Origin of the sequence: Kribbella pratensis, assembly GCF_004366075.1 — a bacterium.
In the GTDB taxonomy this organism is placed as follows: Bacteria; Actinomycetota; Actinomycetes; order Propionibacteriales; family Kribbellaceae; genus Kribbella; species Kribbella pratensis.
In genome coordinates this window covers 1-57,481 of record NZ_SODU01000004.1, presented here as the reverse complement: position 1 = coordinate 57,481, position 57,481 = coordinate 1, and the positions used below count along the sequence as shown (strand labels likewise).

Annotated in this window: 51 protein-coding genes (1 of these 51 cut by a window edge); 31 read left to right on the top strand and 20 right to left on the bottom strand. The window is 68.3% G+C overall.

Annotation, left to right across the window (positions count from 1 at the left end):
- Window positions 1-2,368 carry the 3' portion of a GH116 family glycosyl hydrolase gene (locus tag EV137_RS32785; protein WP_134132045.1) on the top strand. 1,253 nt of this gene lie to the left of the window's left edge, so the window shows 2,368 of its 3,621 coding nt (coding positions 1,254-3,621); its start codon lies beyond the left edge, outside the window; its stop codon occupies window positions 2,366-2,368.
- On the opposite strand, the gene EV137_RS32780 is transcribed toward EV137_RS32785, so the two are convergent.
- The 7 genes from EV137_RS32780 to EV137_RS32750 all read right to left on the bottom strand — a co-directional run bounded on the left by EV137_RS32780 (window position 2,361) and on the right by EV137_RS32750 (window position 10,039).
- Entirely contained in the window at window positions 2,361-3,308 is a 948-nt protein-coding gene (locus EV137_RS32780; protein ID WP_134132044.1) for a phosphotransferase family protein, read from the bottom strand. The genes EV137_RS32785 and EV137_RS32780 overlap by 8 nt on opposite strands.
- A 76-nt stretch (window positions 3,309-3,384) precedes the next feature.
- Window positions 3,385-4,410, bottom strand: coding sequence for an ABC transporter ATP-binding protein (locus tag EV137_RS32775; RefSeq protein ID WP_238175723.1), 1,026 nt, complete (start codon window positions 4,408-4,410; stop codon window positions 3,385-3,387).
- Window positions 4,407-5,393, bottom strand: coding sequence for an ABC transporter ATP-binding protein (locus EV137_RS32770; protein ID WP_238175722.1), 987 nt, complete (start codon window positions 5,391-5,393; stop codon window positions 4,407-4,409). The genes EV137_RS32775 and EV137_RS32770 overlap by 4 nt, the downstream gene beginning before the upstream one ends.
- Window positions 5,380-6,306, bottom strand: coding sequence for an ABC transporter permease (locus EV137_RS32765; protein WP_134005280.1), 927 nt, complete (start codon window positions 6,304-6,306; stop codon window positions 5,380-5,382). Before EV137_RS32765 ends, EV137_RS32770 begins: the two co-directional genes overlap by 14 nt.
- A 3-nt stretch (window positions 6,307-6,309) precedes the next feature.
- The gene (locus EV137_RS32760) at window positions 6,310-7,329 is read right to left on the bottom strand and encodes an ABC transporter permease (protein ID WP_238175721.1); all 1,020 of its coding nucleotides are present in this window, start codon (window positions 7,327-7,329) and stop codon (window positions 6,310-6,312) included.
- A 29-nt stretch (window positions 7,330-7,358) separates the two neighbouring features.
- On the bottom strand, window positions 7,359-9,074 hold the full coding sequence (locus tag EV137_RS32755) for an ABC transporter substrate-binding protein (protein ID WP_134132042.1): 1,716 nt from the start codon (window positions 9,072-9,074) through the stop codon (window positions 7,359-7,361).
- A 32-nt stretch (window positions 9,075-9,106) separates the two neighbouring features.
- A complete protein-coding gene (locus EV137_RS32750) occupies window positions 9,107-10,039 on the bottom strand; it encodes an ROK family protein (RefSeq protein ID WP_134005274.1) in 933 nt (310 codons plus the stop codon).
- A 131-nt stretch (window positions 10,040-10,170) separates the two neighbouring features.
- On the opposite strand from EV137_RS32750, the gene EV137_RS32745 reads away from it, so the two are divergent.
- From EV137_RS32745 to EV137_RS32735, 3 genes are read left to right on the top strand one after another with little or no spacing between them, the layout of a single operon-like run.
- A complete protein-coding gene (locus tag EV137_RS32745; RefSeq protein ID WP_134005272.1) occupies window positions 10,171-11,373 on the top strand; it encodes an ROK family transcriptional regulator in 1,203 nt (400 codons plus the stop codon).
- A gap of 41 nt (window positions 11,374-11,414) precedes the next feature.
- Window positions 11,415-11,774, top strand: a complete 360-nt coding sequence (locus EV137_RS32740; protein WP_134005270.1) for a VOC family protein — start codon at window positions 11,415-11,417, stop codon at window positions 11,772-11,774.
- 15 nt (window positions 11,775-11,789) lie between these two features.
- Window positions 11,790-12,194 (top strand): hypothetical protein, encoded by a 405-nt coding sequence (locus EV137_RS32735; RefSeq protein ID WP_134005268.1) that lies wholly within the window; start codon window positions 11,790-11,792, stop codon window positions 12,192-12,194.
- Here the strand turns inward: EV137_RS32735 and EV137_RS32730 are convergent.
- The gene (locus EV137_RS32730) at window positions 12,171-12,677 is read right to left on the bottom strand and encodes a winged helix-turn-helix transcriptional regulator (protein WP_134132041.1); all 507 of its coding nucleotides are present in this window, start codon (window positions 12,675-12,677) and stop codon (window positions 12,171-12,173) included. The two genes, EV137_RS32735 and EV137_RS32730, sit on opposite strands and share 24 nt — an antisense overlap.
- Before the next feature lie 54 nt (window positions 12,678-12,731).
- On the opposite strand from EV137_RS32730, the gene EV137_RS32725 reads away from it, so the two are divergent.
- From EV137_RS32725 to EV137_RS32705, 5 genes are all read left to right on the top strand, one after another.
- On the top strand, window positions 12,732-13,190 hold the full coding sequence (locus EV137_RS32725; protein ID WP_238175720.1) for a nuclear transport factor 2 family protein: 459 nt from the start codon (window positions 12,732-12,734) through the stop codon (window positions 13,188-13,190).
- Between the two features lie 73 nt (window positions 13,191-13,263).
- The gene (locus EV137_RS32720; protein WP_134005264.1) at window positions 13,264-14,313 is read left to right on the top strand and encodes a M4 family metallopeptidase; all 1,050 of its coding nucleotides are present in this window, start codon (window positions 13,264-13,266) and stop codon (window positions 14,311-14,313) included.
- 308 nt (window positions 14,314-14,621) lie between these two features.
- Window positions 14,622-15,458, top strand: coding sequence for a hypothetical protein (locus EV137_RS32715; RefSeq protein ID WP_134132040.1), 837 nt, complete (start codon window positions 14,622-14,624; stop codon window positions 15,456-15,458).
- A gap of 155 nt (window positions 15,459-15,613) precedes the next feature.
- Complete coding sequence (locus EV137_RS32710) at window positions 15,614-17,365, top strand: ABC transporter ATP-binding protein (RefSeq protein WP_134132039.1); 1,752 nt, start codon at window positions 15,614-15,616, stop codon at window positions 17,363-17,365.
- On the top strand, window positions 17,358-19,139 hold the full coding sequence (locus EV137_RS32705) for an ABC transporter ATP-binding protein (protein ID WP_134132038.1): 1,782 nt from the start codon (window positions 17,358-17,360) through the stop codon (window positions 19,137-19,139). The genes EV137_RS32710 and EV137_RS32705 overlap by 8 nt, the downstream gene beginning before the upstream one ends.
- Here EV137_RS32705 and EV137_RS32700 read toward each other — a convergent pair.
- Window positions 19,130-19,534 carry a cupin domain-containing protein gene (locus EV137_RS32700; RefSeq protein WP_134005257.1) on the bottom strand — a complete coding sequence of 135 codons (405 nt, stop codon included), beginning with the start codon at window positions 19,532-19,534 and terminating at the stop codon, window positions 19,130-19,132. The two genes, EV137_RS32705 and EV137_RS32700, sit on opposite strands and share 10 nt — an antisense overlap.
- A gap of 99 nt (window positions 19,535-19,633) precedes the next feature.
- On the opposite strand from EV137_RS32700, the gene EV137_RS32695 reads away from it, so the two are divergent.
- The 13 genes from EV137_RS32695 to EV137_RS41180 all read left to right on the top strand — a co-directional run bounded on the left by EV137_RS32695 (window position 19,634) and on the right by EV137_RS41180 (window position 37,817).
- Window positions 19,634-20,650, top strand: coding sequence for a ferritin-like domain-containing protein (locus tag EV137_RS32695; protein WP_134005255.1), 1,017 nt, complete (start codon window positions 19,634-19,636; stop codon window positions 20,648-20,650).
- A gap of 100 nt (window positions 20,651-20,750) precedes the next feature.
- Complete coding sequence (locus EV137_RS32690) at window positions 20,751-21,683, top strand: ABC transporter ATP-binding protein (RefSeq protein ID WP_134132037.1); 933 nt, start codon at window positions 20,751-20,753, stop codon at window positions 21,681-21,683.
- A complete protein-coding gene (locus tag EV137_RS32685; protein ID WP_134005251.1) occupies window positions 21,683-23,032 on the top strand; it encodes an ABC-2 transporter permease family protein in 1,350 nt (449 codons plus the stop codon). Before EV137_RS32690 ends, EV137_RS32685 begins: the two co-directional genes overlap by 1 nt.
- A gap of 124 nt (window positions 23,033-23,156) precedes the next feature.
- Entirely contained in the window at window positions 23,157-25,799 is a 2,643-nt protein-coding gene (locus EV137_RS32680) for a bifunctional YncE family protein/alkaline phosphatase family protein (RefSeq protein ID WP_238175719.1), read from the top strand.
- A gap of 25 nt (window positions 25,800-25,824) precedes the next feature.
- Entirely contained in the window at window positions 25,825-26,484 is a 660-nt protein-coding gene (locus tag EV137_RS32675; RefSeq protein ID WP_134132036.1) for a DNA/RNA non-specific endonuclease, read from the top strand.
- A 76-nt stretch (window positions 26,485-26,560) separates the two neighbouring features.
- Window positions 26,561-26,953 carry an antitoxin YezG family protein gene (locus EV137_RS32670; protein WP_134005245.1) on the top strand — a complete coding sequence of 131 codons (393 nt, stop codon included), beginning with the start codon at window positions 26,561-26,563 and terminating at the stop codon, window positions 26,951-26,953.
- Between the two features lie 119 nt (window positions 26,954-27,072).
- Window positions 27,073-29,112: a HelD family protein gene (locus tag EV137_RS32665; protein WP_134132035.1), complete on the top strand. Its 2,040-nt coding sequence runs from the start codon at window positions 27,073-27,075 to the stop codon at window positions 29,110-29,112.
- A 54-nt stretch (window positions 29,113-29,166) separates the two neighbouring features.
- Window positions 29,167-30,438, top strand: a complete 1,272-nt coding sequence (locus EV137_RS32660; RefSeq protein WP_238175718.1) for a hypothetical protein — start codon at window positions 29,167-29,169, stop codon at window positions 30,436-30,438.
- Window positions 30,439-30,475: 37 nt separating this feature from the next.
- Window positions 30,476-31,861: a glucose-6-phosphate dehydrogenase gene (locus tag EV137_RS32655; RefSeq protein WP_202871250.1), complete on the top strand. Its 1,386-nt coding sequence runs from the start codon at window positions 30,476-30,478 to the stop codon at window positions 31,859-31,861.
- Between the two features lie 90 nt (window positions 31,862-31,951).
- Window positions 31,952-33,601, top strand: a complete 1,650-nt coding sequence (locus EV137_RS32650; RefSeq protein WP_134132033.1) for a carboxylesterase/lipase family protein — start codon at window positions 31,952-31,954, stop codon at window positions 33,599-33,601.
- 61 nt (window positions 33,602-33,662) lie between these two features.
- Window positions 33,663-36,125, top strand: coding sequence for a X2-like carbohydrate binding domain-containing protein (locus EV137_RS32645; protein ID WP_134132032.1), 2,463 nt, complete (start codon window positions 33,663-33,665; stop codon window positions 36,123-36,125).
- A 154-nt stretch (window positions 36,126-36,279) separates the two neighbouring features.
- Entirely contained in the window at window positions 36,280-37,212 is a 933-nt protein-coding gene (locus EV137_RS32640; RefSeq protein WP_134132031.1) for a GTP-binding protein LepA, read from the top strand.
- Window positions 37,209-37,817: a TetR/AcrR family transcriptional regulator gene (locus EV137_RS41180; protein WP_202871249.1), complete on the top strand. Its 609-nt coding sequence runs from the start codon at window positions 37,209-37,211 to the stop codon at window positions 37,815-37,817. Before EV137_RS32640 ends, EV137_RS41180 begins: the two co-directional genes overlap by 4 nt.
- A gap of 18 nt (window positions 37,818-37,835) precedes the next feature.
- On the opposite strand, the gene EV137_RS32630 is transcribed toward EV137_RS41180, so the two are convergent.
- Window positions 37,836-38,636, bottom strand: a complete 801-nt coding sequence (locus EV137_RS32630) for an NPP1 family protein (RefSeq protein ID WP_134132030.1) — start codon at window positions 38,634-38,636, stop codon at window positions 37,836-37,838.
- Window positions 38,637-38,856: 220 nt separating this feature from the next.
- Between EV137_RS32630 and EV137_RS32625 the strand changes: the two genes are divergently transcribed.
- The gene (locus EV137_RS32625; RefSeq protein WP_134005231.1) at window positions 38,857-39,144 is read left to right on the top strand and encodes a hypothetical protein; all 288 of its coding nucleotides are present in this window, start codon (window positions 38,857-38,859) and stop codon (window positions 39,142-39,144) included.
- An 11-nt stretch (window positions 39,145-39,155) separates the two neighbouring features.
- Here the strand turns inward: EV137_RS32625 and EV137_RS32620 are convergent, their stop codons facing one another.
- Complete coding sequence (locus EV137_RS32620) at window positions 39,156-40,658, bottom strand: FAD-dependent oxidoreductase (protein ID WP_134132029.1); 1,503 nt, start codon at window positions 40,656-40,658, stop codon at window positions 39,156-39,158.
- A 54-nt stretch (window positions 40,659-40,712) separates the two neighbouring features.
- On the opposite strand from EV137_RS32620, the gene EV137_RS32615 reads away from it, so the two are divergent.
- Entirely contained in the window at window positions 40,713-42,389 is a 1,677-nt protein-coding gene (locus EV137_RS32615; RefSeq protein ID WP_134132028.1) for an alpha-amylase family protein, read from the top strand.
- 21 nt (window positions 42,390-42,410) lie between these two features.
- Here the strand turns inward: EV137_RS32615 and EV137_RS32610 are convergent, their stop codons facing one another.
- A complete protein-coding gene (locus EV137_RS32610) occupies window positions 42,411-43,604 on the bottom strand; it encodes an MFS transporter (RefSeq protein ID WP_134132027.1) in 1,194 nt (397 codons plus the stop codon).
- A gap of 80 nt (window positions 43,605-43,684) precedes the next feature.
- On the opposite strand from EV137_RS32610, the gene EV137_RS32605 reads away from it, so the two are divergent.
- Window positions 43,685-44,254, top strand: a complete 570-nt coding sequence (locus EV137_RS32605; protein ID WP_134132026.1) for a putative glycolipid-binding domain-containing protein — start codon at window positions 43,685-43,687, stop codon at window positions 44,252-44,254.
- Window positions 44,255-44,261: 7 nt separating this feature from the next.
- On the opposite strand, the gene crcB (EV137_RS32600) is transcribed toward EV137_RS32605, so the two are convergent.
- The 4 genes from crcB (EV137_RS32600) to EV137_RS32585 form a co-directional block, all read right to left on the bottom strand.
- Window positions 44,262-44,633: a fluoride efflux transporter CrcB gene (gene crcB / locus EV137_RS32600; protein ID WP_134132025.1), complete on the bottom strand. Its 372-nt coding sequence runs from the start codon at window positions 44,631-44,633 to the stop codon at window positions 44,262-44,264.
- On the bottom strand, window positions 44,630-45,121 hold the full coding sequence (crcB, locus tag EV137_RS32595; protein ID WP_202871248.1) for a fluoride efflux transporter CrcB: 492 nt from the start codon (window positions 45,119-45,121) through the stop codon (window positions 44,630-44,632). Before crcB (EV137_RS32595) ends, crcB (EV137_RS32600) begins: the two co-directional genes overlap by 4 nt.
- A gap of 161 nt (window positions 45,122-45,282) precedes the next feature.
- On the bottom strand, window positions 45,283-47,544 hold the full coding sequence (locus EV137_RS32590; protein WP_202871247.1) for an FUSC family protein: 2,262 nt from the start codon (window positions 47,542-47,544) through the stop codon (window positions 45,283-45,285).
- A gap of 71 nt (window positions 47,545-47,615) precedes the next feature.
- Window positions 47,616-48,563 carry a hypothetical protein gene (locus EV137_RS32585; protein ID WP_134132024.1) on the bottom strand — a complete coding sequence of 316 codons (948 nt, stop codon included), beginning with the start codon at window positions 48,561-48,563 and terminating at the stop codon, window positions 47,616-47,618.
- Window positions 48,564-48,806: 243 nt separating this feature from the next.
- Between EV137_RS32585 and EV137_RS32580 the strand changes: the two genes are divergently transcribed.
- The gene (locus EV137_RS32580; RefSeq protein WP_134132023.1) at window positions 48,807-49,268 is read left to right on the top strand and encodes a hypothetical protein; all 462 of its coding nucleotides are present in this window, start codon (window positions 48,807-48,809) and stop codon (window positions 49,266-49,268) included.
- Here EV137_RS32580 and EV137_RS32575 read toward each other — a convergent pair.
- Window positions 49,265-50,230 (bottom strand): zinc-binding dehydrogenase, encoded by a 966-nt coding sequence (locus EV137_RS32575; protein WP_134132022.1) that lies wholly within the window; start codon window positions 50,228-50,230, stop codon window positions 49,265-49,267. The genes EV137_RS32580 and EV137_RS32575 overlap by 4 nt on opposite strands.
- 69 nt (window positions 50,231-50,299) lie before the next feature.
- Here EV137_RS32575 and EV137_RS32570 point away from each other — a divergent pair, with 69 nt between their 5' ends.
- Entirely contained in the window at window positions 50,300-50,869 is a 570-nt protein-coding gene (locus tag EV137_RS32570; RefSeq protein ID WP_134132021.1) for a TetR/AcrR family transcriptional regulator, read from the top strand.
- 26 nt (window positions 50,870-50,895) lie between these two features.
- Here the strand turns inward: EV137_RS32570 and EV137_RS32565 are convergent, their stop codons facing one another.
- The gene (locus tag EV137_RS32565) at window positions 50,896-51,471 is read right to left on the bottom strand and encodes a sigma-70 family RNA polymerase sigma factor (RefSeq protein ID WP_134132020.1); all 576 of its coding nucleotides are present in this window, start codon (window positions 51,469-51,471) and stop codon (window positions 50,896-50,898) included.
- Window positions 51,472-51,634: 163 nt separating this feature from the next.
- Between EV137_RS32565 and EV137_RS32560 the strand changes: the two genes are divergently transcribed.
- On the top strand, window positions 51,635-52,081 hold the full coding sequence (locus EV137_RS32560) for a GNAT family N-acetyltransferase (RefSeq protein ID WP_134132019.1): 447 nt from the start codon (window positions 51,635-51,637) through the stop codon (window positions 52,079-52,081).
- A 57-nt stretch (window positions 52,082-52,138) separates the two neighbouring features.
- Window positions 52,139-52,636, top strand: coding sequence for a DUF2505 domain-containing protein (locus EV137_RS32555; protein WP_166680088.1), 498 nt, complete (start codon window positions 52,139-52,141; stop codon window positions 52,634-52,636).
- Here EV137_RS32555 and EV137_RS32550 read toward each other — a convergent pair.
- A complete protein-coding gene (locus EV137_RS32550; protein WP_202871246.1) occupies window positions 52,628-53,506 on the bottom strand; it encodes a LysR family transcriptional regulator in 879 nt (292 codons plus the stop codon). The two genes, EV137_RS32555 and EV137_RS32550, sit on opposite strands and share 9 nt — an antisense overlap.
- A 73-nt stretch (window positions 53,507-53,579) precedes the next feature.
- Between EV137_RS32550 and EV137_RS32545 the strand changes: the two genes are divergently transcribed.
- Window positions 53,580-53,960 carry a hypothetical protein gene (locus tag EV137_RS32545; RefSeq protein ID WP_134132017.1) on the top strand — a complete coding sequence of 127 codons (381 nt, stop codon included), beginning with the start codon at window positions 53,580-53,582 and terminating at the stop codon, window positions 53,958-53,960.
- Window positions 53,953-55,497 (top strand): multicopper oxidase family protein, encoded by a 1,545-nt coding sequence (locus EV137_RS32540; protein ID WP_134132016.1) that lies wholly within the window; start codon window positions 53,953-53,955, stop codon window positions 55,495-55,497. Before EV137_RS32545 ends, EV137_RS32540 begins: the two co-directional genes overlap by 8 nt.
- An 11-nt stretch (window positions 55,498-55,508) precedes the next feature.
- Here the strand turns inward: EV137_RS32540 and EV137_RS32535 are convergent, their stop codons facing one another.
- On the bottom strand, window positions 55,509-57,056 hold the full coding sequence (locus EV137_RS32535; protein WP_134132015.1) for a mucoidy inhibitor MuiA family protein: 1,548 nt from the start codon (window positions 57,054-57,056) through the stop codon (window positions 55,509-55,511).
- Between the last annotated feature and the right edge of the window lie 425 nt (window positions 57,057-57,481).

Here is a 57,481-nt window from a genome sequence, read left to right as displayed (position 1 = left end):
TCGGCCGGACATCGTGTTCGAGACCTGGGACAAGCCGACGTACGACGGCTGGACCGTGACGGGTGATGCCTTCGGCGCGGGCCCGGTGACCGCGGCCGAGACGCCTGACGGGTTCCGGAGAGCGTTCGGGGTGCGGACCGAGCTGAACGTGAGCGGGCGGTTCGTCACGTCGTACAACTTCCGCGGCACCAGCGACCCGGACCGGTACACGGGCTCGTTGACCAGCCGGGAGTTCGTCATCGAGCGCCGGTTCGTCACGGCGTGGGTCGGCGGCGGGCACCACAAGGGCGAGACCTGCCTGAACGTCGTGGTCGACGGGCAGGTCGTGGCCTCGGCGACGGGGACCGACATCGAACCGCTCACCGCGGTGTCGATGGATGTGGGTGCGTTCGCCGGCCGCACGGCGCGGATCCAGATCGTCGACAACAACACCGGCGGCTGGGGTCACGTGAACGTGGACCGGATCCTGTTCAGCGACCGGCCGATCCGCCGGCAGCCCGTGGCGGACCGTCCCGACGGCGGCACGTTCGCGCTGGCCGCGTTGACGCCGGGTGGGGTCGCGCGGCCGTCGATCGCGGACTGGTCCTCGGTCGATGCGCTCTTCGACTCGGCGACCGGTCCGGGTGATTCGGACAGTCCGCAGGCCGGAACAGTCGCCGTGACGGTGACCTTGCGTCCGGGGGAGTCGCGGACGGTCCGGTTCGCGTACGGCTGGTTCTTCCCGAACCCCGAACGTGAGCTGTTCGCCGAGCTCGTCGGCGCCTCGACCTTCCGCCGGCACTACGCGACCCGCTTCTCGTCGGCCCGCGAGGTCGTCGAGTACGTCGGCAAGCGCGCGGACCGTCTCGAGCGCGACACGAAGCTGTGGGCGAAGACCTGGTACGACGACTCGTCGCTGCCGCACTGGTTCCTCGAACGGACTCTCGCGACGGCGTCCACGATCGCGACGAGTACGTGCTATCGCTGGGACGACGGGCGCTTCTACGCCTGGGAGGGAACGTACTGCTGCGCCGGCACCTGCGAGCATGTCTGGAACTACGCGCAGGCGATCGGCCGGCTGTTCCCCGACCTGGAACGCGACACCCGGGAGCGGGTCGATCTCGGGATCGCGTTCCGGCCGAGTGGCGAGATCGGCAACCGCGGCGAGGCCGGCGACGCATCGACCTCGTTCGCCGACGGGCAGACCGGAACGATTCTGCGGATCTATCGCGAACACCAGATGAGCAAGGACTCGACGTTCCTGCGCCGCGTCTGGCCCCGGGTGCGGACGGCGGTCGAATTCCTGGTCACGCACCGGGACGGCGCCGACGAGGACGGGATCTTCCGCGGCAGTCAGTGGAACACGCTCGACACCGAGTGGTTCGGCGAGGTGCCGTGGATCAGCGGCCTGTACGTCGCCGCGCTCCGGGCCGCTGCCGCGATGGCGGGCGAGGTCGGGGACGGGGCTAGCGCTGCCAGGTACGCGGCGATCGCCGATCGCGGGTCGGCGTACCTGTCTGAGAAGTTGTGGAACGAGGAGTACGGGTACTACGTGCAGAAGGTCGATCCGGCCCATCCGACGGCCGAGAACAGCAACCGCGGGTTGTTCATCGACCAGATGTACGGGCAGACGTACGCGGCCCAACTCGGCCTGCCTCGGGTGTTCCCGGCCGACCAGGCGCGGACGGCGTTGGCGCGGTTGTACGAGTCGAACTTCCGGGCCGATCCGGGGACGTACCGGCCGCCGGGGATCGGGGCCGGGCGGGTGTACACGACCGAGGGGGAGAGCGGCGTGATCATGGCGACCTGGCCGCACGGCGGGTCGTCCGAGACACGCGGGCTGATGTACTTCAACGAGGTGTGGACCGGGCAGGAGTACCAGTTCGCCGCGCACCTGTTCTCCGAGGGCATGACGTCGGAGGGGCTGGCGGTCACACGTGCGATGTACGAGCGCTACTCGGCCGAGAAACGGAACCCGTACAACGAGATCGAGGCCAGCGATCACTACGCCCGCGCAATGATGGGCTACGGCGTCTACCTCGCTGCTTGCGGCTACGAATACCACGGCCCCCAGGGCCACCTCGGCTTCGCGCCACGCATCCACCCGGAGAACTTCCGCTGCGCCTTCACTGCCGCGGAAGGCTGGGGCTCATACCAGCAACGCCGTACCCCTGGCGCCCTGTCTGCATCGCTCGAGATCCGCTACGGCCGGCTGACCCTCACCACCCTCTCCTTCGAAACCACCAAGCCACCACGCCAGGCCGAAGTCCGCCTCGGCCGAGACCGCATCCCGGCCAAGGTAGTTGCCACCGGCAACCGCGCCGTAGTCACCCTGACCCACCAGACAACCCTCACACCCGGCCAAACCCTGCACACAACCCTCAGCTAGCGAGGCGCCGTAGCGCTGTCTCGACAGCGATCTCAACCCGGGAAGTCATGCCGGGTACGTCGACGGGGCGGCGGCCGGCTACCTGGCCGTGGAGCCACTTCGGTGCGTTGGCGTCATAGTGCAGCAGGGCGTACAGGTCCCACCACGGATCGAGAGTCACCCCGGCGATCGACTCGTAGATCGATCGAAGCTGCTCCGCCCACTCGGGCGAGTAGAGCGTCGCCAAGTATCGCCGGCAGTGTCCGATGTCGATCGCGCGCGACCCCCGGTGGATTGAGTTCCAGTCCGTGAGTCCAGTGATTCTCCCGCGCGACCACAGCATGTTGACAGGCAGGAGATCGCAGTGCAGAAAGACGGCAGGGTCCTCCGGCGGCGGCGCCGTCATGACATCGAACGCCGCCTTCCATACAGCCGGCTTCTGTGCGTCGACCGGCACCTGAAACCCGTCCCGAGGGGCGATCCAAGAATCCGTCCAAGGTCTGAAGGTCTTCGCGGGAAGATCGAGGGCATGCAGCTGTACAGCAAGCTCCGCGATCCTCGTCAGCCACGACCGAGGTTCGGCCGGATTGAGGTGAACATGCCCCGGCAACCGTGTCATCAGCAACGATGGCGCGCCTCCCGTCGAAGCACCGGCGACGTCAGCAGCCAGGATGCTCGGAACCGGGAGCCCGCTTCCCGCCACCACACCAAGGTTGGCGATCTCCTGCTCCAAGGGCTCCTGCAGGCCAAGCCCGCCGGGGTACTGCCGCAGTACGACGAACGTTCGTATTCCACGTCGCTCGACAGTCAGCCGATGTACGGCGGAGCAGACGCCACCGGTCATTCGGCGATAGCCAACGACGCGACTGCCTCGACCCATCGACGCCGCGACCCAGGCGAGAGTCTCCACGGAGGGCCGACGTTGTCTGAACCCGTTGTCCCTCCAGTCGCCGTCGGTCATGAGCGCGAGCCTATTCGTCAGGGGCTCGCGGCGATACGGGTTTTCCAACTGACCGCCGGAGGCAGCGACGGCTGCGTCAGTCCGTGTCGGGCTCCGCGACGTGGCAGGCAGCCTGGTGGTTCTTGCCGAGGACGCGAAGGAGTGGTGTCTCCACGTGGCAGCGGTCCACGGCGAGTGGGCAGCGCCAGCGGAAACGGCAGCCGGGTGCGGGGTCGATGACCTTCGGCGGTTCGCCGGTGTCGCCTTCGATGCCGGTGTTCAGCGGCGCCCGCGGATCGGGGACGGCGCCGAGGAGCAGGTCCGTGTACGGGTGCTTCGGGTTCTGCAGGACCGACTCGGTCGGACCGGTCTCGACGACGTGGCCGGCGTACATGATCATCAACCGGTCGGCGACGTACCGCGCGCTCGCGATGTCGTGGGTGATGTAGAGGAACGAGACGCCCTGCGACTCCCGCAGCTCCGCCATCAGGTTCAGCAGGCCGATCCGGATCGACACGTCGAGCATCGACACCGGTTCGTCGGCGAGGATCAGTTTCGGCTTGTGCGCGAGCGCCTGCGCGAACCCGATCCGTTGCCGTTGGCCACCGCTCAGCTCGTACGGGTACCGATGCATGACGTCGCCGGCCGGCGACAGGCCGACGGCCTCGATGACCCGCTCCGCCTCCTCGAAGCGTTGCGCCTTCGTCGTCAGGTCCCGCCGGTGCAGCTTCAGGCTCCGCAGGACTCCGTGCTTCACCCGGAACGCCGGGTTCAGCGACGAGAACGGATCCTGGAACACCATCGGTACGTCGCCCCGATAGGACAACTGGTCCTTCCGGGAGCGGTACGTCGACATCGCCCGGCCCTGGTAGAAGATCTCGCCGCTCGTCGGCTTGTAGACCCCCGCCAGCAGCCGCGCGATCGTACTCTTGCCGCTCCCGCTCTCACCGGCCAGCGCGACGATCTCCTGCTGCCCGATCGTGAAGTTCACCTCGTCGACCGCGTGCAGCATCTGCCGCGAGAACCCGCGCCCGACCCGGAAGTGCCGAGTCAGTTCCTTTGCCTCGAGCAACGGTGCACCGGCGGTGTCCACGCCGGCCTCTTCCATGTCCACCGACGTCATGATGTGCGCTCCCGGACCGGTTCCTTGACATGCAGCAGGCAGCGCGCCTGGACGGCGCCCACCTGGTAGAGCTCCGGTGCGATCTTCGGGCAGTCCTCGAACGCCTTCGGGCAGCGCGGCTGGAACCGGCAGCCCGGCGGCGGATCGGCCAGGTTCGGCGGACTGCCCGGGATCCCCGTCAACGGCACCTTGGGACCGCGGATCGACGGGAACGCGTCCAGCAGCCCGGCGCTGTACGGATGCTCCGGATGGTCGAACACCGCGCGCGTGTCGCCGAACTCGACGACCTGCCCGGCGTACATCACCACCAGCTTGTCCGAGAAGTGACTGACCAGCGACATGTCGTGCGTGACGAAGATGACCGCGAACCCGAGCTGCTTCTGCAGTTCCTTGATCTGCACCATCAGCGAGCGTTGCGCGACCACGTCGAGCGCGGACGTCGGCTCGTCCATGATGATCAGGTCCGGCGTGAACAGCAGGGCCATCGCGATCATCGCCCGCTGCCGCATGCCGCCGCTCAACTGGTGCGGGTAACTGCGAAGGTGGATCGGGTCGATGCCGACCAGCCGCAGTACCTCGGCCGGCCGTTCGTCGGCGACCGGCTCGTCGTGCGCCATGATCGTGTCCCGGAACTGCGCGCCGATGCTCTTCACCGGGTTGAGCGCGTTCATCGCGCTCTGCATCACGACCGAGAAGTCGCGCCAGCGCAACGCGGACAGTTTCTTCTCGTTCATCGTCACCAGGTTCTGTCCCTGGAACGTGACGCTGCCGCCGGTGATCGCGGCCGGCGAGCTGAGCAGCTGCGCGATCGCGAACAGCAGCGTCGACTTGCCGCACCCGGACTCGCCGACCACGCCGACGAACTCACCGGCATGGACGTCGAGATCCACGTGGTCGACCGCGACGACCGGGCGGTCCCCGGTGTCGTACTCGACCGTCAGGTCCCGGACCTCGAGAAGTGGCTGGCCCTCAAGACTTGGCACGTCGCCTCCGAACCGGCCGTAGCGCGGGGTTGCTGATCTCGTCGAACGCATAGTTGAGCAGGGCGAACGACACACCGAGGAGCGCGACCGCGAGACCCGGTGAGAGCGCCCACGCGGGCAGGCCGTTCACCAGGGCGCCCTGGTTCTGCGCCCAGTAGAGCATCGTGCCCCAGCTGAGTGAGTTGGGATCGCCGAGCCCGAGGAACTGCAGGCCGGCGGCGGTGAGCACGGAGTACAGCGCCGCGCCGAGGAAGTTCGCGACGATCAGCGAGATCATCGTCGGCAGCACCTCGACGACGATGATGTACGACGATCGCTCGCCACGGACCCGCGCCGACTCCAGGAAGTCCCGGTTCCGCAGGGACAGCGCCTGTGCCCGCATCTGTCTGGCCCCGTACGACCACCCGGTCAGGATCAGCACGATGATGATCACGGTCAGGTTGCCTTTGCCGGCGTACGTCGCCAGCACGATGATCAGCGGGAACGTCGGGAGCACCAGGAAGATGTCCGTCAGCATCGACAACCCGTCGTCCGCGAACCCGCCGAGGTACGCCGCGGAGACGCCGATGATCACCGAGAGGATCGTGGCGCCGAGACCGGCGACGACCGCGATCACCAGCGACTCCCGGGTGCTGTAGATCAGCTCGGCGTACACGTCCTGGCCGAGACCCGTCGTACCGAGCCAGTGCTCGCCGGACGGTTTCGCCAGCGGTACGTCGCCGATCGCGCGCGGATCGCCGTGCAGCCCGGGTGTGAACAGCTGCGGAAACGCCGCGAGCAAGATGAACAGGAGCAGCAGCGCCGCACCGACCATCGCCTTGCGGTTCCGCAGGATCGCCCGCAGCAAACCACCGCGCGGACGGCGAGTCACGCTCGGCGTCGGGGCGGCCGTGCCGGCAACGATTGCGCTCATCGGTTACCCCTTCGTCCGGGCGCGCGGGTCGAGCAGGAACACCGCGAAGTCGCAGAGCAGGACACAGATCAGCACCGCCAGTGTCACCAGCAGGAACAGGGCCTGGAGCAACGGATAGTCGGTGCTCACCGTGGCGTTGTAGAACATGTAGCCGAGACCCGGGTAGTTGAAGACGTACTCGACCAGGATCGTTCCGGAGATCACGAAACCGAGCGACATCGCGAACCCGGACAGGTTCGGCAGGAACGCGTTCCGGCCGGCGTACCCGAACATGATCCTGCGGCCCGGGATGCCCTTCGCGCGGGCCATCCGGACGTAGTCCTCGGCGAGCGTGGTCACCATGTTGTTCCGCATCGTGAGGATCCAGCCGCCGACCGCGGTGATCAGGATCGTGCCGGCCGGCAGGATGCCGTGCTTGATCACGCTCCAGATGAACTCACCGGTGAACCCGGGCGTCAGGCTCTGGTCGTAGTTGAAGTCGTTCGGCAGCACCGGGTTGTTGCCGATCGCGAACAGTGAGATCAGCAGCAGCGCCACCCAGAAGTACGGCAGCGCCGAGGTGACGATGAACACCGGCGGCACGATCCCGTCGATCAGGCCGCCGCGGCGCCAGCCCGCCACCGTACCGATCAGGGTGCCGAGGACGAACGCGAGCACGGTCGAGAGGCCGACCAGCCCGAGCGTCCACGGCAACGCGTCGCCGATCAGCGTCGTCACCGGTACGCCGAGACTGCTGCCGATCGAGACACCCCAGTGCCCGGTCACCATCGACCTCAGGTACTCGCCGTACTGCAGGAAGATGTTCTTGTCCGGATCGAAGCCGAACTCGGCCAGCACGGTACGCAGCTGCTCGGGCGTCACCACCGCGCCGCCCTTGCTCAGCCGTTGCCGCAGTGCTTCCTCGGGGCTGCCCGGCATCATCCGCGGGATGAAGAAGTTCAGCGTCATCGCCGCCCACAGCGTGAGCACGAAGAACCCGAGGCGTCGTATCAGGTATCGCACTCCCACCAGCTCCTCGTGCACGCTTCGCCAGTCCTCAGTTCTACGCAGACTTACTTCTGGGCGGACTTCGAGTACAGGTTCGTCAGGACCTGACCGACGTCCGGGATGTTGTACGGCGCGGGCTGCGCGTACGGGTCGTCCTGGGTCGGCCAGCCGTCCAGATCCTTGGTGTTGTACTGGTACCAGTCGACCGACTCGGTGGTCGGGATGATCGGCACGTCCTTGATCATGTACGACGAGATCTGCTTGATCAGCTTGACCTGCGTGTCGGGGTCCGCGCTCGCGTACTGGTCGAACAACTTGTCCACCTCGGGCTTCATGTACCGCGAGTAGTTGCTGTTCGCCTGCTTGCCGATCGGCGCGGAGTTCTTCGAGTACAGCAGCTGCCGCAGCTCGTAGTACGGCGACGGCCCGCCGGACAGGCTGGAGTACGCGAGGTCGTAGTCACCGGTGTACAGCTTCTGGTTGTACGACTGCTGCTGCAGGTCCTGGATCGTCAGCTCGATCCCGACCTTCGCCAGTTGCTGCTTCACGACCGCCAGCGACGCGTCCCAGTCGGTGTAGCCGGTGACCGTGATGACGTTCAGCTTCAGTGGGTTCGACTCGGAGTACCCTGCGGTCTGCAGGAGTTGCTTGGCCTTGTCCGGGTTCGGTTTGTCGTACCCGGCTGCCGTCAGTGCGTCCTTGTCGAAGTACTTGTCGAACGTCGGCGTGACGACACCGGTCTGGTTCGCGGCCGGCTGGTACCCGCTCTCACCGATCTTGGAGATCTGTTCGCGGTCGAGTGCGTACGCGATCGCCTGCCGGACCTCGAGCTTGCTGGTCGCCGGACGGGACGGGTCGTTGTTCGGGACCAGGGCGACGTTCGCGGTCGGCGGGAACCAGTAGTTGTTCTCCGGCGACTTCGCCTTGTAGAAGTTGTCGATGTTCGGGATGTACTGACCGCCCCACTGCGCCTTGCCGCTGGCCAGGTCGAGGTTGGCGGGGTTGTTGTCCAGGTACGCCGGGTACTGGACCTTCTCGACGTACGGCTTGCCCGGCTGCCAGTAGTTGCCGTTGGCGACGTACGAGATGTTGTTGCCGCTGCAGGACTCGACCGTGAACGGCCCGGTCCCGACCGGCTTGGGGTTGGTCCAGGTGGCCGGCTTCGAGGCGGCCTCGCCGGCCGACCAGATGTGCTTGGGCACGATGCCGACCTGGCCGGCGAAGTTGAAGAAGTACGGCTCGGCCGCGGCTTTGAACTTCAGCGTGACCTTGTTGCCGGCGGCCGACACGCTGGTCAGCCCGGCGCCGGTCCACAGCGAGTACAGGTCGAGCGCGGGCTGCTCCTTCATCCGGGTGAAGGTGTAGACGACGTCGTCGGCGGTGAACGGCTGCCCGTCGCTCCACTTCACGCCGTCGCGGATGGTGAAGTCGATCGAGTCCTTCTTCGGCGACCAGGTGAAGGCGGTGGCCAGCATCGGCGTGGTGGCGCCGGCCTTGAGCACGTTCACGAACGTCAGCGGCTCGTAGACGAAACCGAGCGCGACCTGGTTGACCGCCGGGTTGAACGGGTTGAACTGGCACGGCCAGGTCTGCCCGCCGACGTTGGCGATCGTGACGGTGCCGCCCTTCTTGTGCTCGCCGGTGCTTCCGCCGCCGCTACTGCTCGACGACGACGGGTTGGACGACGCCGCGTTCCCGATCGGCTTGTCACCCCCGCCGCACCCGGCGGTCAGTGCGCCGACCGCCACAGCGGCGACGGCGATGCGTTTGATGCCCCTCATCGTCTTCTGCCTTTCACTACTGGAAATCCTGCTCATGCGAATGCTTCGGCGCCGAGGTCGACTCCTGCGGCCTCGACGCCGAGGGCGAGCGCCCCGATCAGCGGTGCGTCCGTGGGAAACCGTGCCACCGAGAGCTCCGGCGGAAACGGGACGGCCGCGTCGAGGGCGCGACGCAGGCCGGGTTCGAGCTGGTCCCAGGACCGGACCAGCCCGCCGCCGACGACGATCCGGGACGGATCGACGGCGATGGCCAGGTTGGCGAGGTGGGTGGCCAGCTCCCGGACGAATTGGTCGGTGAGGACGGCGGCGTCCGGGTGGGTGCGCGCCATCGTGAAGACGTCGGCGGCCGTGACCGGTCGCCCGAGCCGGGCGGTCCCGGTGGTCTCGAGCGCCTGGCCGCTGACGACGTGTTCCAGGATCGTGCGCCCGTCACCGGCGACGTACACGTCGGCGGGGGAGCGCAGGTTGTAGCCGATCTCGCCGGACGCGCCGTGCGCGCCGGTGATCACGGTGCCGCCGGCAACGATCGCGACCGCGAGACCGGTGCCGAGATTGACGTAGAGCCCCGGGTCGCAACCGGCCAGCGCACCCCAGCGCAACTCGGCCGCCGCGGCCGCCTTGACGTCGGTCGCCAGCCGCACCGGTACGCCGGGGAACGCGTCCCGGATCAACCGGCCGAAGGGGAGCTCGCCCCAGCCGGGAAAGGTCGGAGCCAGTTCCACGCGGTCGTCGTACGGGATGCCGAGCGTCGCCGCGCCGACACCGGCCAGTTCGTGATCCGGCGCGACCTCCGCGAGGAGTTCGCGGGCCGCTGTCAGGCAACGGCTCATCGCCTCCGCGGCGCCGGCGCCGTCCCGGCTGTCGATGGTCGTCGCGCCGAGGCGGCGACCGGTGAGGTCCCCGACGGCGACGGCGATCTTCGTGCCGCCGAAGTCCAGCCCGAGGACGACCGGTGTGGAAACCACGGGGTGGCACCTCCTCGCGCCGACCAATAGAATCGATAGGAAACTAACTTAACTATCAGCGGCACCACAAGGGATCGCCAGAACTTGTTGGCCGAGTTGTCCGAGTTGTTAGCGAGCGAGGGGGGTTCGGCGTGACTGTTATTGCCGGTGGTGCTGCCGGAGGCGCCGCGGCTGCGCGGCCGCAGCTGATCCGCGAGATCAACGAGCAGGTGCTGCTCGACCACATCCGGCGGTCCGGGCCGATCTCTCGCACCGAGCTCGCCGGGCTGACCGGTCTGTCCAAGCCGACCGTGTCCGCGGCGCTGAGCTCGCTGGAGCGGACCGGTCTGGTCCACGTGACCGGTCAGCGCACCGGCGTACCCGGGCCGGCGGCCAGTCTGTACGAGGTACGGCCCGAGGCCGGGTTCGTGCTCGGGCTCGACGTCGGGCGCGAGTACCTGCGCGGTGGGATCGCGGATCTCGCGGGGACGGTGCGCTCGCGGTTGAGCGTGCGGACCAAGGCCGGGGACGCGATGGCCCGCATCCAGGAACTTGTGGATCTCACGGGGACGCTTGCGGCCGAGGCCGGCATCGAGGTCACGCAACTCACCCAGACTGTGCTCGGCAGTCCCGGTGTCTACGATCCCCGGCTCGATGCGCTGACGCTGACCGGCCGGCTGTCCGGCTGGGATTCGCCGGCGACCCTGGCTGCACTGCGGGAGCGTTTCGGGCCGACCTTGATGATCGAGAACGACGTTGACGCGGCGGCCATTGCGGAGCGGGCGCACGGTCACGGTCGCGACGTCGACAGCTTCGCGTTCGTCTCGGTCGGCACCGGTATCGGGATGGGCCTGGTGCTCGACGGCAAGCTACGGCACGGGTCGCACGGTGTGGCGGGGGAGATCGGGTACCTGCCGTTCACCGAGGGCAGCGGCAGTGATCCGCGGGACGCGCGGAAGCGGGGCGGGTTCGACGCGTCGGCGTCGGCGGCTGCCGTCGTACGGGCAGCGCGTCGGGCCGGTGTCCGTGGGGCGTCGACGGCGGAGAAGGTATTCGCGGCCGCGGTACGGGGCGATCCGCTCGCGGCCGCGGTCGTCGCCGAGGAGGCGTTGCTGGTCGCCAAGGCGGTGTGCACGGTGATCACCGTCGTGGATCCCGATCTGGTCGTCCTGGGCGGCGGTATCGGGCAGGCGCCGGGGTTCCTCGAGGCCGTCACCAAGCAGCTGCGTCAGCTCGCCCCGGTGATGCCGGAGGTGAAGGCTAGTGTGCTCGGTACCGAGACAGTGGTGGCCGGCTGCCTCGCGGCAGGACTCGATCGCGCCTGGCAGACGCTCGCCGGGAATTCTGCCGGCTAACCGGACGCAAACCGTCCGCAATGGCTACTAGGGTGCGAGCCATGGCTATCGCAAAGTACCCGAGTTTTGTGCTGGACTGCCCGGACGCCGCTGTCCTGGGCCAGTTCTACGGTGAGTTGCTGGGTTGGAAGGTGGAGGCCCGTGAGGGCTGGGCCGACATCCGCCCGGAGGACGGGAGCAACTGCATCTCGTTCCAGCAGGTGGAGGACTACAAGGCGCCGACGTGGCCGACCCAGGACGTGCCACAACAGCTGCACCTCGACGTGATGGTGCGGGACCTCGACGAGGCGGAGCCTGAGGTACTGGCCATCGGTGCGACCAAGGCCGACCACCAGCCCGGTACGTCGTTCCGCGTCTTCCTCGACCCCGCCGGACACCCGTTCTGCCTGTGCGTCGACTGACCGTAGGGTGAGGGGGTGACGAGCTGGCGGGAGGAGCGACGGCAGGCGGCGGTCGAGCATGCGGCCGCGCTGGAACGTAAGAAGGCCGCCGAGAGCGCTCAGGCGCGGGAGTTGCTGGCCGGCTTCATCGCGACCCTCAGGGAGCGCGGCGTCGACCCCGAGCCGTTGCGCGCTCAGGTGATCGGCTCGAACGCCAGCTACCGCACCGATCTCATCGGGTGGTACCTGCGCCGCAACCGCTCGCTCGCCGTTGACGTCGACGGCAACTTCTACATCCTCGGCGTACCCGCCAGCCTCAAGTCCCGCGTCGCCGGCGTCCGCGTCCAGCCGTCCGATCCGCCGCTCGTCGTCGGACAGGGCGCCCGCGACGGCGAGTCGATGCCGCTCGCCGAGTTGCTACGCCTTCGGCTCGAGTCCTAGAACGCTCGCGATCAATGCCGTACCGGGAGCTGTCCGCCCGCCCGGTCCCGGCGACGGCTCGACGTCGCCCATGTCCAGCGCCTCGCCGCATTCCGAGCAGCAGACCGTCGGGGTCGTGACCTTGCCGCAGGTCGAGTGCGTGAACCGGATCGGCTGGCCCGCCGGGGGAGTCGCCCAGCGGTCGCCCCAGGCGGTGAGAGCCATCAGGATCGGTACGAGCTCCCGTCCTGCCTCGGTGAGCTCGTAGCTGTAGCGCACCGGGTTCTGCTGGTACGGCGTACGTCGTACCAGGCCGCCGTCGACGAGCGTGGCGAGCCGGTCCGTGAGCAGGTTGCGGGAGATGCCGAGGTCTTTGACGAACTGGTCGAAGCGGTTCAGGCCCAGGTAGAGATCGCGCAGCACCAACGGTGTCCACCAGTCGCCGATCAGCTCCAGGGACTGGGCGAGCGAGCAGTGCATCGAGGCGAAGCTGGTGTTCCGCATGCCCCCGAGTGTAGTCAGTTGCGTCATTGAACTCACTATGGTTACGGTGGCGGCATGGGCATCTACCACCGGATCGTGGCGCGGCAGGTACGGAACGCGTTCACGCAGATCAGCGCCGGCAACTGGGAGGCGATGGTGGCCGGGATGGCGCCGTCGTTCACGTACCGGTTCTACGGAGATCACGCCCTCGGCGGCGAGCGGCGTACGCACGAGGCGTTGCGGCGCTGGTGGGAACGCTGCTTCCGGCTGCTGCCCGGGACCCGGTTCGAGGTCCAGGACGTGCTGGTCACCGGCTGGCCGTGGGACACGCGGGTCGCCACAGCGGTCACCGTGCACGTGAACGTCGTCGACGGGTCGACGTACGAGAACGTCGTGCACCAGTTCCTGCGGATCAAGTGGGGCAAGATCACCGAGGTCCGGACCCTCGAGGACACCGCGGTCCTGCAGCGCACCCTCGACCGCCTGGCCGCGGCCGGGTACGCCGAAGCGCACGCGGAGCCCATCGTCGGATAACGACATCTTCCGCCGCCGCGAACCAGGATCTACCGTGTGGAAACATTTCCCTGCGAACGATCCGGAGCGAGCCATGCGGTCGAAGACCTTGAAGGCCTCTGTTGCCCTGACCTCGGCTGCTGTGCTGACCCTGGCGGCTCTGGCCGCTCCGGCCGCCGACGCCAAGCCCCCGACGGGCGCCACGACGGCGAAGGCGCTGGTGTTCATTCCGAACCCGGTCCAGTCGAGCGGTAACGAGGGACTCACGGACCAGAAGGATTCGGCAACGGCCGTTCCGCGCGGCGCCTACTACGAGGTGACGCTGACCGACCTGGACGGCTCGGGCTACCTCAACGGCACCTGGGCGAACGTGAAGAGCGCCACCGGCACTCCGGCGTACACCACGAACGGCACCTACTTCTACGACCGGCACGACGACCAGTTCGAGCAGGTGATGGCGTACTTCTGGGGGACGCAGGCGCAGAAGTACCTGCAGTCGCTCGGTTTCGGCCGCGACCTCCCGGCGGTGAATGCGGAGAGCCAGGACTACAAGGTCGACCAGTACGGCGTGGACAACTCGTTCTCCTGGGACAAGCACGACACGATCACCCTCGGCAAGGGCGGTGTGGACGACGCAGAGGACGGCGAGGTGATCGTGCACGAGACCGGTCACGCTGTGCACGACGCGCAGGTGCCTGGCTTCGGGACGTCACTCGAGGCGGGCTCGATCGGTGAAGCGTGGGGCGACTACTTCGCGGTGACCGTGGGCGAGTGGGTGGCGAAGCAGTACGGCGTACCCGTCGCCGCGGACCTGGCCTGCGTGATGGACTGGGACGCGACGTCGTACACCTCGACCGTGCCGCACTGCCTGCGCCGTCTCGACGCCGGCAAGCACTACCCCGAGGATGTCGTCGGCGAGGTGCACGCGGACGGGGAGATCTGGTCCCAGGCCTTGTACCAGATCCGGACCGCTCTCGGCCCGGCGGTGGCCGACCGGATCATCGTCGACGCGCAGTTCGGCTTCGCGCCGGACACCAGCTTCGCGGCGGCGGCCCGGCAGACCGTCGCGACCGCGCGGTCGCTGTACGGCCCGAGCCAGGCGACCGTCGTCCAGAAGGCCTTCGCGGACCGCGGCATCCTCTGACCATCCCGGCGATCGGACCAGAGCGACCGATATCCGGGGTCGGGTCGATGTCTCGGAAAGATCACGGTAGTGTCACGCGCCAGGCAGTGCCGGGCGACCGATTCGCCCGTCAGTGACCGCCGCGTAGCGCGGGCTGTCGGCTGGGGCGCAGCACGAACACCGGCGGTGACCTGCCGACCCGGACGGACCCCTGCCGTCCGGTGTTTCCGTCGCGCCCCGAGAGGTTTCCGCATGCCCGCCTTCCCTCCTCAGCAGCTCCTGGCCCGATTCGCCACCCTTGTCGCGACCCGCGGCGAGAGGGGCCGCCCGTGACGCGCACCACCAAGATCGCGCTCGGCGCCGGCCTGCTCGGGCTGCTCGCAAGTCTCGTCGTGGCCCTGACCGGCACGTCCGGCGGGGCTCAGGCCGAGGCGCAGACACCGACCCGGCACTTCGTCGCGAATCTCCAGGGCGGAACCGCACCCTTCGCCCTCGGCTACAACCTGGCCGACAAGTCCTCGGTGTCCAGCCTGAGCGCGCTGCCGACCGGCGTGCAAGCCGTCTTCTGGCTGGGTCAGAAGTGCCCGAGCCCGGCCGACAGCACCTTCAAGGCCAAGGTCGACGCCCTCGCCTCGAACCCGAAGGTCTTCGCCTACTACCTGTCCGACGAGCCGCACATCGGGGACTGCCCCGGCGGTCCGGCGGCGCTGCGGTCGCGAGCGGACTACATTCGCGCCGCGAGCGGTGGCCGGCAGAAGTCGTTCATCGTGCTCAGCAAGGTCGCCGACTACCAGCCGTTCGCGCCGGCCAACAGCCACGTCGACCTGGTCGGACTCGATCCGTACCCTTGCTCGGTCGCGAATCCGCAGTGTGACCTCGGCAAGATCGGGGAGAAGGTCAGCGCGGCTCGCGCGGCCGGCGTCCCGCTGGCCGCGATCGTGCCGGTGTACCAGGCCTTCGGCCAGGAGCGGGCGACGAGCCACTACTACAACCTGCCGACCGCAACTCAGGAGCACGCGATCCTGACGGAGTGGAAGCGGCTCGTGCCGTCCCCGGTGATGGACTACACCTACGGCTGGGGCAACCAGGGCAGCGCGAATCCGACCCTGGTCGACTCGTCCGCGCTGCAGAAGGTCTTCGCAACCTTCTTCGCCACCGGTAGCTGACGTACCGATCCGGCGGCCCGCTCCGGGCCGCCGGATTTTCCGGTCCGGCCCGGAAACTCGGGTGCGTTTTGTCGGTGCGGGCCGTTACGGTCGGTGGGGTGCTGACGCTGCTGCGGTACGGAGTGCGGGTTGCACCTGGAGGCACCCTTCTGACGATGGGTCTGGCTGTCCTCGGTTCGCTGCTGGGGATGGCGGTCACGTTGCTGACCGGCCGGGTCGTCGGGGCGGTTCCAGGGGTGATCGACGGCGGCCCGGACGCGATGCCGATCGGCGAGTTCGGGTGGCTGCTGGGCGGCCTGCTCGCGGTGTTCGTCATCGACAGCCTGACGCCCGCGGTGCAGCAGGTCGCATCGCTGGTGATGGACGCCGGCCTGGTCCGCGCGATCGGCACCGGCATCACCGAGCCGCTGCTCAAACCGCGCCGGATCGAGCACCTCGAGGACTCCGAGGTACTGGATGTCCAGGAGCGTGCGAAAGGAAAGGGCGGCTTCCATCTCGCGCAGGGGCTCGGGCAACTGCCGTGGTTGATCGCGAGCCGGGTGACGCTGGTCGGCTCCGCGGTGATCGTCGGCGTGATGTTCGCCTGGTGGGTGGCGGCGATGCTGGTCGCGGTCACGATGCTGCTGGAGTGGTACGGCGGTCGCTTGATCGAGCGCGAGGTCGACGTCTGGTGGGGCAACACCGAGGAGCAGCGCCGAGCCCATTACCTGTTCAACCTGGGCATGCGTGACGCTCCGAAAGAGTTGCGTGTGTTCGGTCTGCACAACTGGCTCGTGGAGCGGTATGTCCGCGAATGGACGGCGGGCTACCGCCCGGTCTGGGCACGCCGCCGGCGGAACGCGAAGTGGTCGTTGCTGATCGGCGGCGTCCACCTGATCGCCAACGGCGTCGCGATCCTCGCCGTCGGTCGCGCCGCCTACAACGGAACGCTGCCGCTCACGCAGGTCGCGACCACGCTGCCCGCGATCCTCGCGATCGGTCAGGCGAGCAACGGGTACGGCGTGGCACAGGTCCGCCGCGGACTCTCGGCGTACCGCGCGATGCGGGACCTCAGCGCCACGATCGAGGAACGCCATCCGGAGCCGGCCGTGACCACGAAGCATCGGATCGAGACGATGCCGGCCCGCGAGATCCGGTTCGAGAAGGTGAGCTTCCACTACCCGGGTGCGGACGTCGCCGTACTGCGCGACCTCGACCTCACGATCCGCGCGCGGGAGGCGCTCGCGCTCGTCGGCGTCAACGGTGCGGGCAAGTCCACGCTGGTGAAGCTGCTCGGCGGCGCGTACAAGCCGACGAGCGGCCGGATCCTTGTCGACGGTGTCGATCTCGCGGACCTCGACCTGACCGTGTGGCAGCGGCGGGTGGCCGCGATCGTGCAGGACTTCCTGCGGTTCCCGTTGTCGGTGACCGACAACGTCGTGTTCGGCGCGGTCGAACGCGCGGGTGACGAGCTCACCCTGGCGAGGGTCGCGCGTGAGTCCGGGATCGACGAGGTCGTACGGCGCCTGCCGAAGGGCTGGGACACCGTGCTGGACAAGACGTTCGACGGCGGGGTCGACCTGTCCGGTGGTGAGTGGCAGCGGGTCGCGCTGGCTCGGGCGTTGTTCGCGGTGCATGCCGGCGCAGGTGTTCTGGTGCTGGACGAGCCGGCCGCGGCGCTCGACGTACGGGCCGAGGCCGAGCTGGTCGAGCGGTACCTGGAGCTGACCTCCGGAGTGGCGTCGCTGATCATCTCGCACCGGTTCTCGGTGGTACGCAACGCGGATCGGATCTGTGTGCTGTCCGACGGCCGGATCGTCGAGGACGGCACCCACGAGGAGCTGCTGGCGCAGGACGGCGAGTACGCCGGGATGTTCCGGCTCCAGGCCGAGCGGTACGTGACGGGACCGGAGGCAGTCGATGCGTAGTCTGCGGATCCTCTGGCTGTGGCTGTCCACCTCTTTCCGTGCAGCACCTGGGCTGATGGCGATCTCGACGGTGCTGGTCGCGGCCCGCGCGATCACGGCACCGACCCAGACGTACGGCGTGAGTCGACTGGTCGACGGGATCGCGTCGGACCGGTCGAGCACGATCGCGCTGGGCATCGGCATCATCGTCGGCGGCCTCGCGGTGTCGTTCGTCGCGGACGGGCTCGGATGGCCGCTCCAGGACACCGCGCAGGAACGGATGGCGGGCCGGGTGCACGCCGACCTGCTCGATGTGACGACAGCGATCCCTGGTCTGTCGCATCACGAGCGGCCCGATGTCGCGGACCGGCTCGAGCTCGTGCGCGAGAAGGCGTGGCGGATGGGGGTCGGCGCCGAGGTGCTGCTGTGGGCGTTCGCCACCGTGACGAACACCGCGACCGTGCTCACGTTGCTCGGATCGGTGCATCCGCTGTTGCTGGTGCTCCCGTTGCTGGGCGGTGCGCGGATCTGGTCGGCGTACCTGAGCAGCACGCGACAGAGCAAGGCGTGGGAGGAGTCGATGCCGCAGGAGCGGCTCGTCGACCGGTTGATCGAGGTGGCGAAGGATCCGCGGACCGGCCTGGAGCTGCGGGTGTTCGGGCTCGGAAAGGTCTTGCTGGACAGGATCTTCGCATTGCAGACGCAGCGTTTCGATCGCCGGGTCGCGGCCGCGCGGTGGGGCGGGAAGGTGGACGGCTCGGTGCGGCTCGCCTTCGGTCTCGCGTACGCCGCGGCGATCGTCTGGGTCGTCGCGCGGGCACGGAACGGTCAGGCGTCCGCGGGAGACGTCGTACTCGTCCTGCTGCTCGCGCCGCAGGTGGATCAGATGACCGGCGGTATCGCGCAGAACGTGTACTGGGTCGGTGAGGTCGTGCGCAGCTTCGGGCGGTACGACTGGCTGCGCGAGTACGCGAAGCAGAACTCGTGGCGGACCAGTGTCACCTCGGCGCCCGACCGGATCACCACCGGGATCGAGTTGCGGAACGTCGGATTCTCCTATCCTGGTTCGGATTCCGCGGTCCTGAGCGACCTGAACCTCAGTGTGCCGGCCGGGGCGGCGGTCGCGCTGGTGGGGGAGAACGGCGCCGGCAAGACGACGCTGGTCAAACTGCTCGCCCGGATGTACGACCCGACGACCGGCCAGATCCTCGTCGACGGCGTGGACCTCGCGACGGTCCAGCCGGACGCGTGGCGGTCGCAGCTGTCGGCGGGTTTCCAGGACTTCGTGAAGTTCGAGTTCACCGCGCGGGAGGTCGTCGGGATCGGCGACATCGAGCGGGCGGCGGACGAGGACGCCGTCCGGGCGGCCGTCGTCCGCGGCGATGCCGAGTCGGTGGTCGCCGGGCTGCCGCGGGGGCTGGATTCCCAACTGGGCAAGAAGTTCACCGACGGGGTCGAGCTGTCCGGCGGGCAGTGGCAGCGGCTCGCGCTGGCTCGCGCGTTCATGCGCGAGCGCCCGCTGCTCCTGCTGCTCGACGAGCCGACCGCTGCTCTCGACCCGGAGGCCGAGCACCGGCTCTACGAGCAGTACGCGTCCGCAGCGAAGATCGCCGCGGCCGAGACCGGCGGGATCACCGTCCTGGTGTCGCACCGGTTCTCGACCGTGCGGATGGCGGACCTGATCGTCGTCATGCACTGCGGCCGCGTCGAAGAGGTCGGCACTCACGAAGACCTGCTCGCGGCCGGCGGCCGCTACGCCGAACTCTTCGAACTCCAGGCCCGCGCCTACCGCTGAACCCGACGCTCCGCCCGCTCGGCCAACTCTTCCTCCGGGACGAGTGTGAACATCTCCTGCCCGGGGGCGCACAGCATCGTCACGGTGAACTTCACCGGGACGTCCGACCGGTTGTTGCCGTCCTGGTAGTGGATGACGTCACCGCCCGGCTCCCAGAACGCCTCGCCGGCCTTGATCACCCGCGGCGCTTCCCCCTCCAACTCGAACAACATCTCGCCCGCGACGACGTACCCGAACGCCGGACCCGAATGCCGGTGCGGCGGTGCGCCGGGGTCACCCGCCGGGTACTCGATGTCGACGGTCATCACGTGGAAGCCCTCGGGAACGAAGGGCGGCTCCACCTCCTGCAGCATCGTCAACGCGGTCTGCCACGCGGTGGAGGTCGTATCAGTCATCGAAGCTCACCTTCCAGTTGATCGGTCTGTAGTGGAAGACAGTTCAGACCGGCGAGCTGTGACGGTCACAGGGGAGGTGGTTGTGCTGTCTCAACAGGTATGAACCAGCGCATCGAGACAATTGACAGTCTTCACCAGCACCTGCAGTGGGCGATCGAGCTCGAGCACGCCACGATTCCGCCGTACCTTTGTGCCCTCTACTCGCTGGATCCGGCGCGGAACCCGGACGCGGTGGAACTGGTGAGCAGCGTGTTCGTCGAGGAGATGATCCATCTCTCATTGGCGGCCAACCTGCTGAACGCCGTCGGCGGCGAACCACGGCTGGACGTCCCGGCGATGCTGCCCGGATACCCGCGGGAGTTGCCGCACGGTTCGATCGAGCTGTCGCTGCTCCCCTTCGGGCCGGATGCTCTGGAGATGTTCCTGCGGCTCGAGAAGCCCGAGGCGCCCGGTTCACCCGCCGAGAGCGATCACTACGAGACCATCGGGCAGTTCTACGACGCGATCGAAGACGGGCTCCGGTACCTGTGCGAGACGCTCGGCGAGGACAAGGTGTTCTCCGGCGACCCGGCTCGTCAGGTGACCGCAGGACCGTTCCACCACACCGCCGGCACGCTTCAGCCGGTCACAGACCTGGCGTCGGCGCTGGCCGCATTGGAAGAGATTGTCGAGCAAGGAGAAGGTACGTCGCGGGGAGAGGTCTGGGACGGCGACCACGACATCTTCCACTCGGACCGCGACGAGGTCGCGCACTACTACCGGTTCGAGGAACTGAAGCTCGGTCGGCGCTACCAGCGGGGAGACACGCCGCAGTCCGGTCCGACCGGCGAGCCGGTCACCTTCGATCCCACCGGAGTGTCGCCGATGCAGGCGAACCCGCGCCGGTCGGACAACGCGCAGATCCGCGCCGCCCAGGAGCAGTTCGACAACACCTACTGCACGCTGCTGTTCCTGCTCGAGCAGAGCTTCACCGGCGAGCCCGCGCTGATCCGCGACGCCGTCAAGGCGATGTTCGGTCTGAAGGCCGAAGCCCTGAAGCTGCTGCAGCTGAGCGAGGACGATCACACCACGGCCGGACCGACCTTCCACTACATCGATCCGCAGCAACGCAACTGAGAGTCCGCTGAGAGCTTGGCTGAAAGGAGTTCACGCTAGTTCGCCAATAGTTAACCTTTGCTCTTCACGTGACCGTACATTGCTTTCTAATGTATTCCCCATGGACGCACCGCCCACTGTCCGTGCCCGCGGCATCACCAAGTACTTCGGCGAGGTCGTCGCACTCGACGGCGTCGACCTCGACGTAGCACCCGGCCAGATCCACGGCCTGGTGGGACCGAACGGAGCCGGCAAGACCACGCTCCTCGGCCTGCTGCTCGGCCTCGCCGTTCCCGACCGCGGCGAACTGGAGATCCTCGGTACGCCGGTCGGCCGCGCACTCGCCGTCCCCGAAGGCGTCGCCGGCTTCGTCGACGGCCCCGGCCTGTACCCGTCGATGACCGCCAAGCAGAACCTCGCCGCCCTGGCCCAGCTGCGCGGCGACCGCACGATGAACATCGACGACGCGATCGACCAGGTCGGCCTGACCGACGTGGCCGACGACCGGGTCCGCGGGTTCTCGCTCGGCATGCGCCAGCGCCTCGGCCTCGCCGCCGCGTTGCTCACCAAACCTCGGCTGCTGATCCTCGACGAGCCGTCCAACGGCCTCGACCCAGCCGGCAAGAAGCACGTGTACGGCGTCCTCACCCGGCTGGCCGCCGACGGCACAGCGGTGATGCTGTCGAGCCACCGGATGGACGACGTCGAGGCGCTCTGCTCCGAGGTGACGATCCTGTCGACCGGACGGGTCGTGTTCTCGGGCCCGATCAGCAAGCTGGCCTCGGAGGACAGCGAACTCGACTACCGCGTCCTCACCTCCGACCCGGTAGCGGCTCGTCGACTGGCCCGCGAGACCAAGGGCATCCGGCTGCGCGACCCAGGCGCCGTACAAGAGGGTGTCGAGCTTCTGGTGATCTCGGCAGCCGTGCCGGCAGTGGACGAGTTCGTGAAGCGGCTGGTCCGTGACGACATCGCCGTCCGCGAACTCGCGCCGGTGGTGTCGCCACTCGAAGCCGCGTTCATCGCCCTCACCGAGCAGCAGGAGACCAACTGATGACGGCCACCGTGGCTGCCCCCGAGCCCCGTGAGGTCGCCCGCCGGGTGCCGATCATCCGGGGGTACCGCTTCGAACTCGCCAAGCTGCTCACGCAGTGGCGCGTCCGCGTGCTGATCGTTGCCTGCTGGCTTGCGCCCGCCCTCTTCGTGGCCGTCATCAGCCAGCAGGCGTCGCTCCCGGTCGACACGTTGTTCGGTCGCTGGATGCACGCCACCGGATGGGCCGGTCCGCTGGTGCTGCTGGGCTTCTCCGGTTCGTGGGCGTTGCCGTTGCTGACCTCGTTGATCGCCGGTGACGTGTTCGCGTCCGAGGACCGCCTCGGTACCTGGCGTCATCTGCTGGTGGCGGTCCGCTCGCCGCGCCGGATCTTCGTCTCGAAGGCGCTGTCCAGCCTGACCGTGATCCTGGTGCTGGTGATCGGGCTGGTCGTGTCGAGCACGATCAGCGGCCTGTTGGTCGTCGGCAACCGGCAACTGATCGGCCTCGACGGTCACCTGCTCTCACCGGGCAACGCGGCCGGCACTGTGTTCCTCGCCTGGCTCTGCGCCCTCGCACCGACTCTCGCCCTTGCCGCAATCGGCCTACTGGGCTCAGTTGCGCTCGGCCGATCGCCGATGGGCCTCCTGCTCCCGGCGGTCGTGGCGCTTGCGATGCAGCTCGTCCAGCAGCTTCCGGTCCCGGTTGCCTTCCGCCTCGCGCTTCCCGGCTACGCGTTCATCAGCTGGAACGGCCTCTTCACCAGCCCGGCACAACTCGGCCCGCTGCTGATCGGCGTGATCGTCAGCCTGGTCTGGGCCCTCGTCGCGACCGGCCTTGCGTACTTCATCTTCGTACGCCGTGACTTCACCAACCCGACGCACGACGGCTCCGGTCGTCTCGCGTTGACGGCCGGCCTCCTGCCCCTCGTCGTACTGCTCGGTGTCACCACCGCGGCCGTCGCTCCGGTGACCGGCTTCGGGTCGGGGATCGATCAGGGCAAGGTGCAGCGCGCGGTTGCGGTCGAGTTCGCGCACCTGTACCGGTTGCAGACCAAGCAGCTGAACCGGGCCGACGTGACCGAGCAACAGCTGCAGAGCGCCGCCGAATGCACCAAGGGCGGTGACCAGGTCGCCGCGCAAGGACCCGGCAACGACTGGCGCTGCGTCGTCAGCTGGCACATCCCCGGAGTGGAAGCGGCCGGCTCCGCGATCTACCAACTCGACATCAATCCACTCGGTCGGTACGTCGCCGACGGGGACGGACCGAAAGAAGTGAACGGCTTCTTCCTGGTCCGCACCCCGTCCGGGGACGAACCGAACCCCCTGTGGCAGTTCGACGGCAACATCGAACTGCTACCTGTCAACTGAAGCCCAACCCGAAGGGACAACTCCCATGCAGGTAACACGCCGCCGCAGGCGTGACGAAGAGGGCTCGCCAAGTCCCCTCCGGCGCAGAGTACCACTGGTCACAGCGGGCGCTACCGCCGTCGCGGTGGCCCTGGCCGGCACCGCGGTCGCCTCGACGACCGGCTTCGGCCACGACCAGGTCGGGCAGGTGACCGACAAGGGTCAGGTCGTCTCGGCCGACCAGTACATCAAGCCGATCGGCGACCGTCTCGTCCTCCAGAAGGGCAAGATCATGTCGTCCTCGGTCAGCCCGGACGGCAGTCACATGGCCGCCTCGGTGACCGACGGCGGGATGGCGCTCGCGATCATCGACCTGAAGAACTGGAAGGTCCAGCAGTACATCGGCAACAACGCCGCGGCGGATCTCAAGATCCCCGGCAACGACGTCGGCCAGGAGGGTCCGACGTACTCGCCGGACGGCTCGCAGGTCTGGCTCGGGCAGGCCGACGGCTACCGGAAGTTCACCGTAAATGCAGACGGCTCGCTGGCGAACCCGACGTTCGTGGCGATCCCGGCTGACGGGACGAAGCGCGCGCTGGCCTCCGAGGCGGTGTTCTCGGCGGACAGCTCGACGGTGTACTCCGCGGTGAACGGCCAGAACAAGGTCGTCGCGATCGACACCGCGACCGGCGCGATCAAGCAGAGCTGGGCGACCGGCAACGCGCCGCGCGACCTGGTCATGGTCGGCGACAAGCTGTACGTGAGCAACGAGGGTGGCCGGACCGCGAAGCCCGGCGACACCACGATCAACTCGTACGGCACCGACGTCGTCGCGAACCAGAACGCGATCACCACGACCGGTACGGTCAGCGTGATCGACCTGAAGAACCCGGGCGCCGCTGTCGCCGGCATCGACGTCGGGCTGCACCCGACCGCGCTGTACGCGAAGAACGGCGCCGTCTTCGTCACCAACACGGCCACGAACAACGTGTCCGTCATCGACACCAACCGTGACAAGGTCGTCCAGACGATCGCCACGCAGCCGTGGCCCGAAGCGTCGGTCGGCTACGAGCCGGACGGTGTCACACTGACCGACGACGGCCACCTGCTGGTGTCGCTCGGTCGCGCGAACGCGATCGCGGTCTACAAGTACCGCAACCCGCTCGAGCCGGTCAGCTACGTCGGCCTGCTGCCGACCGACTACTTCCCGGCCGAGCTCGCGCAGGTCGGCAAGGACATCGTGGTGTCGAACACCCGAGGCATCGACGCCCGCCGCACGACGACGGCCGCCGGGCACAGCACGCACGACACCACGTCGAGCCTGACCAAGTTCCAGCTGCCGGACGACCACGCGATCAAGAAGTACACGCAGACCGTCTTCGACCAGAACGGCTGGACGAAAGGCTCGGCCCAGGTCGCCACGGACCAGGGTCGGCGTCAGCCGGTGCCGGTCCCCGCGAAGCTCGGCGACCCTTCGACGATCAAGCACGTGTTCCTGATCGTCAAGGAGAACCGGACCTACGACCAGGTGTACGGCGACATCCCGGAGGGCAACGGCGATCCGGCGCTGGCGCAGTACGGCGAGAACGTCACGCCGAACCAGCACGCGCTGGCCAAGCAGTTCGGGCTGTACGACAACACCTACGACATCGGCACGAACTCCGCCGAGGGCCACAACTGGCTGATGCAGGCCGACAACCCGGAGTACACCGAGTCGTCCGCCGGTGAGTACCTGCGCAGCTACGACACCGAGAACGATGCCCTCGGCCACCAGAAGAGCGGCTTCCTCTGGACCGGTGTCCAGGCGGCCGGCAAGTCGGTGAAGAACTTCGGCGAGTTCCTGTCGATCGAGCAGAAGCCGGCCGACGGCACCTGGCAGAACTACTACTGCGACACGAAGAACATCATCGCGACCGGGGCGGACACCAAGTATCCGATCAAGATCGGGTCGGCGATCCCGTCCCTGAACGACGTGTCGGTGCAGGGCTTCCCGCAGTTCGACACCAGCGTCCCGGACATCTACAAGACCGAGATCTGGCGCAAGGACTTCCTGAAGAACGGCCCGGCGAACCTGAACATGTTCTGGCTGTCCAACGACCACACCGGCGGTCCGGCCAACGGTCCGGCGCAGGTTGCCGACAACGATCTGGCCACCGGCCGGATCGTCGACCAGATCACGCACAGCAAGTACTGGAAGGACTCGGCGATCTTCGTCGTCGAGGACGACTCGCAGGCGGGTCTCGACCACGTCGACGGTCACCGGGCGCCGATCCAGATCATCAGCCCGTACGCGCAGCACGGTGCCGTGGACAGCCACTACTACACGCAGATCACGCTGCTCCGGACGATCGAGCAGATCCTCGGGATGAAGCCGATGAACCAGAAGGACACCGCGGCCACCCCGATGTTCGGCGCGTTCACCAGCAAGCCGGACTACACGCCGTTCACCGTGCTCCCGAACCGGGTCGCGCTGACCGACGGCCTGAAGACCCCGCCGCCCTGCGGTCTGGACGTGCCGGCGGCGCAGAACCCGGCCGTCGCGGCTGCGCCGGCGGTGACCGTCCCGGCCGGCATGGAGTCGATGGCGGCGCAGTGGTCGGCGTGGAAGGACCAGCAGCGGACCACCGGCCCGAACGCCCGGGCCGACTTCGCGAACCCGGCCCAGATGAACCACTACAACTGGTACGAGGCGCACAACTGGTCCCTGCCGTACCCCGGTGAGGACAAGATCGTGGCGCCGCAGAACGTTCCGGGTGCGGTCATCCCCGCCGCCGAGAACGACGGCTGACACCTTCAGCCGGTAGAAAGAACGTATGCCTGAACTACCGTCGCGGGCGTCGGCCCGGATCGAGCAATCCGCCGATCCGGCCGACGTCCGCGCCGTCGGTTACGGCCCGGGCGACGTACCGGTGGTGCCGGAGAAGTACGCCGGGCTGCCGGTGCACAAGGAACAGTCCGGGCGGGTCGGCCACTGGAACACCGACCTGATGAACCCCGAGCCGTCGGCCGTGTACGTCGTCGACGACCGGTACCTGTACACGACCGACAAGGCCGGGCGGGTCACCCATGCCGAGGGCTGGCTGGGCTGGCTGCCGGCCGACCAGAACGACGAGCGGCGCAACGTGTCCGCGCAACGGGAGGCCGGCGAGCCCGATCGCCAACGCACCGACGACGGCGGTCACCTGTTCGCGACGGTGTTCGACGGTCCGGGGGAGTCGATCAACCTCACCGCGCAGTCGCAGGAGCAGAACCGGGCGCGCGCCGGAAGCAACAACTGGCGCGCGATGGAGCAGACCTGGCAGGCGATGCGCGCCTCCGGCATCCAGGTGCACGCCGCTATCGACGTCCGCCACGCGAACAGTACGACGGACCGGCCGTCCTCCCGCACCGTCGTGGACCGGCACGACGGCAAGCACTCACCCCGGCGTATCTTCAGAGAGACCAAGCCGGTGTCGTCCCGGGAGCGTGCATGAGGGAGCGCAGCGAGCGAACAATGGGTAGAGCCGAGCATCTCGCTCATGCCGGAGACGAGCGCAGCGAGGCGGAGGCATGAGCGAGATCGGCATCATCGACACGATCGCCCGCGCCCTGGTCGCGGATCTGCCCGCCGGGTGGCGTGAGGTCAGCGCGGTCTACCGGGCAACGACGTCGTACGCCGAACTGGATGCGGACGTGGTGCTGCCGTCGGGGGAGACCCAGCTGGACCCGTTGCCCGAAGGTCTCGAGGATCACTTCGAGGAGCTGCGGCGGTCGATGTACCAGCCGGGCAAGGGCACCTGGCTCACCGCGAAGGTCACGGTGACCTCGACCGGGCACTTCGCGACCGACTTCGACTACGACCACGAACCGGCGTGGTCGATTGCTGTCGACCGGGCGATCTACCCGGCCGATCTGGCCGCGTTCCCCCGGGACGCCGAGCACACGCCCGACTGGCTCAGATAAATCGGTGGCAGGCCACCGGCCTCGGTGGTAGCGTCGCCGGTCTGTCTTTTCGGGATCGAATCGAACCGGATGGATCTGCTCCGGGGCGGGACCCAGCTCACGATTCGAGGCTCTCACCGATGGTCGAACCTGAATTGGCGTCCGAACGCGCCTTTCTCGCCACCGCCCGCACCGCACTCAGCAAGATGTACGCCGAGGTCGTGGACCGCGACGTCCAGGTCATCGGCGGCGAGGACAACGACGAACGCTTCACCAACGAGGCCAACCAGCGGGCCAAGGAGATGCGCACCCACGCGCTCCTCGACCTGCCCGACGTACCACTGTTCTTCGGCAGGCTCGACTATGAGCACGGCACGATCGAGGACCTGGACCAGATCTACATCGGCCGCCGGCATGTCCACGACGGCTCCGGCGTCCCGCTGGTGATCGACTGGCGCGCGCCGGTGTCGGTGCCGTTCTACCGCGCGACCGCCAGCGACCGGCGGCGGGTGGTGATGCGACGGCGGTACGGCTTCTCCGATCACGCCGACCTGACCGGGTTCGAGGACGAGCCGTTGATCGGCGGCGTCGAGGGCGGTGTTGATTCTGGTCAGGCGGACAAGTTCCTGCGGTCCGAGATCGAACGCCCGCGCACCGGCCCGATGCGCGACATCGTGGCCACGATCCAGCCCGAGCAGGACGACCTGGTCCGCGCGCCCCTGCATCCGAGTGTCTGCGTGCAGGGCGCACCCGGCACAGGTAAGACGGCGGTTGGTCTGCACCGCGTCGCCTACCTGCTCTACACCGAACGCGAACGACTCGGCCGCGGCGGTGTCGTGATCGTCGGCCCGAACCGGTCGTTCCTCTCGTACATCCGCAAGGTCCTGCCCGCGCTGGGCGAGGTCGACGTCCGGCAGATCACGATCGACGAGCTGCTCACCCGCCCCACCGCGGCCACCGACGCCACGGAGGCGGCGCGGTTGAAAGGCGACGCGCGGATGGCCGACGTACTGCGCCGTGCGCTGTGGTCGTACGTCGGTACGCCGACCGAGGGAGTCCTTTACAGCAAGGGGTCTCGGCGCTACCGAGTGCACGACTACGAAGTCGTCGACATCGTGTCGGACCTGCGCGAGTCGACCCGGTACGCGCCTGGGCGGAACGCGCTCGCGCAGCGGATCGCGCACGTCGTGCTGGTCCGGATGGAGGAGCGCGCCGAATCGCCGGACGACCGCGTGCAGAACGCGGTCGCGCGCTCGAAGCCGGTGAAGGACGTCCTCGACTCGGTCTGGCCGCGGGTCTTCCCCGAGCAGGTCCTGCACCGGCTCTTCTCGGACGCGGACTTCCTGGCCGCCGCGGCCACCGACCTGACAGCCGAGGAGCGTACGGCGTTGCTGTGGCCGAAGCCGGCGCGCTCGTGGAAGTCGGCGAAGTGGTCGTTCGCGGACACCGTCCTGCTCGACGAGCTCGAGGACCTGATCGAGCGGCGTACCGGCTCGCTAGGGCACCTCGTCCTCGACGAGGCGCAGGACCTGTCGGCGATGCAGTTGCGGGCGCTCGGCCGGCGCTGCCGCACAGGATCGGCCACAGTGCTCGGTGATCTCGCGCAGGCGACGACGCCGTGGGCCGCCGGTCCCTGGGACCGTGTGCTCGGTCATCTGGACAAGGGCGACGGCGTTGTGGCCGAGCTCGACCGCGGGTTCCGGGTGCCGGCCCAGATCATCAACTTCGCGGCGAAGCTGCTGCCCGAGATCGCGCCGACGCTCGGCACACCGAGCGGCGTACGAACGGTCGCCGACGCGCTGAGCATCGTGCCGGCCGACGCGTCCACGTTCGCGGACCAGGTGGTGGCCGAATGTCGTGCGGCGCTCGCGGGCGAGGGTTCGGTGGCACTGATCGCGGCGGACGACCAGGTCGTGGCACTGCGGGACGCGATCGCGGCGGCCGGACTCGAAGTGGCCCTGATCGGCGAGACCGAGGACGAGATCGACACCGTGCGCCTGGTGTGCGTGCCGGCCACGCTGGCCAAGGGCCTGGAGTTCGACGCGGTCGTGGTCGCCGAGCCGGCGCACATCGTCGCCGCCGAGCCCCGTGGCCTGCACCGCTTGTACGTCGTCCTCACGCGAGCGGTCAGCCGCCTGCAGATCGTCCACGCCGAACCGCTGCCGGCTGCCCTCACCTGATCCTGTCCCGGCGCTATCGTCCGGTGTGCAAGCAGCCGGATCGGGGAGGCCTACGTGAGCAGTTTGATCGTTTTCATGGTGCTCGCGCTGCTGCTGGCCGTGGCTGCGATCGTGTGGGGGATCGTCGCGCTCGTCCGCCGGCAGCGGTACATCGGATCGATCCGGGAGCGTGGCTGGAGCTTCGTCAACAGCCCGACGTTCGACGCGGTGGCCCGGCTGAGCAATCCGCCGTTCGGGCTCGGGTTCGTGCGCAAACCCGATGACCAGATCACCGGGCGGACGGCGACCGGGCGCACGTTCCAGGTGATCGAGTACAAGTCGGCGTACTGGTCGGGCTGGGTCGGCATGGTGACGTTGTCGCGGCGGCTGCCCGAGCTGTGGATCACGGGCGGCCGGACCGCACCCCGGTACGGCGTTCTCGCGCAGGGCGTCGTCGCCCCGCCGCAGCTCGGGCCGGGATGGCAGGTCGGCGCGATGGACCCGGCTTTCGCGCAGGAGGTGATGACCCCGGAGCTGTGCGTGCAGCTGAGCGCGCTGGCGACCGGCCAGCCGGGCGTGAACCTCGGCGTCGACGGCGACCAGGTCGTCGCACTGAATCCACCGCGCAAGGACCTCGATCAGCTCGGCCCGTGGCTCGAGCAGCTCGATGCGATCGCGGCGGCGATCGACGCAACGCCGCTCGACCACTGGATCCAGCCGGAGCCGGAGCCGCGGCTGCGGTTCTACCACCACCCGGACTGGTACTGGATCGGCGTCGACGACAGCCTGTTGCAGTACACGCCGGTCAACCGCGGCGGTTACGGTCACCGCACCGACGAGGTGATCCGCGGGCGGGATGGTGACGGCCCGCCGTTCGTCGCGTTCAAGCACCACTGGAAGACCTCGCGCACCGAGACCTACACGGACAGCAACGGCAACTCGCAGACCCGGACCGTGGTCGAAAGCCACTCCGAGCCGATTCTCGGCTTCCAGTTGCCGGTCCGCATGCCCCAGCTCAGCGTCGGTCCGAAGGGCCTCTTCCGCAACGGCATCAGCTTCGAGAGCGCGGCGTTCAACGATCGGTTCGCGGTCACCGCGGCGGACACCAAGTTCGCCTACGACGTGATTCATCCGCGCCAGATGGAGTACCTGATGGCGGCACCGGGCGCGCCGTTCCGGATCGTGGAGGACTGGGTCTGGTTCACGCCGGGGGAGCACAGCCAGCCCGCGATCGCGTTCTGCTCGGCGTACCTGCGCGGCTTCCTGGGCCGGGTCCCGCGTTTCGTCTGGCGCAACCTCGGCCTGCCGGACACGCCGTACCCATCCCTCGAGACAACCGTCGGGTAGGGGAATGCGGTTGCCGCTCACGTGGTTGAGTTTGACCGTGTTGACTCAACGTACCGTCGTCATCTTCGGCGCCAGCGGCGACCTGAGCTCCCGGTTGCTGCTACCCGGCCTGGGCAGTCTGCTCGCCGGCCCGCGCGCCACCGCCGTGCGGATCATCGGCACCGGCCGCTCGCCGCTGGCGGCGGACGAGTGGACGGATCGCGTCCGGACAGCGTTCGAGTCCCAAGGGGAGATCGGTCCGGTTGCGGCGGAGACCCTGGCAACCACGCAGTACGTCGCCGGTAACCCGACGGACCCGGCGCACCTCCGCGCGCTCCTCGAGCTCGCCGGTCCGGCGCCCGTGCTGTACTTCTCGCTGCCGCCGGCCGTGACGACCTCGATCGTCGAGACGCTCCAGCGGATCGAGCTCCCCGAGGGCACCGAGCTGGCGTTCGAGAAGCCGTTCGGCACCGACGCCGCGTCCGCGGCCGCGCTGAACAAGCTGGTCGGCTCGCTCGTGCCCGAGGAGAACGTGCACCGCGTCGACCACTTCCTCGGCCGCACCGCGGTCCTGAACCTGATCGGCCTCCGGTTCGCCAACCGGCTGTTCGAGCCGGTCTGGAACGCCGAGCACATCGAGAGTGTCGAGATCGTGTACGACGAGACACTCGGCCTGGAGGGTCGCGCGCAGTACTACGACAACGCGGGCGCGCTGGTGGACATGATCCAGAGCCACCTGCTGCTCGTCCTCGCCCTGCTCGCGATGGACGCCCCGGCCACGATGGACGCGGTCGAGGTCCGCAGCGAGATGGCTCGTGCCCTGCGCAGTACGCACCTGTATCGCGGCTCCGCGATCGAGGCGAGCCGGCGAGCCCGGTACACCGCGGGTATCGCGAACGGTCGCGTGGTTCCGCCGTACGCCGGTGAAGCGGGCGTGGACCCGGCCCGCGAGACCGAGACGCTGGCCGAGGTGACGGTCGAGGTGGGCACGAACCGCTGGGCCGGTGTCCCGTTCACGCTGCGATCGGGCAAGGCGCTCGGCGCCGCGCGCAAGGAGATCGTGATCAAGTTCAAGCCGCTGCGGCACCTGCCGTCGGGCCTGCACGGCGGGCGCGACGGCGAGACCCTGCGGATCGGTCTGAACCCGGGGGAGCTGTCGCTGTCCGTCCCGGCGCTCGGCGTCGACGGCCCGTACACGATGGGTCAGGTCTTCCTGGACGCGACGCTGCCGTCGTCGGCGGTGCTCCCGTACGGCGAGGTGCTGAACGGCATCCTGCGCGGCGACCCGCTGCTCTCGGTGCGCGGTGACGTCGCCGAGCGCTGCTGGGAGATCCTGGAGCCGGTGATCGACGCCTGGCACACCGATGAGGTACCGCTGGAGGAGTACGAGGCCGGGTCCGACGGCCCCGCCGAGTGGCAGACACCCAGGGAGTCCGCCGCCTGAACCAGGGATTCTCCCTGGGGCGACGGGTGGTCGCGGGCCGGAGAGTGGTTGCGGTAACCAACCACTCTCCCCGAACGAGGTACTCAAATCGTGAGAACCATCCGTCCCCGCCTCCTACTCACTGCGGCGGCGACCGTAGCTGCCACCGCGGCCGCCGCCGTGACACTCGGCTCCGGCAGTCTGCCCGCAGCCAACGCCACCACCACGGCCACCACCACGGCCTCCATCGCCGGTCATGATCCGGTTGTTGCTACGGGCAACGGTGCTGTGCGTGGTGTGAGTGTTGACGGCACCTACTCGTTCCGTGGTGTGCCGTTTGCCGCGGCTCCGACCGGGAGTCTCCGGTGGCGGCCACCGCAGCCCGCGGCGAGCTGGCAGGGCGTGCGCGACGCGACGTCGTACGGGCCGGGCTGTCCGCAGGCACCGAGCGTGGTGACGCCTGCCCAGTTGTCCGAGGACTGCCTCTACCTGAACGTTTCGACGCCGGCCCAGCACTCGCTCACCAAGCGCCCGGTGCTGGTCTGGATCCACGGCGGCGGCCTGGTCGGAGACGCCGGCTCGAACTACGACGGCACGAAGCTGACGAAGGCCGGCGCCGTAGTCGTGACCATCAACTACCGGCTCGGCGCCTTGGGCTTCCTCGCCCACCCTGCGCTGGCGGCGAGCCCCGGGGGACCGGCCGGCAACTACGGGCTGATGGACCAGCAGGCCGCGCTGCGCTGGGTGCAGCGCAACATCGGCCAGTTCGGCGGCGACCCGCACAATGTCACGATCGCCGGTGAGTCGGCAGGCGGCCTGTCCGTACTCGCGCACGTCACCTCCCGCAGTTCGAAGGACTTGTTCCAGCGGGCGATCGTGGAGAGCGGCGCGTTCGCCCTGGAGCAGGAACCGCTGGCCAAGGCTGAGACGTTCGGCGAGGAGTTCGCCACGAAGGTCGGCTGCCCCGACCAGTCGGCGGACTGCCTGCGGAAGGTCCCGGTGCAGACGCTGGTCGACAACATCTCGACCGCGACCGCCCTCATCCCGGGCGTCGTCGACGGTGCGGTGCTGAAGGAGTCGATCGGTACGGCGCTCGCCGCCGGCCGCTTCAACCACGTGACGATCCTCAACGGCAGCAACCACGACGAGGAAGCGCTCTTCACGCTCGGCGGTCGCGTCGTCAGCCGCGGGTACAACGTCCCCTACACCAGCCCGGTCACCGCGGCGAACTACGAGAGCAACATCGCCACCGCGCTCCGGATCACACCCGCCCAAGCCGCAGCCATCGCCGCCGACTACCCGCTCTCCGCCTATTCATCACCTGACAAGGCGTTCGGCACCTTGATCGGAGACGCAACTTTCGCCTGTGGTGCAGCTCAGGTCAACAAGTGGACCGCCCGCCACGTCCCGACGTACGGCTATGAGTTCAACGACGACACGTCGCCGTTCATCTTCGCGCCTCCGGGGTTCCTCTCGGTCGCGACGCACGGCTCCGAGATGTGGTACCTGTTCGACCTTCCGAACGCTCCCTTCCCGGCCGCGCTGAATGCGGAGCAGACCGCGCTGGCGGACTCGATGCGCGCTGCCTGGGTCAAGTTCGCGGCGACCGGCAACCCGTCGACGCCGGCGGTGCGCTGGCCGTCGTCCGGCCACAACGGGACGGTCCTGTCGCTGGAGCTGCCGGTGTCGCAGGTCTCGACGGACTTCGCGGCGCGTCATCACTGTGCCACTTTCGCACAGAATCTTGACAAGGTTAAGTAATAGACCCAATATCCTATCCGATTCGGTTTTCTCCTGAGTTCTCTGGGAAGAGGTCACCGCCATGACCAGATCCGTTCGGAGCAGGGTGTTGCGGGCCGCGCTTGCGGGGCTCGTAGTCGCCGGGCTGCTGCCGGCAGGTTTGAGTACGTCGACAGCAGCACCGGCACCAGCTACCACGAGCGTGACCACCACGACCTCCGCCACCGAGCTGTCAGGGCCGGCGGGGGACAAGGCTGCGCACCCCTACATGGGCTGGAGCAGCTACAGCATGCAGGTCTACAACCCGAACGGCGGCAGCTGGATCACGGCGGATCAGCTGATCGCCCAGTCCGACGCGATGCACGCGAAGCTGCAGCCGTACGGGTACGAGTACATCAACATCGACGCCGGCTGGAACGACGGCATCGACGGGTACGGCCGGCCGACGCCGAGCAAGAAGCTCTACCCGAACGGCCTGCAGGCGGTCATCGACCACATCCACGCCAACGGCCAGAAGGTGGGCCTCTACACGATCCCGGGCATCAGCAAGGCCGTCATCGACGCGAAGCTGCCGATCTACGGCGCCCCGGGCTGCACGACCGGCGACCTGCCGGTGCTGCCGCTGCAGAAGGGCGACTACTGGGGCATCGGCTACCGCATCGACTTCTCGAAGCCGTGCGCGCAGAAGTACATCGACTCGATCGCGGACCTGTTCGGCTCGTGGGGGCTGGACTTCCTCAAGTTCGACAGCGTCACCCCGGGCTCGGGGATCAGCGACCTGTCGGTGGACGCCCGCGACGACGTGAAGGCGTGGTCTCAGGCCCTGAAGCGGCACAACATCTGGCTCGAGCTGTCGTGGGCGCTGGACATCAACTACGCCGACACCTGGAAGCAGTACGCCAACGGCTGGCGGATCGAGTGGGACGTCGAGTGCTACTGCACGGGTACGGCGCTGACCGCCTGGCCCAACATCAACCGGTTGTTCCCCAAGCTCGCCGAATGGTGGCGGCACGCGGGACCGGGCGGCTGGAACGACCTCGACTCGCTCGACGTCGGCAACGGCCAGATGGACGGTCTTACCCAGGACGAACGGCGTACGGCGGCAACGCTCTGGGCCGTGTCCGCGGCGCCGATGTACATCGGCAACGACATGACCAGGCTGGACTCGTACGGCCTCGAACTGCTGACGAACCGCGAGGTGATCGCGGTCAACCAGGCCGGCCGTCCGGCGCACCCGCTGTCCATGAAGACGAATCGGCAGGTGTGGTTCGCGCTGAACCCGGACAGCTCGTACACCGTTGCCTTGTTCAACCTCGGCCAGACCGACGCCGACATGACGGTGAACTTCGCCGACCTCGGCCTGAACGGGGCCGGCAAGGTGCGTGACCTGTGGGCCCGCAAGGATGTCGGCACGTTCGCGTCGAGCTTCACCGCCGAGGACGTCCCGGTCCACGGCGTCCGGCTGCTGAAGGTCACGCCGCAGAAGGGCGCCGCGATCAGCGTGAACGACGACGACCTCCGGGTCTCGTACGACGGCGCGTGGCAGCGCAACAGCAACTACGAAGTACCCGCTGTCTCGCAGGCGCTGACCGTCGGAGTGACGGACTCGTCCGCGAAGTCTTCGGCGGCGGCCGACCTCCCGACCCGGACCGTCGAGGTCAACAACAACAGCCCGGAGATCGCCTATTCCGGCAACTGGAACTACAGCTCCGGGCGGGGTCTCGGCGACTACCAGGACGACGTGCAGTGGACGGAAGGCAACGGCGACTCGTTCTCGTACAGCTTCGTCGGCACCGGCGTCGACTACGTGACCGAGACCGACCCGGGTCAGGGTGACGTCGACATCTACATCGACGGCGAATTCAAGCAGACGGTGAGCACGTACCTGGATCCGGCGCAGGGGCACAACAAACCACAGCAGGTCGTCTACAGCGTCTCGGACCTGCCGAACGGCAGTCACACGATCCGCGGTGTGAAGAAGTCCGGCCAGTTCATGCTGCTCGACAAGCTGAACATCCGGCAGGAGAGCCTGCTGAACCCGGACACCGCGGCGTTCGACAAGAACGCGCCCGCCGATGTCAGCGTGCAGCTCGGACGCGATCCGGGCGAACTCGCCGGCATCTCGAAGGCGGGCCAGGATCTGGTGAAGGGCACCGACTACACGGTTGACGGGAACGTGGTGACGATCAGCAAGGCGTACCTCGCGACGCTGCCGGTCGGCAACACGGCGCTCGACGTCCGGTTCCGTGGTGACTACCGCGACGACATCCATGCCACCAAGGCCGACGGTGCGTCGGTCAGCCTCACCTTCACCGGGACCGGTGTCGACTGGAGTACGGCGCTCGCACCGGATCAGGGCGACGCGGACGTGTATGTCGACGGAAAGCTGGTACGTCGGGTGAACCTGCACAACGACACCCGGGTGACGAACCGGACGGTGTTCTCCGCGACCGGACTGAAGAACGCGCCACACGTCGTACGCATCGTCAAGGTGAACGGCGACGTACTCCGCAACGACACGATCCGCTACACGCTCGCGAAGTAGACCGGGCAGCAGCGGGTGGTGGTCTGAGGGCCGCCACCCGCTGTTCTGTTGCCGGGGTCACAAGCTCTGACTGACTGATCAGTCAGGTAACTTGTTAGGCTTGCCTCTGGGGGATCGAGCGCGCATCCCTGTCGGATGAATGAGGGGGCCGCCTATGTGGCTGAGCGATGTGACCGTTGCGCGCCGGCGAGGCCGCCGGCGCGAAGACTCCCGGCTGGCCGACCATGTCGATCGGCTCGGTGAGGAGCACCCGCCGATCCCGCTCGGCAGCGTCGACTACTCGATGAAGAAGCCCGGCCTGATGGCCGAGCGGTTCGGTCCGGTGCTGGCCTACATGACCCGGGTCGAGCTCGAGGTCGAGCGCAACGTGCTCGAACTGAACATCCTGCTGCCCGATCCGCCCGAGGTCGACCGGCACTTCTACGCCGACGTGTGGATGCCGCAGGAGACGCGCCACGGGCAGATCCTCGACAAGCTGCAGCACCTGATCGGCGTGCAGCCGCACGAACCGAACCTGGCCGACGTCTCGTTCAGCCTCAAGTTCCTCGGCGCGCTCGGCCGGATGCCCGGCGTCCAGGACGTCAGCCGGATGCTCTACTACCTGACCGGGCTGGCCACCGAGCGTTCCGCGGTCATCGCCTACAACAAGTTCCATGCGGGGCTCGTCGGGCTGGGTGAGCGGGCCATCGCCGCAACGGTGATCGCGCCGATCCGCCGCCAGGAGCCGGGGCACTTCGCGTACTACCAGATGGCCGCGCAGCAGCTGTGGGACCAGTTGTCGGGATGGCAGAAATGGCTGACGCGCGAGCTGCGGAAGCGTACGTTCGAAGTGGTCGGTGCCTACAACAAGCGTCAGGTGGCCGATTTCGGGAACGTGATGGAGGCGCTGAAGATGAGTGACGGCGGCGAGGCGGAACTGCGCGAGTACGCGCGGCAGGTCGGACGGGCCGAGCACGAGCTGATGTGGGCGCACCGGCAGGGGATGCGGGTGCCGGACTATGTCTTCAAGTCCCTGAAGCGAGCCGCCGTGCTCGCAGCCGAACGGAAAGGTGACATCTGGCCGGCCGCCCAACCGGCAGGGTCATGACCGCTCCCGCGCACACGCGCCATGCGACGCGACCGTCGAAACGGCAGCTCATCATCGAGACCGCCGAGCGGCTGTTCGCCGAGCACGGGTACGACGCCACGTCGACGGCCCGGATCGCGACCGAGGCCGGCGTACCGTCGGGGCTGGTGTTCTACCACTTCGCGACCAAGCTGGATCTGCTGCTCGCGGTGGTGCAGGAGCGGCCGGCGCCCAGTGAGGTACTGCGGTCCACGGCGCGCGGCCGGACGGTACGGCGGCGGTTGCGGGCGGTCGTGGCGAGGATGGCCGAGGAACTGGAGCACGATCGCGCGGCCCGGATCATCGTGTTCCGCGAAGCGCAGGGGAGACCGGAGATCGCGTCCCGGGCGGCCGAGTTGTTCGCGGAGGCGACCGAGACCGTGGCCTGCGTCCTGGCCGGTGCCGAGGACGTGGTGGCCGATCCTGCGCGGGTGCAGGCGGCCGCGGAACTTGTGGTCAGCCGGGTGTTCCTCGACACAGTCGCTCTCGGGCCGCTCGGGCAGGCCGAGACGGCGACCAATCGGCATGCCGCGATGATCGACCTGATCGCTGAGTCGCTGACGGACGGCGTGAGCGCCCACGAGTGAGCGCGCACGCCGGTCCGGTCAAGCCCAGGGATCGAAGGGGATTCCGGACGGCTTGGACGCGTTCAGCAGGTTGCGGAACCGGTCGTCCTTGTCGGTGATCTTGATCGTTGCGGATCCGAAGTCCGCGGTCATCAGGGTGTCGCGCAGCGCCGTAGTGGGGTAGCCGTTCCAGTCGACCAGCGGCGGGTATCGCCAGTTGTGGTAGTGGTTCTCGGGCGGTTCGTCGTTGCTGTTGGCGAGCCGGAAGAAGTGGGTGCTGGCGCCGTCCTTGTGGTAGACGACCTTCGGGTGCGAACCGTCGAACCGGACCTGCGAACGGGTGTACGTGACCTGGCTGGAGTGCTGGGTCGTGGTCACGTAGTCGACCTGGTTGGTCGACTGGTTCACCCAGGAGATGACGTGCTCCCAGTCGTGCCGGTGGCCGCCGAGGCTGCTGCCGGGGACCGCCTGGTCCTTCTCGAAGTAGTTGGCGTACACGATCGCGCACCAGCCGTTGTTGCACTTCGAGCGCGCATAGGTCTGCGAGTTGTCGAGGTCGGACTGATCGTGGCAGTTGCCGTTCACAGCGCCGGTCGGGTTGAGGCCCGGGTTCAGCGTGCCGTCGGCGCCGATCGCGGGCGTGGCGTAGCAGCCGTCGGTGTCGTAGTCGTACGCCGGCGAGAACGACTGCTCGTACCCTCCGGCGTTCTGCGGCAGGCTCGGCGGCGGAGCGGCGTACGCCATCGCGGCCGAGGTCACCATCAGGGCGGTTGTCCCGAGGACGACACCGAGCGTCCGGCGGAAGGTTCGTGGTCGAGGAGGCGGGGCGGAATCCTGCATCGATCGCTCCTTTGTTACTTCAGGGCGGAAAGGAACGATCCGAGAATGCCAGGGCGGAACCACTTCCGCCTATACCTCACGTGACTACTGGTCGACGGTCCGTCAACGGCGGAAATCGATACGTGCCAGGCTCGATGACGGTGGTGCAGAGTGGGACCTGACGCTTGCTGCCGTGGGGAGACCGTGAGGAACGACCGGCGGGCGTCACCGGGAGGAACAGGTGTCTGTTGAGGATCAGGCCAGTCTCGGTCAGCCGCCGCCGGCGCTGCCCGACGGCTCGATACCGACGTACGTCGGTCACCCGTTGCCAGGAACCGGCGACGGTGGGCCACTGTCGCCGCCATTCGGCTGGGGGCCGGATCTCGACCGGTTCGATCAGCTCGACAGTGTCGACGGGGCCGGCCACGAGCCGCCGCGGGCGGAGAGCCCGCTGCTGATCGTTGCCTTGATCATCCTTTCCGGCGTTGCGGTGTCCGTCCTGATCGCCGCCATCGCCGTCCGGGTGTGAAGTCCGGGGCCCTAGTCCTCCGGCTTTGCGAGAGGTTTGGTCGCCGGGCCGTCCAGGACGGCGCCGTTGGGGGCGAAGCGGGAGCCGTGGCAGTTGCAGTCCCAGGTGGAGTCGCCCTGGTTCCAGCGCAGCGGGCAGCCGAGGTGGGTGCAGACCGGTACGACGGTGTGCAGCCGGCCCTCGAGATCCGTGTACGCGCCGACCGTCTTGCCGTCGACGTCGAACAGGCCGCCTTCACCGACCTCCACATGGTCGAGCCCGGGGCCGAGCAGCCGGCGGAGATGGCCGGCCGCGAACTCCTTGCCCACCTTCAGGTTGTCCTGGACGAGCTTCGCCACCGACCGCGCGTCGCCGATCCGGCCGGCGTCGAACACCTCGCTCCACGGGTTGTCCCGGCCGAGCACGGTGTCGCGAAGGAGGCCTGCGGCAACGGTTCCGTTGCTGAGTCCCCACTTGTGCATGCCGGTCGCGATCAGGGCCGGCGAGCCCGGCGCCTTGCCGACGTACGGCAGTTGGTCCGGGGTGCTGTAGTCCTCGGCCGACCAGCGGTACTCCGGCTGCACCTTCGTGCCCCACACCTCGTCGACCCAGTCGACAAGGCTCTGGTACGACGTGTTGGTGTCCTCCTGCCCACCGGTCTCGTGGTTCGCGCCGACCACGATCAGGCCGCTCGGCCCACCGCCCGGCCAGGGCCGGGTGGACCGTGTCGGTGCGTCGGCGGAGATCGTCATCGCCGTGGGCGCCTCGACAGGTAGCTGGACGGCGATGCCGTGGGACTGGTTCGGGCGGCTCCGCGCGAAGTACCCGCCGATCGTGCCGAACGGCAACAAGGTCGCGACCACAGCATGGCGGGCCACGACACGGCGGCCGGCTGCCGTCCGCGCCTCGACACCATCGCCCTTGCCGTCCAGGTCGGTCACCCGTGACTGCTCGAAGATCCGTCCACCGGCCGCGCTGAAGGCGGTCGCCAGACCGGCGAGGTAGCGGGCCGGGTGGAGGAGCAACTGGTCGTCGAAGCGAACAGCGGCCGCCGCGGTGATCGGTAACCCCATCTCCGCCGGGTCGGCCGGATGCGCGGGAAGACCGAGCTCGCGCGCCACCTCGGCCTCGCGCGCCAGGTCGGTGTCACCTGTCGAGTAGACGAAGGACGGTCCGCGGCTGAGCTCACATTCGATGCCGAGCCGGCGTACCAGCTCCTCGACCCCGTCGACGGCTTCCTGGTTCGCCGTGGCGTACTGCTGTGCCTTGTCGCGCCCGTGCCGGTCCAGCAGTCCGGCATAGATCGCACCGTGCTGAGAAGTGACCTTGCCGGTGGTGTTGCCGCTGGTTCGCGTACCGATGCGCCCACCCTCGAGCAGGACGACGCCGAGGCCCTCCTGCTGGAGGTAGATCGCGGTGGTGAGCCCGATCAGGCCGCCGCCGACGACGAGCACGTCCGTCTCCTGATCGGTATCGAGCACGTCGTACCGCGGCAGGTTCGCGGTGCCCAGCCACACCGAGTTCTGAATCGTCATGACCCGCCGGTTCCCGGGCGTGTACTCCGCCAACCGTCGGGTACCGGGCCTGACATGCGCCTGACCGAAACAGCAGACGTCTGGTGGAAGAACGCGGTCATCTACTGTCTCGACGTCGAGACGTTCTTCGACACCGACGGCGACGGGCGGGGAGACCTGCGTGGGGTGTGCCAACGGATCGACCACCTGGCCGAGCTGGGGGTGACGTGCCTGTGGCTGATGCCGTTCTACCCGACCCCGGACCGCGACGACGGTTACGACATCGCCGACTTCTACGGCGTCGACCAACGACTCGGCACCCACGGCGACCTGGTCGAGCTGATCACGCTCGCCCGGGACCGCGGCATCCGGGTGATCGCGGATCTGGTGGTCAACCACACCTCGGACAAGCACCCGTGGTTCCAGAGTGCGCGGGCGTCGCGCGAGTCGCCGTACCGGGGCTGGTACGTCTGGCGCGACGAGCCGCCGCCGGATGCGGACAAGGGCATCGTCTTCCCCGGACAGGAGACGAGCCTGTGGCAGTACGACGAGGAGGCGGGTCAGTACTACCTGCACCGGTTCCGCAAGTTCCAGCCGGACCTCGACATCGCGAATCGTGAGGTTCGCGAGGAGATCGAGCGCGTGGTCGGCTTCTGGTCAGAACTCGGGCTGTCCGGGTTCCGGGTGGACGCGGTGCCCTTCCTGATCGACACGGCCGGCGCCGAGGATGCGGCCGCCCTGCCGGATCCGCACGACTACCTGCGGGACCTGCGGGCGTTCCTGCAGCGGCGGCACGGAGACTCGATCCTGCTCGGCGAGGTCAATCTGCCCTACCCCGACGTACGGCGCTTCTTCGGTGACGAGGACGGCGACGAGCTGACGATGTGCTTCGACTTCATCGGAATGCAACGGCTCTACCTGTCGCTGGCCCGCAACGACCCGGCCGAGCTGGTCAAGGCGTTGCGGGAGCGGCCGGACCCGCCCGAGGAGGCGCAGTGGGGAACGTTCGTCCGCAATCACGACGAGCTGACGCTGGACAAGCTGTCCGAGGACGAACGGCAGGAAGTCTTCGACGCGTTCGGGTCGGAGAAGGAGATGCAGATCTACGGCCGTGGACTGCGCCGCCGGTTGCCGCCGATGCTGGGCAACGACCAGGCCCGGCTCCGGATGGTCTACAGCCTGCTGTTCTCGTTGCCGGGTACGCCGGTGCTGTTCTACGGCGAGGAGATCGGCATGGGGGAGAACCTCGCCGCCGAGGACCGGCACGCCGTCCGGACGCCGATGCAGTGGACGGCTGATCCGTCCGGCGGCTTCTCGACGGCCGACCCGTCCCGGCTGCCTGCCCCGATGGTCGAGGGCGAGCTGGGCCCGGAGAACGTGAACGTGGCGGCACAGCGGCGTGATCCCGAGTCCCTGTTCAACTGGATGAAGCTGCTGATCCGGCGGTACCGCGAGTGCCCGGAGTTGTCGTGGGGGTCGTGCACGATCCTCGAGACCGGAGTGCAGTCGGTGTTCGCGCACCGCTCGGACTACGAGGACGGCACGATCGTCGCCGTTCACAACTTCGCCGCGGAGGCCGTCCGAGTCAGCCTGGCGGTCGCCGGGAGTGCCATCGGCCTGCGTGCGATCGATCTGCTGGAGAACAACGGTACGACGGACGTCGGCGACGACGGTGCCCTGTCGCTGGAGCTGCGGCCGTACGGCTGCCGCTGGCTCCGGATCGTGCACCCGGGCGACCGCTACCTGGTGTGACTCGGCCCGCGTGGTCGTCGGTCAGGTGCTCTCGCGGGTGCTGAGGATAGTGAAGGCGACGATCGCGAGGGCGGTCAGGCACGCCGGGATGAAGAAGACGTGCGGCAGGCCGATCGCGGCCACGCCGATGCCACCGATCGTTCCGCCGATCGCCGAGCCGAGCGGGATCGCGCTCAGGAAGATCCCGGACGCGGTCCCGACTCCTTCGGGGTAGAGCCGCTGGGCGATCGAGACGCCGAGGGCGCCGACGCACGCCCACAACCCGGCGGTCAGGGCCTGGCCGACGAACAGGCCGACGACCGAGGTACTGAGCGCGTAGGCGAGGTTGCCGGCCAGCCCCAGTACGGCGCCCCCCGTCATCGCCCGGATCGCGCCGAACCGGTCGGCGAGCCGCGCGACCACCGGGAGCAGCAGCAGTTCGAGGAGCGGCTGGATGCCGATCACGGCGCCACGCACCGCGTCGGACACGTGGAGTTGCTCGGCCATGTAGATCGGGAGGTAGCCGAACTTGATCGTGTCGCCGGTCATCGCGAGCACGCAGACCGCGGTGAATATCAGCAACGGCGCCATCTGGTCGATCCTGCGGCGCTCGTCGGGCGTCCCGGCGCGTGGAGCGTCGTACCGCTCGACGCGTTGCCGGCCGAGCGGGATCATCTGGGCGAACACGCACGCGGCCGTTGCCACCAGCAACGCACGGAGCCCGAAGACGCCCCCGAACCAGCTGCCGAACACCGGGCCGAGGATCCAGCCCGTGGTGAATGCCATCCGGACGGTCGCGACGACCCGGTTCTCGGCCCGGGTCGGATGCCGGCTGAGCTCGTCACGGCAGGCCGCGAACAGCTGCGCCATCGAGCCGCCGGCCACGCTCAACGCCAGCGCGCTGATCAGGAACGGCATCCAGACCTCGGTCGCCCCCGCCATCGCGAGCCAGCCGGCCGCGCCGATCACCGAGCAGATCCGGAACCACAGGAGCCGGTCCTGGGTGCGGTCCGACCATCGCCCGACCAGGAACCCGGCGAGCGGCGCGGCCAGGTTCGTGACGTAGTACAGACCGGCGACGGGGAGTGGTGTGTGGAGCTCCCGCACCAGGAAGAGCGTCAGCTGCGGAGTCGCGGCCGACAGCCCGATTCCAGCCACCAGCAACGACAAGAACGCCGAGCGATAGAACCGCGACCGAAGAACAATCCCCAACGCGGACTCGGACCGGTCCAGCATCACTCTGAGTACTCCGATGCCAGCTGCACCTGTTCGTCCGTCACGAGGACCAGTCCATCACGTCCGGCTAGGGTCTGAACATGTTGCTCAGCCCACTGCCCACCGCGGCCTCGTGGACGCATCGGGGAGTCCGCGTCGGATTCGAGGTGCTGTTCGCCGGTGCCGGCTGGTTGAGAGGTCGTACGTCGGCTCGCGAGGGCGGGGCGACCTGGTACGTCGGGTATGACATCACCGTCGACGCCGACTGGGCGACCGAGTCCGTGCACGCGGTGAACTCGACGGTCTCCGGTGATCTCGAGGTCGTGTTGACACGCTCCCCGGATGGTCGCTGGACCGTGAACGGTGTGGCTCGGCCTGATCTCGACGGCTGCCGGGACGTGGACTTCGAGTCCTCGGCGGTCACGAACACGCTCCCGGTCCATCGGCTCCCGTTCGTTCCCGGTACTGCGGTCGACGTGCCGGCTGCCTTCGTGCAGGCCGAGGATCTGACGGTGGTGCGACTCGAGCAGCGCTACACGCTCACGAGCTCCGGCGAGCACGGACACGTGTTCCACTACGAGTCCGCGACGTTCGACTTCGAGTGTGAGCTGACGTTCGACGCTTCGGGTCTGGTGCTGGACTATCCGGGGATCGCGACCCGGGATCGCTGACGGGCTGTCAGCCCCAGATCGCCTGGCTGACAGCTGCTCCGAGGAACACGCTGCCCAGGCCGGCCACGATGCTCGCGGTGACGTTCGCAACCGCGAGGAACCGCGCGCGGTCCTCGTACAGCCGGATCGTCTCGTACGAGAACGTCGAGTACGTCGTGAGCGCACCGCAGAACCCGGTGCCGACGAGGAGCTGGACGCCGTGGGGGAGAGCGGAGGACGCGCCGGCCAGGAAACCCAGGATCAGCGATCCCACGATGTTCACGCTGAATGTCCCCCACGGGAACAGCGAGTCGTGCCGGGACTGCACGGCGCGGTCGGCGACGTACCGCAGGGGCGCTCCGACCAGGCCGCCGGCGATCACCAGCAACAGCCGGGTCATCGTGTTCTCCAGGTGATCAGCGCGCGCGTCGCGCTCACCGACGCCCGGACCGCGAGCAACGCGCCGACGACGGTCGTGGCGAGGTAGAGCAACGCGATCCCGGCGTTCCGCCCGGTGACGAGCTGCTGGATGTCGACGGCGTACGTCGAGAACGTGGTGAACCCGCCGAGCACACCGGTGCCCAGAAACGGGCGCAGGAGCCGTTGCCGGGTGAGAACGTCGGTGACCAGCACCATCAGGATCCCGATCAGACCGCAGCCGATCACGTTGATGATCAGCGTGCTCACGGGGAAACCGCCCGGGGGAGTCGGCCAGCCGAGCCCGACCAGGTACCTCGCGGCGGCGCCGATCGCGCCGCCGACGGCGATGGCGCCGAGGATCACCGGGTCGTGCACACGCTGCGCCCGGCCGTCGATCCGCAGGTCGACGTCAGAGTCGACCGGTCCCCTGGGCAAGGGTTCGACGGGGTGGTGGTGCTCCACAGACATGCCTCCTACCTGGACCGTGCCTCCCGGCGTGGCGCCGCGAGGTTCCTCAGGTAGGGACTGTTGGCCGCCGAAGGCGACAGTTGGATCCGGCGAGCCCCACCGCCGGTCAAACTCCGAACAGCATAACGGTCGCCGGCCGGCGACCGTCTCGGTGGTCCGGTTCAAGCAGTGCGGCTGGCTGCGGTGGCGAGGCTGGGTTGGAGACGGCGGAGGACTTCCAGGTGGTCACTGGTCCAGAGGATGCGGATGGCGGTCGGTGTCGCTCTGCCGTTCTCGTCGTGGAGGTCCCGACGTACCGCCTCGATCAGTCGCCCCTTCGTCGTGAGGTCGGCTGCGATCGGCTCGGGCACCTGTCCGCGATCTTCCAACGCGTCAGCGAGGCCGTCGTACCACTGGCGTACCCGTTCAGCGAGCACCAGGAGCTCGTCGTGCGCGGCGATCCGATCAGCTGGTGGCAGCTCGTCGTCCACGAAGCGTTCCCAGAGCTCGAGTACTGCGTCAGCCGCCAACCGGACCCCGACAACGCCGGTGACCAGCGTGGTCATCTCGCTGAGTGGAGCAGATTTCGTACCGCGTTCGGCGAGGTAGGTACGGAAGGCGTCGTCCAGCCGCCGGGCCGAGGCGGCGGCTCGGCGAGCGTCTCGTGGAGATCCGGGGACAGTCCCTGGGTTGCAGCAGGCGACGGCGTAGTCCACCGCGTTGACGAGGTACTGGGCGCTGTCGGCGTACGCCTCGGAGAGCGCCTTGTCGACGGCGGACGTCGCACCGCGCGGCCAGAAGAACAGGCCGACGACCAAGCTCACAGCGCAGCCGAGCGCGATGTCCTCGATGCGGAAGAGGATGAGCGACCAGCCTTCCGGCTGCGCGATGTTGAACAGGATCACGAGGGTGACGGTGAACGCAGCCTGTCCGGTCGCGAACGAAATCGCGGCCGGCACGATCCCTGCGATCAGCACCGCCACCGGCAGCAGGATCCACAGCACGGTGGCGTTGTTCCCGATGAGCTGGAGCAGACCGGCGCCGACGATCGAGCCGACGACCGTGCCGGCGAGGGCACGGAACGCGTTCTGCCCGGTGTTGAGCGCATTGGACCGCAGGACCGACAGGGCGCCGAGGATGACCCAGAACGCGTGCTGGACGCCGGTCACGTCCGCCAGGGCGACGGCGATCGCCAGGCCGACCGCACCGCGGATGCTGTTGTGCAGCCACACCGAATGGGGCTCGACGTGCGCGGCGGCGCGTTCCACGGCGCTGGCGAGAGGCCCGGTCAACGAACCGGGTTCGTGGCCGAGGAGGCGATCCGGCCAGCTGCGTCGGTCGGCTGCCCGGTGGGTCTCGACGTTCTGCGCGATCTGCAGGACTCCGAACGAGATCTCCTGCGCCCGGAAGGAGACGTTGAGGCTGCCGAAGAACAGGTGCAGGTCCGGGTCGGCGACGTCGTTCCCCGGCAGCCTGCCGACCGCGCTCGTCTCGAGCGCGGTGACGGCACGGCGCAAGTCGTCGGCCGCGGCGCGCAGGTCGGCGGTGCCGAGACGTGGGTCCTCCAGCACCTGCGCGCAGAGGTCCAGGACGGTCGCGGCGGCTAGACGGACCGCGGACGACTCGGGATCCCGCGCCGACTCGGGCAGCGTGGCAGGGGATGACTCGTCGAGAATCGTGCTCAGCCAGGTCAGTTCGTCGACGAGCCTGACCAAGGCCCGGGATCCTGTCGACAGGCCGGTTGGCCGGTACGGCGTCGCCGTGAAGGTACTGCGGAGTGCCGCAGTCGCGTTGGTGGTCGCCTCAGCCACCACGCGGCAGGTCTGCAGGTTGGACCCGGCCGAGAAGTGCTCGGCGTCGGCCCGCACTTGCTTCGCGGCAGCCCGGCAGACCTGTGCTGCGGGCGCGATCAGCGGGTCGACGGACGCTCGCGGCCAGAGCAGCCAGACCGCGATGACCGCTGCACACGCGGCGATGGACACGCCGGCGAGCCGTTGCGGCAGGAGCGCCAGTGGGGCGGGCGTCGACACGGAGAGGATGAATGCGAGCAGCAGCGACGTACCCGCACCCGCGAGAACCGAGCTGACCACGCCGGAGAACAGCACGACGAACGCTACGACCACCGTGGCCGCGACCGCGGTCCACACCGACTGTCCCGCGAGTGTTCCCAGCGAGACGAGCACCAGCCACGCCACTGCGAGCGCCACCTGGGCCCGCAGCCGCTGAACCGCCGTGCCGGAGAAGTCGACCAGGAGCAGCATCGCGAACGCACCGAAGGCGGCGAACGTCGCCACGATCGGCGCATGCAGGACCTGAGCGCAGAACGCGAACAACGACGGCATGATCAACGCTGTCCGCGCCGCCCGCCGAGTAGCGGCCAGGCCAGGATCTCGGCGCCGCAACCATCCCACGAGGAGCCCACCGGGGGCCGTCACGCTAGCCACCCCCGAAGGATCGCACGAAGGGACGCCGTCCCCCAGGCGTTCACGCTGGAGGACGGCGTCCCGACAGTTGATCAGCCGCCGTTGAGGACGTCGTACTTCGGGGCGATGCGGAAGTACTGCGGGTCGGAGAAGGTCAGCGGGACCTTGCCCAGACTCTTGACGGCGGTGCTGGTGCCGTTGGCGTGGCCAACGGCGTACAGGTAACCGGACTTGGTTTCCTTGTCGATGCCGAGCAGCAGCGTGCCGCTCGCGCCGCAGTTGGTCGCGATCAGCTGCTCGAAGCCCTGCCAGGTCGTACCGCGGACCACCTTGCTGGTCGGCGCGGCCAGGTACTTCGTCGGCCAGGTGACGGTGACGAGTGCGCCGGACCTGGTGTTGGCGAGGAACGTCTCCGAGGTCGCGGTGCGGCCGATGAGCGCGATGCCCTTGACCGTGCTCAGACCGCCGACGCCGGAGGTGATGCGCCAGCCGCTGCCGTCGGAGATCCAGCGCTGCGTGATGCCGTCGGTGCGCTGGCCGTACAGCAGTGTGCGGGCCGGGTCCCCGGCGTTCGCCGGACGCAGGATGGACTGCTCGATCCAGCGGTAGTTGGACCAGCCGCCGCCGATCCGGAGATTGTTGTGCGGGTAGTGCGGGTCGAGCTGGCTCTGGCCGTCGACGACGAACGAGCTGGAGTACAGCGCGCCGCCCATGACGGTGAGACCGGACCGCGACTCGCCGCTGCCGAGCGGCGTGCCGGTGAACGTGCTGATGTGCTGGACCTGGTTCGCCGGGAACACCCCGGCCGTCCCACGGACCCCGCCGATGGTGATCGGTGCGGTGGCGTTGACCATCCGGCTGGTGAACGCGCCGGTCGACGTGACCGACCCGAGCCGCAGCGCGCACGCCGCGGTAGTTGCCGTCGTGCTGCCCGCTGTGGACTGTGCAGCCTGCGCAGCCTGGGCCGACGGCACCATGGCCGCCCCGAGGCCCAACGCGAGCACGCCGGCCGAGGCCAGACCTACGGTCTTACGAAACATCTGGATTCGTCCTCCCCATTCACGCGGAGGCACCCCAGCCTCCGTCGTACCGCATTGGAGTCCGGCTGCCGCCGAAAAGTTGCCGGTCGTGCTGGAGCAAAATGTCCCGGCCGGGCAGCCGTTTGCCGGCCGGAAAATGTAAGGGCGATGTGATGTCCCCGACAACGCCTGAGGGGCTCGGTCGGCCGGGCTTCCTGGTAGACACGGGCGTGAGGACGTGTCGCCGACAGGGAAGCGGATTCGATGGTCATGGCGTGGCGGTTCGGTGCCGTTGACGTCGATGCCGTCATGTCGGTGCTCCGTGACGCGACAGCCTTCGCGGACTGGATGGTCGCTGTACCGCCGGAGCTTCGCGCCGGCCTCAACTGGCCCCAGGTGGGCAGCGTCATCCTGCGGGACGACGGTCGCGAACCGCGCGCCCGGCACGCCCACAACCGGCAGTTGCTCGTCGCAATCGTCGAGCGCTGGCGACCCGACAGCGAACTCGTCGTACGACTGCGAAGTGGACTGGGGGGCTGGGTCCAGGTAGCGGTCAAGGTGCAGCCACGCCCGGGCGGTTCGCTGATCGAGGTCCGCTCCGAACCGCTCACCGCCACCGCCCGTCTCCGCTACACCGGCACGGCCCGCGGCCGCGCCGAGGAACGCTGCGCCCAGGTCGCCGAGAACCTGATCGCTTTGGCCACCGTCGACGAGCCCGAGGACTAGACCGGCTCCAGGACGATCCGCCCGAAGACCTCGCCGTCCTGCATCTTCTGGTGTGCCAGTACGGCGTCGTCCAGCGGCAACTGCTCGTGGATCACCAGCGGCAGCCGACCCTCCGCCGCAGCGGCGAACTGCTCGGTTCTGACAGTACGGCGTTCTGCAGGCGACACCGTGTCCGCGCTGAAGGTTGCGAAGGACAACGACTTGCGGAAGTTGGCCATCAACGCCGTACCCAGATCGGGCGGTGGTGGGCCGGCGATCGCTCCGACCGCGACGAGCCGGCCGTTCGGTCGTAGCTTGTCGAGGAACACCGGCAACTGCGGGCCGGCGACGACGTCGATGATCACGTCGTACGCCGGGGGAGCGGTGGGATCGCCCGCCCCGGACCGGTCCAGAACGTGCGTAGCGCCGACCGCGCGCAACAGTTCACCGCGTGCCGCTGACGAGGTCGTGACCGCGACCGCCGATGCACCGCCCTGTGCGGCGAGGTGGACCGCGAGGATGCCTATGCTTCCGGCAGCGCCACGCACCAGAACGGACTCGCCCGGGCTGAAGTGCGCGTGTTTCAAGCCGAAGTGCGCCACGATGCCGGAGCTCCCGAGCGTCACCGAGCCCGCCGCGGACAGGCCGGTCGGTAGCGGTACGACGTCCTCGACCGCAGCGATCGCCTGCTCGGCGTACCCGCCACCAAGACCTGTGAACGCCCAAACGCGTTGGCCGATCCACGAACGGTCCGTGTCGTGGCCGACGGCAACTACCGTCCCCGCAACCTCCGAACCCGGTATGAGACCTTCGCGGAATCCCCACGCGGCAAGGGAACCGCTGCGAATCAGCGCATCGACACCTCCGACCCCGACCGCCTCGACCGCGACGAGTACCTCACCCTTGCCGGGCTCGGGCGCCGGTACCTCGACGACGCTCAGCCCGTCGGGGCCGCCGAACGCCTTGATTTCCACTGCCTTCACTTGTCGTCTCCTCTCGATCTGTTACGAGCCTAAGTGGACGCACCCGTCCGGTTGGCTAGAGTGAGAGGAGTGAAGGATCGATTGCCTCAGAAACTGCGCGCCGACGCGGAGGACAACCGCGAGCGGATCCTCGCCTCGGCCCGGACGCTGTTCGCGAGCGAGGGACTGGCGGTGCCGATGCGCGAGATCGCCCGGCACGCGGGCGTCGGGCCCGCGACGTTGTATCGCCGCTATCCGACCAAGCAGGCGCTGGCGACCGCGGCCTTCGCCGAGCAGGTCCGTGCCTGCGAGACGATCGTCGAAGAGGGGCTTGCGGCAACGGATCCGTGGCAGGGGTTCTGTCTGGTGATCGAGCGGATCTGCGAGCTGCATGTCCGCAATCGAGGGTTCACGGATGCGTTCCTGGCGACGTACCCCGACGCGGTCGACAGCTCGGCGAGTCGCGAGCTCACGCTGAAGTCCGTGGCCATTCTTGCGCGGAGGGCGAAGGCCCGGGGTCAGCTGCGGCGGGACTTCGAGTTGAGTGATCTCGTCATCATGCTGACCGCGCACCGGGGGCTGCAGGCGTCGACGCCGGCTCGGCGGCTGGCTGCGTCGCGCCGGTTCGCGGCGCTGACCGTGCAGGCCTTCAGCGCCTGAAAATCCCTCCGCCCTTCACGAGCCGGTCATCCGATGATCCGGCGGAGCCGGTTCGTCGCGCGGAACTGGAGTTGTTTGACGGCGCCGTCGGTCCGGTCCATCGCGGCGGCGGTCTCGCTGATCGACAGCCCCGCGAAGAACCGCAGGAGCAGGCACTCGCGCTGGTCGTCCGGCAGCAGCGAGAGGGCGCCGCGCAGCGACGCCTCGCTCACGGACGCCAAAGCGGCCTGCTCGGGTCCCATGGACTCGTCGACCCGCGGGTCGATCTCGTCGGTGACAATCGCCAGCCGGCTCCAGCCGGAGCGGTGATGGTCGATCACCACGTTCCGGGCGATGGTGACCAGCCAGGCCGCGAAGTTCAGGTGCGCCCGCGGCCGGCGGGCAATCGCGCGGAAAGCCCGGAGGAACGTCTCGCTGGTCAGATCCTCGGCCGCGCTGCGGGACGAGGTCTTGCTGTAGGTGTACCGGTAGATCGACGGCAGGTAGCGATCGTAGAGCCGGCCGAAGGCCGCTGCGTCACCCGCTTGCGCGAGCCGGATCAGTTCATCCTCGTCGTCGAGATCGTCGGAAACTGCGACAGATGTGGCGGTGTGTATGGACATGTTTCGGTTACGCACCGCCTGGTGCGAAGGTGTTGATGGCCATGCGCTTCCTAAGCCCCGTTCTCAGTCAGCTACGCGGTGAACATCACGAAAAGGTTACACAAAGTCGCCCACCGTGTCACCACCTATCCGCTCCGTAGCTTCAAGCAACAGTGTGGGAGCTATGGAAGACGTCCACCTCAGACCGGCCACTGCCGCCGACGACGAGTTCCTCTACGACCTGCACCGTCGCACCTTGGGCGACGTCATCGAGGCGACCTGGGGTCCGTGGGACGACGACGTACAACGGGAGTTCCACCGGAAGTGGTTCGCGCCGGACACCGTCGAGATCGTCTTCGTCGGCGGCCGCCCGGCCGGGATGGTGCAAGCGGCGATGACCGATGCCACGACGTTCTACATCTCCCGCATCGAGATCGCACCCGAGGTGCAGGGCGGTGGCGTCGGTACGGCGTTGTTGCGTGGTCTCCTCGATCGCGCCCGGGCATCGGGTGCGAACGCCGTCGAGTTGCACGTGCTGCAACTGAATCGTGCGCGTCATCTGTACGAGCGTCTCGGCTTTCAGGTGGCCGACGTGGAGCCTCCCAAGCTCAGGATGCGCTTGGCGCTGTAAGGCCGGAAGCTGCAGTGGTCGGGACCGTGTGCCGGCGGGCGGTGCAAGATGGGGCGCATGGATCTGTCTCTCGCCACGTCGTACGACGCCTCTCCGGAGGAAGTGTTCGCGATGATCACCGACGTCACGTTCCAGGAGCAGGTGTTCGAGCGGCTGCAGGCGCCGTCGTACGACGTGGTGGTGGGCGACGACGGTGACGACCTGGCGGTTCAGCTCCACTGGCAGACGCAGGTTTCCGACGTACCGGTGGTGGCCCGCAGGTTCGTCGGGAACACGCTGGAACTCGAGCAGTCCAAGGTCTGGCATCGCCCTGACGTCGACGGTGCGCGGCTGGCGGAGGTCGGCGGAGCGCTCACCGGCGTGCCGGTGAAGCTGACGGGTACGACGCGGATCGCTCCGGAAGGCCGCTGGACCACGCAGGCCTTCGATCTGCAGGTGACGGCATCCGTCCCGGTCGTCGGCACCCGCCTCGAGTTGCTGGTCGCGGAGGCGGTGCGATTCCGGCTGGAGAAGAAGTTCGAGGTCGCCTGGTCCTGGCTGTCCGGCTCACTCTGACCAGTTCCAGGTGGTGATTGCTGTGCGCATCAGTTGGGCGGCAGTGGTCAGGTTGGCGTCGGCGCTCCAGAGCAGGGACAGGGTACGGCGGCACTCGGGGTGGTCGACCGGGATGGCGGCGACGGGGTAGCTGGGGATCGAACGGCGGGCGAAGTCGGGGTTGAAGCCGATGCCGAGACCCGCGCGGATCAGCTCCTGGATGGCCGCGGCCTCGTCGCTCTCGCAGACGATCCGCGGTGTCACGCCGGTGTCGGCGAACAACCGGTCGAGAAGCCGGCGTTGCCAGTGGCCCTTGCGGGCGATGACGAACGGCTCGTCGACGAGATCCTCGACCGTCACCGACGTACGGCTCGCCAGCGGATGGTCGAGTGGCGTCACCACCCGAACGGCTTCGTCGAGCAGGACGGCCGATTCCAGGCCGGCGCTCGGCACCGGCTGGGACGCGACGCACAGGTCGATGTCCTGGGCGCGGAGCCGGCGCGGCATTTCGTCGGCCGACATCTGCTGGAGCTCGATCTCGACGGCCGGGTGGTCGCGTTTGAAGCCGGCGACCGATTCGGTGAGCGCGAGGAACGTCTCGGCGGCGAGCCGCACACTGCCTGAACCCTGCACGGTCGCCTCGGCGACGGCTCGGCGGCCTGCGTCGAGTTCGCCGAGCGCGCGTTCGACATACCCGCGGAACAAGACGCCTGCCGGGTTCAGGCGGAGGCGTGCGGCGCGGTCGAACAGCGGCGTACCGAGTTCGCTTTCCAGGCGCGCGATCGTGCGGCTCAGCGAAGGTTGCGCGACGTGGAGTTCCTCAGCCGCGCGGCTGAGGTGCTCGAGGCGTGCGACGACGACGAACTGGCGGAGCGTGGTCAGGTCCATCATGACTCTTCCGTCATAACGAGATAGCGATATTGGTCTTGGACTCTCATAACGTTCGAATCATAGTGTCGCTCGCATGGTCAGTGGGTGGGTGTTGCGGGGCGTCGTCAGTGCGCACCTGATAGCGGTGTTCGGTCAGCCGGTCTTCGCCGGGGTCTATCTGAGTGGTGACTTCGACGGGCTGCGAATGCACGCGGTGGGTGCGGACGTCGTCACCTCTCTTGGGTATCTGCAGGTGATCGCCGCGGTGGTGGTGTGGGTGCGGCTGCGGCAGGTCTGGCCGTTCGTCGCGTCGTTGGGAGTGGTGGTGGCCGAGACGGTGCAGTACATCGCGGGGGAAGGCGGCGCCTTGTGGTTGCACCTGCCGCTGGGAGTGGTGACGGTTGCGGCTGTCGTCGTGCTGTTCATCGGGGTCTGGCGGCAGCCCGTCGTACGGCGGGAGGTCGAGCATGCGTGACCGGATGAGTCGGCGTCAGGTGCTGGGGATCGGGGGAGCGCTCGGAGTGGTGGCATTGGGCGGGTTGTCGAGTGCTGCTGCACTCTCGCGACGGCCGGCGTCGACGGGTGCCGTGTTGCGTAGCGCCGTACCGCTGCCGCCGGCGTTTCAGGTGCCGTTACCTCTTCCGCCCGTGCTGTCGGGTGCAGAGATCGAGATCGTGCAGAGAGAAGTCACAGCGGAGATCCTGCCCGGTGTGCCGACCCGGTTGTGGACGTACGGCGGGACGTTCCCGGGACCGACGATCGAGTCGCGTCGCGGCCATGCGGTCACGGTTGCCCACCGCAACGAGTTGCCGGTGCCTACCGTCGTACATCTTCATGGTGGGCGCACGCCGGCGGAGTCGGACGGGTATCCGACCGATCTCGTGCTGCCTGCCGGGTGGGGGCACGCGGGGCACGGGATGCATGATCCGCGGGCGGTGACCAGCGAGGTCACACGCTCGTATACGTTTCCTTTGGATCAGCGGGCGACGATGCTCTGGTATCACGATCACCGGATGGACTTCACCGCACCGGCGATCTGGCGCGGGCTGGCCGGGATGCACATCGTCCGGGACGCCTCCGAGGAATCGCTCGAGCTGCCGTCCGGGGTGCGCGAGCTGCCGCTGATGATCGCGGACCGGGCGTTCGCTGCTGACGGGTCGTTGGCCTATCCATCGATCGATACGACGTTGCAGATGCATCCGGGTGTCCAGGAGCCTTATATTGCTGGGGTTCTGGGTGATGTCATCCTGGTGAACGGGGCGCCTTGGCCGGTGCATGAGGTGGACGGCGCGCGCTACCGATTGCGGATTCTCAATGCGTCGAACGCGCGGCACTACGACCTCGAAGCGGTCCTCGACGACGGCCGCCGCCTCGACCTCGTGCAGATCGGCGCCGATCAGGGGCTGCTCCGTGCACCCGTCATTCATCGCAACCTGCCGATCGCACCGGCCGAGCGGTACGACGTGATTCTCGACTTCGGCCAGGTGCCCGTCGGGAGCCGGGTGCGGATCGTCAACCGGATGGGATCCGGGCGCGCGCGTGACGTGATGGCGTTCAGCGTCGTACGGAAGGCGGCCGATGGCAGCCGGATTCCGGAGGTGCTGTCCGACGATCTGCCGGTTTGGCAACAATCGGAGGCATTGCGGGTGCGGGACTTCTCGTTCCGTGCCGGGAGGATGGGGAACGGGCACGGCTGGCTGATCGGCGGGCAGCCGTTCGCGCCGGATCGCACGGACGTCACCACCCGGCTCGGCGACGTGGAGATCTGGCGGTTGGTCGCCGACGTCCACCATCCCGTACACCTGCACCTGGTCGGCTTCCAGGTGTTGTCACGCGGCGGACGTGCTCCTCTGCCGCATGATGCGGGTCTGAAGGACACGGTGTCGCTGCGGCCGGGGGAGTCCGTCGAAATCATTACCCGCTTCGACGGCTATCGCGGGCGCTACCTCTTCCACTGCCACAACGCCGAGCACGAAGACATGGGCATGATGGCCAACCTCGAAATCACCTGATCCACCGCGGCTTATTCGCGCCAGCCGGTGAGTTCCACGGATTTGGCGGTGTCCACTCGGAACGCGAGTTTGACGGTGGTCTCGGTGTCGGGGGCGAGGTCGAGCTTCCAGGTGATGACGCCTAGGTCGGTGGTTTCCGTGGGTTCGGGGTCGGCGGTCAGTCGCTTCACGGTGATCTCGTGGTCACGGGACACGGGGAACTGGTCGAGCACCGTGATCCGGGCGGTGCGCGGCGTGTGGTTCTCGATCTTCGTCTCGTACTCGACCTGCCGACGACGCGTCGACCCGAGCGTCGCCTTCGTCGCGTCCCGCCGTACCAGCTTCCGCTCGACCCGGATGCGGTCGTCCATGCCAAGAGCGAGCTCGACGTCCTCCCCGGGCGCCCACAACGGCAACGCGGCCGAGCCGACGAAGTCCGCCTCGTGGAAGACGGCGGCCTTGCCGGCGGGGAGCGTGTGGGTGGACGAGTTCACCACCGTCGCTCGCAGATGGACGTCTGTCGATCGTACCGGCGCCGTGATGTAGTCCAGGTCGGCGTCGAGCTCGATCGCGGCGATCGTCGCGCGGTGGGTGGCGGCGTCAGAGGGTACGGCGACGGGGCGCGGCGGGGTGTACGTCGCCGCGGTCACGCCCTGTTCGACAGTTGCGCCCAGGTCGACGAACTCGGCCGACTGTTCGATGAAATCCGCCTGTTGACCTGCCCCGCGAGCCAGTGGGAGGGCGGCTGGTGCGTGCGGCATCGGCGGACGCGTGCGGTCGAGGTACCAGGCGTCGAGCTCCGGCACCTTCGCGGTCACGGTCGGTCGAGCCGTGGACAACGTGAGGTCGCACTCCGGCCAGTCCTCACCGGTTCGCTGCGTGATCAGGCCGTACCAGTTCAACGTCAGCCGATCGCCCTTGAGACGTACGTCGTACGAGCTGGTCCACCCCGCCGCGGGCACGACGTACGAGAGTTCGATCTCGACCTCCGCCTCGGACTCCAGTGCCAACGCGACAGCCGCAGTACGCCGGTCGGGCGCGCGCTTCTCCGTGAGTGCAGCAAGCCGACGGCCCACTGCAGCGAGCCGCTCTTCGACCTCGCGGCGCTGCACAGTCAGCTCCCGGCGCGTCGCCCGTACGGCGGACAACCGGCCCGCCAGCGACTCAGTGAACTCACTGAGCTCCGCCCCCGGATCACCCGACGCGAGCGTGCGCGCAAAACTTCCACCGGCCCGCTTCGCCAACTGCGCCAGGAAGGCCTCGAGCTGCACCTGTACGTCGTCCGCGTCGGTGAGCGCCGCGACCTCGTCCTGCGCCGCACGCTGAACCCGCTCGAGCTCAGCGACCGTCTCGTCCGGGGCCTGCGGATGATGCCGCGTCGCCACGTCCACCCCGAGTACCGTGGCCGGCCCCCGCCCCGACACCCGCACGGAGTCCTCTTCCAGCAACAGCGGCAGCGGTTCGACGTACACAACCTGATCCCCACCCGGCACCGTGATCCGCCCACGCCGAGTAACCCGCGCCCGATCCGGATAAACAGTCACAGCAACAACCGGCGCCTCCACCACAAGCTCACTCATCCCACGACAGTAGGCCCCCAGAGGACTAACAGCCCCAGCCACCACCGCCCGGATCCGCCTCCCTTCGCATCGACCACCCTGCCCACGCACACACCACGTGCACGCCCCACCCACCGCCCCGCCCCCCACCGGCCCACGCACCGCCCACCGCACCGGCCCACCGCACCGGCCCACGCACGGCCCACGCGCCGGCCCATGCACCGCCCACCGCACCGGCCCACCGCACCGGCCCACGCACGGCCCACGCGCCGGCCCATGCACCGGCCACCGCACCGGCCCACCGCACCGGCCACCGCACCGGCCACCGCACCGGCCCATGCACCGGCCTATGCACCGGCCCACCGCACCGGCCCACGCACGGCCCACGCGCCGGCCCATGCACCGGCCACCGCACCGGCCCACCGCACCGGCCACCGCACCGGCCA

Excerpts from the sequence above, each read along its gene's own strand:
- EV137_RS32780 (WP_134132044.1), bottom strand. The coding sequence starts at position 3,308 with ATGACCGACGGCGACTGGAGGGACAACGGGTTCAGACAACGTCGGCCC.
- EV137_RS32775 (WP_238175723.1), bottom strand. The coding sequence starts at position 4,410 with ATGACGTCGGTGGACATGGAAGAGGCCGGCGTGGACACCGCCGGTGCA.
- EV137_RS32765 (WP_134005280.1), bottom strand. The coding sequence starts at position 6,306 with ATGAGCGCAATCGTTGCCGGCACGGCCGCCCCGACGCCGAGCGTGACT.
- EV137_RS32755 (WP_134132042.1), bottom strand. The coding sequence starts at position 9,074 with ATGAGGGGCATCAAACGCATCGCCGTCGCCGCTGTGGCGGTCGGCGCA.
- EV137_RS32740 (WP_134005270.1), top strand. The coding sequence starts at position 11,415 with ATGGCTATCGCAAAGTACCCGAGTTTTGTGCTGGACTGCCCGGACGCC.
- EV137_RS32730 (WP_134132041.1), bottom strand. The coding sequence starts at position 12,677 with ATGCGGAACACCAGCTTCGCCTCGATGCACTGCTCGCTCGCCCAGTCC.
- EV137_RS32725 (WP_238175720.1), top strand. The coding sequence starts at position 12,732 with ATGGGCATCTACCACCGGATCGTGGCGCGGCAGGTACGGAACGCGTTC.
- EV137_RS32720 (WP_134005264.1), top strand. The coding sequence starts at position 13,264 with ATGCGGTCGAAGACCTTGAAGGCCTCTGTTGCCCTGACCTCGGCTGCT.
- EV137_RS32710 (WP_134132039.1), top strand. The coding sequence starts at position 15,614 with ATGGGTCTGGCTGTCCTCGGTTCGCTGCTGGGGATGGCGGTCACGTTG.
- EV137_RS32705 (WP_134132038.1), top strand. The coding sequence starts at position 17,358 with ATGCGTAGTCTGCGGATCCTCTGGCTGTGGCTGTCCACCTCTTTCCGT.
- EV137_RS32700 (WP_134005257.1), bottom strand. The coding sequence starts at position 19,534 with ATGACTGATACGACCTCCACCGCGTGGCAGACCGCGTTGACGATGCTG.
- EV137_RS32695 (WP_134005255.1), top strand. The coding sequence starts at position 19,634 with ATGAACCAGCGCATCGAGACAATTGACAGTCTTCACCAGCACCTGCAG.
- EV137_RS32690 (WP_134132037.1), top strand. The coding sequence starts at position 20,751 with ATGGACGCACCGCCCACTGTCCGTGCCCGCGGCATCACCAAGTACTTC.
- EV137_RS32685 (WP_134005251.1), top strand. The coding sequence starts at position 21,683 with ATGACGGCCACCGTGGCTGCCCCCGAGCCCCGTGAGGTCGCCCGCCGG.
- EV137_RS32675 (WP_134132036.1), top strand. The coding sequence starts at position 25,825 with ATGCCTGAACTACCGTCGCGGGCGTCGGCCCGGATCGAGCAATCCGCC.
- EV137_RS32670 (WP_134005245.1), top strand. The coding sequence starts at position 26,561 with ATGAGCGAGATCGGCATCATCGACACGATCGCCCGCGCCCTGGTCGCG.
- EV137_RS32665 (WP_134132035.1), top strand. The coding sequence starts at position 27,073 with ATGGTCGAACCTGAATTGGCGTCCGAACGCGCCTTTCTCGCCACCGCC.
- EV137_RS32645 (WP_134132032.1), top strand. The coding sequence starts at position 33,663 with ATGACCAGATCCGTTCGGAGCAGGGTGTTGCGGGCCGCGCTTGCGGGG.
- EV137_RS32640 (WP_134132031.1), top strand. The coding sequence starts at position 36,280 with ATGTGGCTGAGCGATGTGACCGTTGCGCGCCGGCGAGGCCGCCGGCGC.
- EV137_RS41180 (WP_202871249.1), top strand. The coding sequence starts at position 37,209 with ATGACCGCTCCCGCGCACACGCGCCATGCGACGCGACCGTCGAAACGG.
- EV137_RS32630 (WP_134132030.1), bottom strand. The coding sequence starts at position 38,636 with ATGCAGGATTCCGCCCCGCCTCCTCGACCACGAACCTTCCGCCGGACG.
- EV137_RS32620 (WP_134132029.1), bottom strand. The coding sequence starts at position 40,658 with ATGACGATTCAGAACTCGGTGTGGCTGGGCACCGCGAACCTGCCGCGG.
- EV137_RS32615 (WP_134132028.1), top strand. The coding sequence starts at position 40,713 with ATGCGCCTGACCGAAACAGCAGACGTCTGGTGGAAGAACGCGGTCATC.
- EV137_RS32610 (WP_134132027.1), bottom strand. The coding sequence starts at position 43,604 with ATGCTGGACCGGTCCGAGTCCGCGTTGGGGATTGTTCTTCGGTCGCGG.
- EV137_RS32605 (WP_134132026.1), top strand. The coding sequence starts at position 43,685 with ATGTTGCTCAGCCCACTGCCCACCGCGGCCTCGTGGACGCATCGGGGA.
- crcB (WP_134132025.1), bottom strand. The coding sequence starts at position 44,633 with ATGACCCGGCTGTTGCTGGTGATCGCCGGCGGCCTGGTCGGAGCGCCC.
- crcB (WP_202871248.1), bottom strand. The coding sequence starts at position 45,121 with ATGTCTGTGGAGCACCACCACCCCGTCGAACCCTTGCCCAGGGGACCG.
- EV137_RS32585 (WP_134132024.1), bottom strand. The coding sequence starts at position 48,563 with ATGTTTCGTAAGACCGTAGGTCTGGCCTCGGCCGGCGTGCTCGCGTTG.
- EV137_RS32580 (WP_134132023.1), top strand. The coding sequence starts at position 48,807 with ATGGTCATGGCGTGGCGGTTCGGTGCCGTTGACGTCGATGCCGTCATG.
- EV137_RS32565 (WP_134132020.1), bottom strand. The coding sequence starts at position 51,471 with ATGTCCATACACACCGCCACATCTGTCGCAGTTTCCGACGATCTCGAC.
- EV137_RS32560 (WP_134132019.1), top strand. The coding sequence starts at position 51,635 with ATGGAAGACGTCCACCTCAGACCGGCCACTGCCGCCGACGACGAGTTC.
- EV137_RS32555 (WP_166680088.1), top strand. The coding sequence starts at position 52,139 with ATGGATCTGTCTCTCGCCACGTCGTACGACGCCTCTCCGGAGGAAGTG.
- EV137_RS32550 (WP_202871246.1), bottom strand. The coding sequence starts at position 53,506 with ATGATGGACCTGACCACGCTCCGCCAGTTCGTCGTCGTCGCACGCCTC.
- EV137_RS32545 (WP_134132017.1), top strand. The coding sequence starts at position 53,580 with ATGGTCAGTGGGTGGGTGTTGCGGGGCGTCGTCAGTGCGCACCTGATA.
- EV137_RS32540 (WP_134132016.1), top strand. The coding sequence starts at position 53,953 with ATGCGTGACCGGATGAGTCGGCGTCAGGTGCTGGGGATCGGGGGAGCG.
- EV137_RS32535 (WP_134132015.1), bottom strand. The coding sequence starts at position 57,056 with ATGAGTGAGCTTGTGGTGGAGGCGCCGGTTGTTGCTGTGACTGTTTAT.